This window comes from Salmonella sp. SAL04196 (genome assembly GCF_046550835.1).
Taxonomy (GTDB): domain Bacteria; phylum Pseudomonadota; class Gammaproteobacteria; order Enterobacterales; family Enterobacteriaceae; genus Salmonella; species Salmonella enterica.
Window position 1 is genome coordinate 1 of sequence record NZ_JBGDXE010000012.1, and the last position, 53,823, is coordinate 53,823.

69 protein-coding genes and 1 pseudogene (1 of these 70 only partly in view) are annotated in these 53,823 nt (G+C 52.3%); 53 read left to right on the forward strand and 17 right to left on the reverse strand.

Features of this window, described 5'->3' with window-relative positions; all coding sequences use genetic code 11:
- Positions 1–331: 331 nt before the first annotated feature.
- Positions 332–787, forward strand: coding sequence for a DUF4385 domain-containing protein (locus tag ACLJPE_RS22255; protein WP_023232867.1), 456 nt, complete (start codon positions 332–334; stop codon positions 785–787).
- Between the two features lie 103 nt (positions 788–890).
- Positions 891–2,192 (forward strand): MFS transporter, encoded by a 1,302-nt coding sequence (locus ACLJPE_RS22260; RefSeq protein WP_000807818.1) that lies wholly within the window; start codon positions 891–893, stop codon positions 2,190–2,192.
- Here the strand turns inward: ACLJPE_RS22260 and ACLJPE_RS22265 are convergent.
- The 5 genes from ACLJPE_RS22265 to trxC form a co-directional block, all read right to left on the reverse strand.
- Complete coding sequence (locus ACLJPE_RS22265; RefSeq protein ID WP_001264473.1) at positions 2,189–2,512, reverse strand: YfiM family lipoprotein; 324 nt, start codon at positions 2,510–2,512, stop codon at positions 2,189–2,191. The genes ACLJPE_RS22260 and ACLJPE_RS22265 overlap by 4 nt on opposite strands.
- 44 nt (positions 2,513–2,556) lie before the next feature.
- Positions 2,557–3,912, reverse strand: a complete 1,356-nt coding sequence (gene pssA / locus ACLJPE_RS22270) for a CDP-diacylglycerol--serine O-phosphatidyltransferase (protein ID WP_000949286.1) — start codon at positions 3,910–3,912, stop codon at positions 2,557–2,559.
- Between the two features lie 114 nt (positions 3,913–4,026).
- Positions 4,027–6,687, reverse strand: coding sequence for a protein lysine acetyltransferase (pat, locus tag ACLJPE_RS22275; RefSeq protein ID WP_031602231.1), 2,661 nt, complete (start codon positions 6,685–6,687; stop codon positions 4,027–4,029).
- Between the two features lie 53 nt (positions 6,688–6,740).
- Positions 6,741–7,421 (reverse strand): tRNA-uridine aminocarboxypropyltransferase, encoded by a 681-nt coding sequence (gene tapT / locus ACLJPE_RS22280; protein WP_000183642.1) that lies wholly within the window; start codon positions 7,419–7,421, stop codon positions 6,741–6,743.
- Between the two features lie 72 nt (positions 7,422–7,493).
- Complete coding sequence (gene trxC / locus ACLJPE_RS22285; RefSeq protein ID WP_001098732.1) at positions 7,494–7,913, reverse strand: thioredoxin TrxC; 420 nt, start codon at positions 7,911–7,913, stop codon at positions 7,494–7,496.
- 203 nt (positions 7,914–8,116) lie between these two features.
- Here trxC and ACLJPE_RS22290 point away from each other — a divergent pair, with 203 nt between their 5' ends.
- Entirely contained in the window at positions 8,117–9,154 is a 1,038-nt protein-coding gene (locus tag ACLJPE_RS22290) for a tRNA/rRNA methyltransferase (protein ID WP_023208136.1), read from the forward strand.
- A 115-nt stretch (positions 9,155–9,269) separates the two neighbouring features.
- On the opposite strand, the gene ung is transcribed toward ACLJPE_RS22290, so the two are convergent.
- Positions 9,270–9,959, reverse strand: coding sequence for a uracil-DNA glycosylase (ung, locus tag ACLJPE_RS22295; protein ID WP_000179978.1), 690 nt, complete (start codon positions 9,957–9,959; stop codon positions 9,270–9,272).
- A gap of 318 nt (positions 9,960–10,277) precedes the next feature.
- Between ung and grcA the strand changes: the two genes are divergently transcribed.
- The gene (grcA, locus tag ACLJPE_RS22300) at positions 10,278–10,661 is read left to right on the forward strand and encodes an autonomous glycyl radical cofactor GrcA (RefSeq protein WP_000627811.1); all 384 of its coding nucleotides are present in this window, start codon (positions 10,278–10,280) and stop codon (positions 10,659–10,661) included.
- A 61-nt stretch (positions 10,662–10,722) separates the two neighbouring features.
- Here grcA and eamB read toward each other — a convergent pair whose 3' ends face one another.
- Positions 10,723–11,310, reverse strand: a complete 588-nt coding sequence (gene eamB, locus ACLJPE_RS22305; protein ID WP_000188414.1) for a cysteine/O-acetylserine transporter — start codon at positions 11,308–11,310, stop codon at positions 10,723–10,725.
- A gap of 102 nt (positions 11,311–11,412) precedes the next feature.
- Here eamB and ACLJPE_RS22310 point away from each other — a divergent pair, with 102 nt between their 5' ends.
- Positions 11,413–12,312 (forward strand): LysR family transcriptional regulator, encoded by a 900-nt coding sequence (locus ACLJPE_RS22310; protein ID WP_077917722.1) that lies wholly within the window; start codon positions 11,413–11,415, stop codon positions 12,310–12,312.
- 17 nt (positions 12,313–12,329) lie between these two features.
- Here the strand turns inward: ACLJPE_RS22310 and srmB are convergent, their stop codons facing one another.
- A complete protein-coding gene (srmB, locus tag ACLJPE_RS22315; RefSeq protein ID WP_000219174.1) occupies positions 12,330–13,664 on the reverse strand; it encodes an ATP-dependent RNA helicase SrmB in 1,335 nt (444 codons plus the stop codon).
- A gap of 129 nt (positions 13,665–13,793) precedes the next feature.
- Here srmB and trmN point away from each other — a divergent pair, with 129 nt between their 5' ends.
- A complete protein-coding gene (gene trmN / locus ACLJPE_RS22320) occupies positions 13,794–14,531 on the forward strand; it encodes a tRNA(1)(Val) (adenine(37)-N(6))-methyltransferase TrmN (protein WP_000083343.1) in 738 nt (245 codons plus the stop codon).
- Here trmN and nadB read toward each other — a convergent pair.
- Complete coding sequence (nadB, locus tag ACLJPE_RS22325; protein ID WP_000989186.1) at positions 14,516–16,138, reverse strand: L-aspartate oxidase; 1,623 nt, start codon at positions 16,136–16,138, stop codon at positions 14,516–14,518. The genes trmN and nadB overlap by 16 nt on opposite strands.
- Positions 16,139–16,401: 263 nt before the next feature.
- Here nadB and rseD point away from each other — a divergent pair, with 263 nt between their 5' ends.
- The 6 genes from rseD to ACLJPE_RS22355 all read left to right on the forward strand — a co-directional run bounded on the left by rseD (position 16,402) and on the right by ACLJPE_RS22355 (position 20,979).
- Positions 16,402–16,566: a rpoE leader peptide RseD gene (rseD, locus tag ACLJPE_RS22330; RefSeq protein WP_014344135.1), complete on the forward strand. Its 165-nt coding sequence runs from the start codon at positions 16,402–16,404 to the stop codon at positions 16,564–16,566.
- Positions 16,563–17,138 (forward strand): RNA polymerase sigma factor RpoE, encoded by a 576-nt coding sequence (rpoE, locus tag ACLJPE_RS22335; RefSeq protein ID WP_000003307.1) that lies wholly within the window; start codon positions 16,563–16,565, stop codon positions 17,136–17,138. The genes rseD and rpoE overlap by 4 nt, the downstream gene beginning before the upstream one ends.
- Before the next feature lie 31 nt (positions 17,139–17,169).
- The gene (gene rseA, locus ACLJPE_RS22340) at positions 17,170–17,820 is read left to right on the forward strand and encodes an anti-sigma-E factor RseA (RefSeq protein ID WP_001168374.1); all 651 of its coding nucleotides are present in this window, start codon (positions 17,170–17,172) and stop codon (positions 17,818–17,820) included.
- Entirely contained in the window at positions 17,820–18,776 is a 957-nt protein-coding gene (gene rseB / locus ACLJPE_RS22345; protein WP_000812021.1) for a sigma-E factor regulatory protein RseB, read from the forward strand. Before rseA ends, rseB begins: the two co-directional genes overlap by 1 nt.
- Entirely contained in the window at positions 18,773–19,252 is a 480-nt protein-coding gene (gene rseC, locus ACLJPE_RS22350) for a SoxR-reducing system protein RseC (RefSeq protein ID WP_000589087.1), read from the forward strand. Before rseB ends, rseC begins: the two co-directional genes overlap by 4 nt.
- A 497-nt stretch (positions 19,253–19,749) precedes the next feature.
- Positions 19,750–20,979: a tyrosine-type recombinase/integrase gene (locus tag ACLJPE_RS22355; RefSeq protein WP_023137440.1), complete on the forward strand. Its 1,230-nt coding sequence runs from the start codon at positions 19,750–19,752 to the stop codon at positions 20,977–20,979.
- Here ACLJPE_RS22355 and xis read toward each other — a convergent pair.
- The 8 genes and pseudogenes from xis to ACLJPE_RS22395 form a co-directional block, all read right to left on the reverse strand.
- On the reverse strand, positions 20,957–21,241 hold the full coding sequence (xis, locus tag ACLJPE_RS22360; RefSeq protein WP_016062825.1) for an excisionase Xis: 285 nt from the start codon (positions 21,239–21,241) through the stop codon (positions 20,957–20,959). The genes ACLJPE_RS22355 and xis overlap by 23 nt on opposite strands.
- Positions 21,242–21,281: 40 nt before the next feature.
- Complete coding sequence (locus ACLJPE_RS22365) at positions 21,282–21,521, reverse strand: DUF4060 family protein (protein ID WP_057523556.1); 240 nt, start codon at positions 21,519–21,521, stop codon at positions 21,282–21,284.
- Between the two features lie 42 nt (positions 21,522–21,563).
- A complete protein-coding gene (locus ACLJPE_RS22370; RefSeq protein ID WP_077905240.1) occupies positions 21,564–22,721 on the reverse strand; it encodes a RecT family recombinase in 1,158 nt (385 codons plus the stop codon).
- Complete coding sequence (locus ACLJPE_RS22375; RefSeq protein ID WP_000017131.1) at positions 22,684–25,599, reverse strand: RecE family exodeoxyribonuclease; 2,916 nt, start codon at positions 25,597–25,599, stop codon at positions 22,684–22,686. The genes ACLJPE_RS22370 and ACLJPE_RS22375 overlap by 38 nt, the downstream gene beginning before the upstream one ends.
- Before the next feature lie 126 nt (positions 25,600–25,725).
- The gene (locus ACLJPE_RS22380; protein WP_023195475.1) at positions 25,726–26,076 is read right to left on the reverse strand and encodes a hypothetical protein; all 351 of its coding nucleotides are present in this window, start codon (positions 26,074–26,076) and stop codon (positions 25,726–25,728) included.
- 21 nt (positions 26,077–26,097) lie between these two features.
- Positions 26,098–26,256 (reverse strand): YdaE family protein, encoded by a 159-nt coding sequence (locus tag ACLJPE_RS22385; protein WP_000917563.1) that lies wholly within the window; start codon positions 26,254–26,256, stop codon positions 26,098–26,100.
- A pseudogene (locus ACLJPE_RS22390) lies at positions 26,249–26,402 on the reverse strand (hypothetical protein); the annotation flags it as partial. The gene ACLJPE_RS22385 and the pseudogene ACLJPE_RS22390, both read right to left, overlap by 8 nt.
- A 259-nt stretch (positions 26,403–26,661) precedes the next feature.
- Positions 26,662–27,060 carry a helix-turn-helix domain-containing protein gene (locus ACLJPE_RS22395; protein WP_023195474.1) on the reverse strand — a complete coding sequence of 133 codons (399 nt, stop codon included), beginning with the start codon at positions 27,058–27,060 and terminating at the stop codon, positions 26,662–26,664.
- A gap of 122 nt (positions 27,061–27,182) precedes the next feature.
- Between ACLJPE_RS22395 and ACLJPE_RS22400 the strand changes: the two genes are divergently transcribed.
- The 41 genes from ACLJPE_RS22400 to ACLJPE_RS22600 all read left to right on the forward strand — a co-directional run.
- Positions 27,183–27,404, forward strand: a complete 222-nt coding sequence (locus ACLJPE_RS22400; protein WP_024145504.1) for a transcriptional regulator — start codon at positions 27,183–27,185, stop codon at positions 27,402–27,404.
- Between the two features lie 15 nt (positions 27,405–27,419).
- Entirely contained in the window at positions 27,420–27,740 is a 321-nt protein-coding gene (locus ACLJPE_RS22405; RefSeq protein ID WP_000426369.1) for a CII family transcriptional regulator, read from the forward strand.
- Between the two features lie 91 nt (positions 27,741–27,831).
- Positions 27,832–28,737 (forward strand): replication protein, encoded by a 906-nt coding sequence (locus tag ACLJPE_RS22410; protein ID WP_053303531.1) that lies wholly within the window; start codon positions 27,832–27,834, stop codon positions 28,735–28,737.
- Positions 28,734–29,426: a replication protein P gene (locus ACLJPE_RS22415; protein WP_000789019.1), complete on the forward strand. Its 693-nt coding sequence runs from the start codon at positions 28,734–28,736 to the stop codon at positions 29,424–29,426. Before ACLJPE_RS22410 ends, ACLJPE_RS22415 begins: the two co-directional genes overlap by 4 nt.
- Before the next feature lie 13 nt (positions 29,427–29,439).
- The gene (locus tag ACLJPE_RS22420) at positions 29,440–30,039 is read left to right on the forward strand and encodes a hypothetical protein (protein ID WP_053303533.1); all 600 of its coding nucleotides are present in this window, start codon (positions 29,440–29,442) and stop codon (positions 30,037–30,039) included.
- Entirely contained in the window at positions 30,036–30,398 is a 363-nt protein-coding gene (locus ACLJPE_RS22425; protein WP_001652510.1) for a hypothetical protein, read from the forward strand. Before ACLJPE_RS22420 ends, ACLJPE_RS22425 begins: the two co-directional genes overlap by 4 nt.
- Positions 30,395–30,766 carry a hypothetical protein gene (locus ACLJPE_RS22430; protein ID WP_057523546.1) on the forward strand — a complete coding sequence of 124 codons (372 nt, stop codon included), beginning with the start codon at positions 30,395–30,397 and terminating at the stop codon, positions 30,764–30,766. Before ACLJPE_RS22425 ends, ACLJPE_RS22430 begins: the two co-directional genes overlap by 4 nt.
- Before the next feature lie 107 nt (positions 30,767–30,873).
- Complete coding sequence (locus tag ACLJPE_RS22435) at positions 30,874–31,506, forward strand: hypothetical protein (protein WP_057523545.1); 633 nt, start codon at positions 30,874–30,876, stop codon at positions 31,504–31,506.
- 242 nt (positions 31,507–31,748) lie between these two features.
- Positions 31,749–31,988 carry a DinI family protein gene (locus ACLJPE_RS22440; protein WP_001217670.1) on the forward strand — a complete coding sequence of 80 codons (240 nt, stop codon included), beginning with the start codon at positions 31,749–31,751 and terminating at the stop codon, positions 31,986–31,988.
- Positions 31,989–32,322: 334 nt separating this feature from the next.
- Positions 32,323–32,925, forward strand: a complete 603-nt coding sequence (locus tag ACLJPE_RS22445) for a DUF1367 family protein (RefSeq protein ID WP_000929802.1) — start codon at positions 32,323–32,325, stop codon at positions 32,923–32,925.
- The gene (locus ACLJPE_RS22450; protein ID WP_001241019.1) at positions 32,925–33,131 is read left to right on the forward strand and encodes a hypothetical protein; all 207 of its coding nucleotides are present in this window, start codon (positions 32,925–32,927) and stop codon (positions 33,129–33,131) included. The genes ACLJPE_RS22445 and ACLJPE_RS22450 overlap by 1 nt, the downstream gene beginning before the upstream one ends.
- 2 nt (positions 33,132–33,133) lie before the next feature.
- A complete protein-coding gene (locus ACLJPE_RS22455) occupies positions 33,134–33,745 on the forward strand; it encodes a recombination protein NinG (RefSeq protein ID WP_001096542.1) in 612 nt (203 codons plus the stop codon).
- Positions 33,742–33,882 carry a YlcG family protein gene (locus tag ACLJPE_RS22460; protein ID WP_000801757.1) on the forward strand — a complete coding sequence of 47 codons (141 nt, stop codon included), beginning with the start codon at positions 33,742–33,744 and terminating at the stop codon, positions 33,880–33,882. The genes ACLJPE_RS22455 and ACLJPE_RS22460 overlap by 4 nt, the downstream gene beginning before the upstream one ends.
- Positions 33,879–34,568: a bacteriophage antitermination protein Q gene (locus ACLJPE_RS22465; RefSeq protein WP_000993186.1), complete on the forward strand. Its 690-nt coding sequence runs from the start codon at positions 33,879–33,881 to the stop codon at positions 34,566–34,568. The genes ACLJPE_RS22460 and ACLJPE_RS22465 overlap by 4 nt, the downstream gene beginning before the upstream one ends.
- A gap of 200 nt (positions 34,569–34,768) precedes the next feature.
- On the forward strand, positions 34,769–35,110 hold the full coding sequence (locus ACLJPE_RS22470; protein WP_162096904.1) for a phage holin, lambda family: 342 nt from the start codon (positions 34,769–34,771) through the stop codon (positions 35,108–35,110).
- Positions 35,111–35,112: 2 nt separating this feature from the next.
- Complete coding sequence (locus ACLJPE_RS22475) at positions 35,113–35,739, forward strand: glycoside hydrolase family 19 protein (RefSeq protein WP_001005894.1); 627 nt, start codon at positions 35,113–35,115, stop codon at positions 35,737–35,739.
- Positions 35,736–36,221, forward strand: coding sequence for a lysis protein (locus ACLJPE_RS22480; protein ID WP_001050821.1), 486 nt, complete (start codon positions 35,736–35,738; stop codon positions 36,219–36,221). Before ACLJPE_RS22475 ends, ACLJPE_RS22480 begins: the two co-directional genes overlap by 4 nt.
- A 199-nt stretch (positions 36,222–36,420) precedes the next feature.
- On the forward strand, positions 36,421–36,684 hold the full coding sequence (locus tag ACLJPE_RS22485) for a hypothetical protein (protein ID WP_000381863.1): 264 nt from the start codon (positions 36,421–36,423) through the stop codon (positions 36,682–36,684).
- A gap of 69 nt (positions 36,685–36,753) precedes the next feature.
- The gene (locus tag ACLJPE_RS22490) at positions 36,754–37,383 is read left to right on the forward strand and encodes a hypothetical protein (RefSeq protein WP_001118131.1); all 630 of its coding nucleotides are present in this window, start codon (positions 36,754–36,756) and stop codon (positions 37,381–37,383) included.
- A gap of 2 nt (positions 37,384–37,385) precedes the next feature.
- Positions 37,386–39,008 (forward strand): hypothetical protein, encoded by a 1,623-nt coding sequence (locus tag ACLJPE_RS22495; protein ID WP_001130808.1) that lies wholly within the window; start codon positions 37,386–37,388, stop codon positions 39,006–39,008.
- Positions 39,008–40,477, forward strand: coding sequence for a DUF1073 domain-containing protein (locus ACLJPE_RS22500; protein WP_038988966.1), 1,470 nt, complete (start codon positions 39,008–39,010; stop codon positions 40,475–40,477). Before ACLJPE_RS22495 ends, ACLJPE_RS22500 begins: the two co-directional genes overlap by 1 nt.
- Positions 40,478–40,490: 13 nt before the next feature.
- Positions 40,491–41,099 carry a phage head morphogenesis protein gene (locus ACLJPE_RS22505; protein WP_000387695.1) on the forward strand — a complete coding sequence of 203 codons (609 nt, stop codon included), beginning with the start codon at positions 40,491–40,493 and terminating at the stop codon, positions 41,097–41,099.
- A gap of 14 nt (positions 41,100–41,113) precedes the next feature.
- Positions 41,114–42,346 carry a DUF2213 domain-containing protein gene (locus ACLJPE_RS22510; RefSeq protein ID WP_000873159.1) on the forward strand — a complete coding sequence of 411 codons (1,233 nt, stop codon included), beginning with the start codon at positions 41,114–41,116 and terminating at the stop codon, positions 42,344–42,346.
- Positions 42,347–42,350: 4 nt separating this feature from the next.
- On the forward strand, positions 42,351–42,848 hold the full coding sequence (locus ACLJPE_RS22515; protein ID WP_000128057.1) for a hypothetical protein: 498 nt from the start codon (positions 42,351–42,353) through the stop codon (positions 42,846–42,848).
- An 11-nt stretch (positions 42,849–42,859) separates the two neighbouring features.
- The gene (locus ACLJPE_RS22520; protein WP_000627464.1) at positions 42,860–43,801 is read left to right on the forward strand and encodes a DUF2184 domain-containing protein; all 942 of its coding nucleotides are present in this window, start codon (positions 42,860–42,862) and stop codon (positions 43,799–43,801) included.
- Between the two features lie 41 nt (positions 43,802–43,842).
- A complete protein-coding gene (locus ACLJPE_RS22525; protein WP_001040702.1) occupies positions 43,843–44,211 on the forward strand; it encodes an STY1053 family phage-associated protein in 369 nt (122 codons plus the stop codon).
- Positions 44,177–44,584, forward strand: coding sequence for a DUF4054 domain-containing protein (locus ACLJPE_RS22530; RefSeq protein WP_001125673.1), 408 nt, complete (start codon positions 44,177–44,179; stop codon positions 44,582–44,584). The genes ACLJPE_RS22525 and ACLJPE_RS22530 overlap by 35 nt, the downstream gene beginning before the upstream one ends.
- Positions 44,581–45,135, forward strand: a complete 555-nt coding sequence (locus tag ACLJPE_RS22535) for a hypothetical protein (RefSeq protein ID WP_000008736.1) — start codon at positions 44,581–44,583, stop codon at positions 45,133–45,135. Before ACLJPE_RS22530 ends, ACLJPE_RS22535 begins: the two co-directional genes overlap by 4 nt.
- Positions 45,122–45,511: a hypothetical protein gene (locus ACLJPE_RS22540; protein WP_038988969.1), complete on the forward strand. Its 390-nt coding sequence runs from the start codon at positions 45,122–45,124 to the stop codon at positions 45,509–45,511. The genes ACLJPE_RS22535 and ACLJPE_RS22540 overlap by 14 nt, the downstream gene beginning before the upstream one ends.
- Positions 45,501–46,049 (forward strand): LIC_12616 family protein, encoded by a 549-nt coding sequence (locus tag ACLJPE_RS22545; RefSeq protein WP_394325843.1) that lies wholly within the window; start codon positions 45,501–45,503, stop codon positions 46,047–46,049. The genes ACLJPE_RS22540 and ACLJPE_RS22545 overlap by 11 nt, the downstream gene beginning before the upstream one ends.
- Positions 46,050–46,052: 3 nt before the next feature.
- Positions 46,053–47,198, forward strand: a complete 1,146-nt coding sequence (locus ACLJPE_RS22550; protein WP_038988971.1) for a DUF3383 family protein — start codon at positions 46,053–46,055, stop codon at positions 47,196–47,198.
- 11 nt (positions 47,199–47,209) lie between these two features.
- Entirely contained in the window at positions 47,210–47,650 is a 441-nt protein-coding gene (locus ACLJPE_RS22555) for a DUF3277 family protein (RefSeq protein WP_038988972.1), read from the forward strand.
- A gap of 3 nt (positions 47,651–47,653) precedes the next feature.
- Positions 47,654–48,106 carry a phage tail assembly chaperone gene (locus ACLJPE_RS22560; RefSeq protein ID WP_038988973.1) on the forward strand — a complete coding sequence of 151 codons (453 nt, stop codon included), beginning with the start codon at positions 47,654–47,656 and terminating at the stop codon, positions 48,104–48,106.
- A 23-nt stretch (positions 48,107–48,129) separates the two neighbouring features.
- Positions 48,130–48,294 (forward strand): DUF6889 family protein, encoded by a 165-nt coding sequence (locus ACLJPE_RS22565; RefSeq protein ID WP_023229521.1) that lies wholly within the window; start codon positions 48,130–48,132, stop codon positions 48,292–48,294.
- Positions 48,284–50,293 (forward strand): transglycosylase SLT domain-containing protein, encoded by a 2,010-nt coding sequence (locus ACLJPE_RS22570; protein ID WP_038988974.1) that lies wholly within the window; start codon positions 48,284–48,286, stop codon positions 50,291–50,293. The genes ACLJPE_RS22565 and ACLJPE_RS22570 overlap by 11 nt, the downstream gene beginning before the upstream one ends.
- On the forward strand, positions 50,293–50,868 hold the full coding sequence (locus ACLJPE_RS22575) for a phage baseplate protein (RefSeq protein WP_410966021.1): 576 nt from the start codon (positions 50,293–50,295) through the stop codon (positions 50,866–50,868). The genes ACLJPE_RS22570 and ACLJPE_RS22575 overlap by 1 nt, the downstream gene beginning before the upstream one ends.
- Positions 50,868–51,170, forward strand: a complete 303-nt coding sequence (locus tag ACLJPE_RS22580; RefSeq protein WP_023209963.1) for a phage baseplate plug protein — start codon at positions 50,868–50,870, stop codon at positions 51,168–51,170. Before ACLJPE_RS22575 ends, ACLJPE_RS22580 begins: the two co-directional genes overlap by 1 nt.
- 2 nt (positions 51,171–51,172) lie before the next feature.
- Positions 51,173–52,246, forward strand: a complete 1,074-nt coding sequence (locus tag ACLJPE_RS22585) for a hypothetical protein (protein WP_057523543.1) — start codon at positions 51,173–51,175, stop codon at positions 52,244–52,246.
- Positions 52,243–52,593: a hypothetical protein gene (locus tag ACLJPE_RS22590; RefSeq protein WP_023137771.1), complete on the forward strand. Its 351-nt coding sequence runs from the start codon at positions 52,243–52,245 to the stop codon at positions 52,591–52,593. Before ACLJPE_RS22585 ends, ACLJPE_RS22590 begins: the two co-directional genes overlap by 4 nt.
- A gap of 6 nt (positions 52,594–52,599) precedes the next feature.
- Positions 52,600–53,337 carry an OB-fold protein gene (locus ACLJPE_RS22595; protein WP_023137770.1) on the forward strand — a complete coding sequence of 246 codons (738 nt, stop codon included), beginning with the start codon at positions 52,600–52,602 and terminating at the stop codon, positions 53,335–53,337.
- 64 nt (positions 53,338–53,401) lie between these two features.
- Positions 53,402–53,823, forward strand: the 5' portion of a protein-coding gene (locus ACLJPE_RS22600; protein WP_023137769.1) for a Gp138 family membrane-puncturing spike protein. The gene runs 334 nt beyond the window's last position; 422 of the gene's 756 nt are visible here — the first part of the coding sequence; the start codon lies at positions 53,402–53,404; its stop codon lies off the right edge, out of view.

The window sequence follows — 53,823 nt, forward strand, 5'->3', positions numbered from 1 at the left end:
GAACTCAGAAGTGAAACGCCGTAGCGCCGATGGTAGTGTGGGGTCTCCCCATGCGAGAGTAGGGAACTGCCAGGCATTAAATAAGTGAAGAAGCCCATCCTGACGGATGGGCTTTTTTGCGTGTGCGGTAACTGTAAAATCGTAGGCCTGATAAGCGCAGCGCCATCAGGCAACCGGCACCGCCGGATGGCCGCTCCGCCTTATCCGGCCTACAGCAATTATCCCGCCTACGAAGTTGGTGCTCTTGTAGAACCGATAAGGGCAAAACCCACCCAATCGTTAACGATGAACTATCCTTTACACGTGCTTATATAAGCAGTGAGGATTTTCATTGGCTATCAAACCTTTTAACTACCAGCAGGACTTTTCCAGCATTGACTTCCGCCAGCAGCCTGAATTGTATCAGGTTGGACGAGGAGAGCAGGGGGTACTACTGGTTGAACCCTACAAAAGCGAAATTCTTCCTTTCTGGCGCTATAAAGATGAAGCATCGGCGATGAAATCCGCAGAACAGATCTACCAGTTGTTCGAAGCTTACCGGCAGCAGGATGATTTCGTTGGTATGGACATGGCGCGTAAATTTATTCAGATGGGATACACCCGCGCCAGGCGATACGCTAACTATAAAGGCGGTAAAAAGTATGCCGAAGACGGCATCCTGAATACACGGGGTAATGATCCTATTAAGGCCGCGGCGGCAACGGTTTTCAAAGGTTGGTGGGATAAAATTCGTCAGGACGAAGACTATCTGAAACGGAAACGCCAGCATCAGGCACGGTGGGGATAAAAATTAGCAAACAAATAATTAACACTTTATTTACTTTTTGGTCTCGCGTAATCTGAATCTCCAAAATAAAAGGCCGATTAAGCCTGGCAACAAGGAGAACAGTATGGCAGAAATTATTCAGCGTATAGATAAAAACAACGCTGAGGCTCCGGAGATGCGGCGACGCATATGGGCTATCGTGGGGGCATCTTCCGGAAACTTAGTGGAATGGTTTGATTTCTACGTCTACTCTTTCTGCTCGCTCTATTTTGCACATATCTTCTTTCCTTCTGGTAATACCACCACTCAGCTTTTGCAAACGGCAGGCGTCTTTGCCGCCGGTTTTTTAATGCGACCTATCGGTGGTTGGCTGTTTGGACGCATTGCCGATCGACGCGGGCGCAAAGCCTCAATGTTGATTTCGGTGTGCATGATGTGCATGGGGTCGCTGGTGATTGCCTGCTTACCTGGTTACGATACCATCGGCACCTGGGCACCGGCGCTGCTACTTATTGCAAGGTTATTTCAGGGGCTCTCGGTAGGGGGAGAGTATGGGACCAGCGCGACATATATGAGTGAAGTTGCGCTTGAAGGTCGTAAGGGATTTTTCGCCTCGTTTCAGTACGTTACGCTTATCGGTGGCCAACTACTGGCATTGCTGGTCGTTGTGATTTTGCAGCAGGTTCTGGAGGATGCTGAGCTTCGTGCCTGGGGATGGCGTATTCCCTTTGCGCTGGGCGCCGTGCTGGCAGTTGTGGCGTTATGGCTACGTCGCCAGCTGGATGAAACCTCGAAGCATGAGACTCGCGCGTTAAAAGAAGCCGGTTCATTGAAAGGTTTGTGGCGTAATCGCAAAGCCTTTTTGATGGTGCTTGGTTTCACCGCGGCAGGCTCGCTGTGCTTTTATACCTTCACCACCTATATGCAGAAATATCTGGTAAATACAGCAGGTATGCATGCCAATGTCGCCAGCGGCATTATGACGGTCGCGCTGTGTGTTTTCATGTTGGTGCAGCCGTTATTCGGCGCGTTATCCGATAAGATTGGCAGGCGCACTTCTATGCTATGTTTTGGCGCGCTCGCGACGCTTTTCACCGTTCCAATTCTCTCCGCGTTGCAGAATGTGACGTCGCCTTATGCCGCATTTGCTTTAGTGATGTGCGCGCTATTGATTGTGAGTTTCTATACCTCGATTAGCGGGATCCTGAAAGCGGAGATGTTTCCGGCGCAGGTTCGCGCCCTGGGCGTCGGTTTATCCTATGCGGTAGCAAACGCGTTATTTGGCGGCTCTGCGGAATATGTCGCGCTGTCGCTAAAATCTGTCGGTATGGAGAGTTCGTTCTTCTGGTATGTTACCGCGATGGCCGTTCTGGCTTTCCTGGTTTCGCTGATGTTGCACCGTAAAGGAAAGGGCTTGCGCCTTTAGTATCGCGCCATTTGCCAGATAGCGTAACCGGTTGTCGCGCCAGCGACATCCCAGACAAAATCTTTCCAGCTCCAGCCGCTGCCTTCCGGGCGGCTGTCCCAGAGTTCTTTTGAGGCTCCGAGACTCAAAGAAAACATCAGCCCTATCGCTGCGCTGCGGTCAGGGCTTACTCCCTGGTGACGCGCATACTCATTACCGGCTGCCGATAGCATCGCTGATGCCATAAAATGCTGGGCTTTATCCTGACCGCTCCAGTGGTCGTTAGCCAGATGGCTGCACCCGGAGAGAAACAACACCGTAAAAGGAATCAACACGCGCACCAGTTCACTCCTAAGAGAAAACCCCGTACAGGACGGGGCTTCGATTACAGGATACGGCTAATTAATCTGTCGATGCGGATCCGGCGCAGGCGGCGAATCAGTTTACGCACTTTTATCGGATAGTCGGCAATGCTCTGCAGGTCACGATAATGTTTTACGATGGTTGTGTGCGTTCGGATAAGTTCCAGCTCTTTTTCCCGCTGAGGGGCAAGCTCCTGCTTAGGATCGTGGATCAGAATGGCGTTTTCCAGATCCAGACGCCAGGCGCGGGGATTCAGATTGTTGCCGGTGAGTAGCATCCATTTATCATCTACCCACATCCCTTTCAGATGATAGGTATTGTCGTCATCTTTCCACAGACGCACCACAAGCTGATCGGTATTGACGTAATACTGTAAACGGCTCAGGAAGCGGCGCAGGTTAATCTCATAGAGATAGGGCAGCGCGCCAATGATCTTGAACGGTTCATCTTCCGGAATGTAAAAATCATTCGCGGTTTTATCGCCAACAATGATTTCGACTTTCTTTCCGTCGCGCAGTAGCTGAATAATATTCCGCACCAGCACCGCTGGTAGATTGAAATAAGGGGTACAAATGGTGAGCTTATGCTCCGCACAGGGCATGAGATGGAAAATGGTTTTGTTCAGCAGACTGGATTTTCCAAGCCCGACCAGCGGCGTAACGGAGAGTTGCTCGTCATTAGCGTCACCCTGAAAATGATATGACGCATCCCGCAGCTCCTGACGGTATAAGCGGATATCGTTTTTAATCTCCGGGCTTTTCGGACGCTGGGTATTATCCAGACGATTCACACCACGGCCATTCATCAGATTTTGCGTCACCCAGTCAAACATGATGTCTGCCATTTGCCGATTGCGAATCAGCTGGTAGCGATCGTAGCGATATTTGTCATGCTGATGGAGATAGACATCGTTCAGGCTGGCGCCGCTGTACAGGACGCTATCATCAATGATAAAGCCTTTAAAATGCAGTACGCCAAGCGCTTCTCGCGTATTAATCGGTACGCCGTAAACCGGGACATCAATGCCGGGGTTTTCCTGCGCCAGTCGGCAATACCAGTCTGCATTGGTATTCGAGGCTGCTGCGCCAATGCGCCCGCGTTGCGCGCGATGCCAGTCGACCAGCACCCTCACGTCCAGTTCAGGACGCTGCCGTTTAGCCGCATAGAGCGCGTCGAGTATACCTTTACCCCCATCGTCCTGTTCCAGATACAGGGCAACGATACAAATACGCTGCGTCGCGCTGGCGATTTTCTCCAGCAGTGTCTCCCGAAAAGTAGCAGGAGTATAAAAGAAATCTACATCATCAACTGACTGAGAAATCTTAGGGAGTTGGGCAAGGTGTTGTTGATGTTTATTACGCTTAAATTTTGACAACATCACAGTGCATTTCTTCTCTGTTCATTGAAGGGTCCTCTGTGCTATGCAGACGACATAAGCGAGCAATAATAACATCAGTACCCGTTAAAGTGGTCAACATTTCCAGTACATTACTCACGATTCATCACATTTGGCCAGATTCAGCGTCAATCCCACGATGCCCTCTTCGAGCTGGATATCGACCTGAAATCCCAGTTTTCTGGCCAACGCGACCATGCCGCGATTGTTCGGCATCGTAATACCGTTCAGCCGCTTCAATCCGTGATCGCGAGTATAGGCAATCAATTTCTCCATTAAACGGCGTCCTAAACCCAACCCTTTGAGATCTGAACGCACCAATACGGCAAATTCGGCATCTACGTTGTCAGGATCGGAGATCGCGCGCGTTACGCCGAGGATCTCTTCAGCGTTGTCCATCCGCCTCACGGCCACAAAGGCCATTTCTCGATCGTAGTCGATCTGCGTCATGTTGGCTAAATCTTCATGGGTGAATTCGTTGATCTCGCTGAAATAACGGTAGTAAAGATCCTCTTTGGTGACCTGGGCGATGAATTGTCGCAGTTGGGGCTCATCTTCCGGCAGGATCGGACGGAACAGGCAGCGATCGCCGTTTTTCATCTCCACCCACTCTTCGAGCTGGTGGGGATAGGGGCGTACCGCAAGTCGACTTTCGTTATCGCCATCAAACGGGGCAATATCCAGCGTCAGATCCAGCGCGGTAAACTCACTGGCGGAAGCCAGCAGCGGATGGATATCCAGACGCTGAATTTCCGGGCAGTCGACAATCAGGTTTGAAACCTGGACCAGCAGCTGGCTTAAACCGACAATATCCAGCGGACGCAGCGCGCTACGGGCGCGAATTTTCCGCTGTTTAATGCCCTGAATCACCAGATAGCGCGCCAGATTCATGTTGAGCGGCGGCAGCGCGACGACCGCCTGCTCTTCCGGACGCCACTCTACACCGCCTTCACCCAACATAATCAAAGGACCAAACACCGGATCGTGCTCGACCACCACACGCAGCTCCTGCGCGCCGGCGCGGTTAGCCATACTTTGTACCAGCAAACCGTGAATCCGCGCCTGCGGCCAGGCCATCTTTACACGATCGAAAATGGCGTTTGCGGCCTGTTGTACCTCGCTTGCGGTCCGCAGGTAAAGCATGACCCCCTGAACTTCAGATTTATGCGGAATGTCAGGCGAGCGCAGCTTGAGAGCTACCGGATAGCCTATCTGTTCGGCGATATGCACCGCTTCAGCGCTGTCGCTGGCAATCCAGGTTGGGAGCGTATGCAGCCCATAGGCGTGTAAAATCGGCTGTACTTCATGGGTGTCTAGTGAGGTGGCGCCTTCCGCAATCGCCCGCTGTAACAGATTATGCGCCTCAGCGGTATTGGACGTCAGGTTACTCGGCAACGCTGGCGTTTCTCGCAGTTGCTTCTGGTTACGCCGGTATTCCACCATATGCATAAACGCGGTAATCGTGCCTTCCGGCGTGCGGTAGGTTGGTAACCCGGCTTCGCTGAATAGCCGTCTTGCCTCCTGAGACGAGAACTCGCCGCACCAGTTTGTCAGCAACGTAACAAACTTGCCTCTGGGGTGGCGCTTAATCGTCTCGATCAGAGCATGGGCGCTTTCCGTACCCGGCGCGGCAGCGCTGGGAGAGTGGATAACCATAAGCGCGTCAAAATCCTGACTGGCGAGCAGGATATCCAGCGTTTTGACGTAATGTTCGCTGCTGGCGTCATCACACAGATCCAGCGGATTGGCAATATCAATGTGCGCGGGAAGCGCCTGCCGTAGTTGCAGGCAGGTCTCTTCGCTCAACGTCGCCAGCTTGCCGTTACGCGACCACAACTCATCTAACGCCAGCGCGGCAGGCGCGGCGCCATTGCTGATGATCATCAGTCTGTCGCCGCGTAGCGGACGCATATGGCTCAGTGTTTCGACGGCGGAAAAAAGCTCGTGCGTATCCTGGACTCGCAGCAGGCCTGCGCGCTGGATGGCCGCATCCCACGCAGGGTCCATTCCCGCGCTGGTATTAAGTAAACGCTGGGCTGCCGGGCTTCGGCCGCTTTTAATCACCAGAATCGGTTTGTTACGTGAAGCGCTACGGGCGGCGGAAACAAAACGGCGGGCGTCGCTTAACTGTTCCAGATAGAGCAAAATTGCGCTGGTCTTGCTATCGCGCGCCAGATAATCCAGTAGTTCATCGACATCAATATCCAGGCTATCGCCCAGCGCGATAAAGTAGGAAAAGCCCATTTCACGCTGTTGCGCCCAGTCAAGAATAGTATTGGAAACGGCGGCAGACTGGGAAATAAAAGCGAGCTTGCCCTGTTTAATCGGGACGGGAGAAAAGCTGGCATTCAGCCCTTGCCACGGCGCGAGGAGCCCAAGACTGTTTGGACCCAGCAGACGCATTTTATAATGCCGGGCACAGGCAAGAAGTTCTTCATGTTGCGACGTGGGAGCAGAAAGGATAATGCACGTTTTACACCCTTTCGCGCCAAGCGCGTCCAGTAACGCCAGGTTACGGCTGGCGTTAGTGCATAAAATAGCCAGATCGGGAGTAAAAGGAAGACTGGCGATATCCGGCCAGGCCATGACGCCTAAAACGGCTTTCCAGGCGGGCGTCACGGGAAGGACGGGGCCATTGAATCCGCCCGCCAACAAGTTACGCATCATCAGGTAACCCGCGCGGTGGGGCTTCATTGATGCGCCAATCACCGCGATCGATTTTGGTCGCAGTAGCGCTTCCAGTCCTTGCTGGCTCATACCGGTTTCCCTTACACAGAAGTGACCGGATAATTTTAAACGCTTTCGCTATTTTATGCTGTGACGTTTCCCGGATGTTGCGTTTTTCCTGCCAGATAGCGCGTTTTAAAACGGGTAAAATGTTCACCTAAACTGGTTGCCGCCTCGGTATCTCCCGCCAGATCTAACAACGCTATGGCGACTTCGGCGGTACAATATTGCCCTTCGGCATGGATTTCACGCAGACGATAAGCTGAAAGACGCGATAAATCGACGGAAATGACCGGCAGATGATCCAGATAAGGGCTTTTACGAAACATTTTACGTGCTTCGGGCCAGGTGCCGTCCAGCATAATAAACAGCGGCGGTTTCCCGGCGGGCGGGGTGGAAATGACCTCGCGCGCTTCGCCGGCGTAGGACGCAGGAAAGACCACTATCGGTTGATAATCCGGATGCTGTACCAGCTCCAGCAACGCCTGCGGCGGCTCGGTACGCGACCACTGAAACGCCGCGGTATCCGGCAAAATATCGGCTATCAGCCGGCCGGTATTGCTGGGTTTCATCGGTTCAGTGTCAAACATGACCAGACAAAAACGGCTTTTCGCCTGAGAAGGCGTTAACGTATCACACAGGCAAGATTTTAGCGGCAGCAGGCAGCGTTGACAGCGGCGAACCCGATTTCCTCTGGCAAGAAAAGGGCGTGTAGCGCGCGCAAGCCGTTCGGCGCGTAACTGAAGGACAGCGTTATTGGTCATAGAAAGCGTTTGCGGAGAAAAACGCTATTGTGGCAGAGGTGAAAACGGGGCACAAGATGCGCCCCGTGGCGTTTACAGCGCTTCGTTCAGCCAGCTGTCGAAAGGCGCTTTAGGCACTGCGCCATTAAGCATATCGACCACCTGTCCATGTTTAAAAATCATAATCGTCGGGATGCTGCGAATACCGAAACGGGCGCTGAGTTCCCGTTCCGCCTCGGTATTTACTTTGACGAAACGGACTTTACCGCTGCGCTCTTCTGCGACATCCTCGAAGATTGGCGCAAAGTTACGGCAAGGGCCGCACCAGGGGGCCCAAAAGTCGATCACCACTGGAAGATCGTCCTTCAACAGTTTGTCCAGCGTTTCGCCGGTCGCATTAATGACTTCTCCGTCAAACAACTCATGACCGCAGCGTCCACATTTTGCCGCGTCCTGAAGCCGATCGTCGGGGATGCGGTTAATGGCCTGACAATGGGTACAAACGGTGTTCATAGCTAACCTCTGAATACGTCGGAAGACGTCCCGCTACGCGCGGGATGTTTCTATAATGTTACATATTATCGAGGAGTCTGTGCTAAACAACAATGTGTTTTATTCAATGAGTACAATAGTCGCAAGCTTTTAAACGAAATCATGGCTAACCGGATGCACATCGGGTAATCTTCGCGCTTCGCGCAGCGCTGGTGGAGAAAAGCATGAACGATGAATTAAAAAACAAAAGCGGCAAAGTCAAAGTGATGTATGTCCGTAGTGATGATGACTCTGATAAACGCACCCATAACCCGCGTACCGGGAAAGGGGGAGGCCGCCCAGCAAAGTCTCGCACTGACGGTGGACGTCGCCCCGCCCGTGATGAGCGAAATAATCAGAGCCGTGACCGTAAACATGAAACTTCGCCGTGGCGCACCGTGTCCCGCGCGCCAGGCGATGAAACGCCTGAAAAAGTCGATCATGGTGGTATTAGCGGTAAAAGTTTTATCGACCCTGAAGTTTTGCGTCGCCAGCGTGCGGAAGAGACACGCGTCTACGGTGAAAACGCCTGCCAGGCGTTATTTCAGAGCCGCCCGGATGCTATCGTTCGCGCCTGGTTTATCCAAAGCGTAACGCCGCGCTTTAAAGAAGCCCTGCGCTGGATGGCGGCGAATCGTAAAGCCTACCATGTGGTGGATGAAGCCGAACTGGCAAAAGCGTCCGGGACTGAGCACCACGGTGGCGTGTGTTTCCTGATTAAAAAGCGTAACGGTACGACCGTTAAGCAATGGGTAAAGCAGGCGGCGGATCAAGACTGCGTGCTGGCGTTGGAAGATGTCGCTAACCCGCATAATCTGGGCGGCATGATGCGTAGCTGCGCGCACTTCGGCGTGAAGGGCGTGGTGGTACAGGATGCGGCGTTGCTGGAGTCCGGCGCGGCGATTCGTACTGCGGAAGGCGGGGCGGAGCATGTCCAGCCGATCACTGGTGAAAGCATTGTTGACGTACTGGATGATTTTCGTCAGGCGGGGTACACCGTGGTGACGACGTCCAGCGATCGCGGTCAGGTGCTCTTTAGTACGACCCTGCCGGAAAAGATGGTGCTGGTCTTAGGCCGTGAATATGACTTCCTGCCGGAAGCGGCGCGCGAACCCGGCGATCTGTGCGTGAAAATTAACGGCACCGGGAACGTGGAAAGCCTGAATGTGTCGGTTGCGACAGGCGTACTCCTCGCCGAGTGGTGGCGACAGAATAAAGCGTAAGGGCTGCAGCCCGGTGACGCAACGCGCGCCGGGCCGATTATGTACTTCCTACCGCCCGGTCAGACAAGGCGCTTTCGCGCCGTTATCCGGGCGATAAAACGGCGAGTCGCCAACGTTATTCACTCTCAGCCGGTAATACTGGCGTCCAGTCGATAGTTTTCTCGCCGTGTTGTTCCAGCCATTGGTTCGTTAGCGCAAAATGGTTACAGCCAAAAAATCCGCGGTGCGCAGAGAGTGGCGAGGGATGCGGGGCTTTCAGAATATGGTGGCGCTGTGGATCAATAATCGCGCCTTTCTTCTGGGCGTGCGAGCCCCACAGCAAGAAGACGACCCCTTCGCGGTGTTGGTTAATCAGGCTTATCACTTTATCCGTAAAAGTTTCCCACCCCAGGCTGGCATGAGAGTGCGCCTGGCCTGCCCGTACCGTGAGCACCGTATTCAGTAACAGTACGCCCTGGCGCGCCCAGCTTTCCAGATAACCGTGCGCGGGGCGAACAAAGCCGGGAATGGAGGCTTCCAGCTCTTTGTACATATTCACTAATGACGGCGGGGGAGCGATCCCAGGACGCACGGAAAACGCCAGACCATGTGCCTGGCCGGGGCCGTGGTAAGGATCTTGTCCCAGGATCACCACCTTAACGTCGCCCAGTTCCGTGAAGCGAAAGGCGTTAAACACATCTTTTTGCGGCGGGTAGACCGTGATACCCGACTGACGCTCGCCAGCAACAGTGTGAAGCGTATTGATAAAGTAAGGTTGCTGTTTCTCATCAGCCAGCACATCGTGCCAGGTTAACTCAGTCGCCATCTCGCTCTCCTGCGAATTTACAGTTCCCTTAGCTTAACTGCTTCTTTCTGCAGTGCAAAATCCTGCGTGCTACAAAAACGGTTACCTACAAAAGATAGTTGAAAATTTATGTAAAAAGTTTATAGGTCTGAATGGTGTAAGTTGATGTAAAACAATAAATTCCCTTCATCACCCTTTTTATGGTGTGGTTTTTATTGATTTAAATCAAAGAATGAAGGGTGATCGAAGGGTATATATACACTCAAGCAACAATGGTTTTACCAATTGGCCGGGATTAGGCCGACCGAAATCAAATAATTTTGCCTGGGGAGGCATCACATGATTACAGGTATCCAGATTACTAAAGCCGCTAACGACGACCTGCTGAATTCCTTCTGGCTGCTGGACAGCGAAAAAGGCGAAGCGCGCTGCATCGTTGCAAAATCCGGCTTTGCTGAAGATGAAGTTGTGGCTGTCAGCAAACTGGGCGAGATTGAATACCGTGAAATTCCGATGGAAGTTAAACCGGAAGTACGCGTTGAAGGCGGTCAGCATCTGAACGTTAACGTTCTGCGTCGTGAAACTCTGGAAGACGCGGTTAAGCATCCGGAAAAATACCCGCAGCTGACTATTCGTGTTTCTGGTTATGCGGTGCGTTTTAACTCCCTGACGCCGGAACAGCAGCGCGACGTTATCGCTCGTACCTTTACCGAAAGCCTGTAAGGCTTATCCGGTAATAACAAGCGGAAGAGGCCGGGCCTTTTCCGCTTTTGTTTTATTTGGGTCAGTAAAAAATCCGCACCGCGCAGTACACCAGCAGTAACGCCAGAATGATATTTAACTGGCGACCATAATGGCGAAACGCCCGCTGAAACAGATGTCCCGCCAGCGCCCAGCACACATTACCGAACGTGCCGATCAATGCCAGCAATATACTGACGCCGATGACCCAATTCAGCGCCTGCGTTTGCGGTAAAACAAATGTAGACAGAGCGGTAATGCCGTACAGAATAATTTTGACGTTCACAAACTGCAGGCCAAAGCTTACCCAAAAGCCAACCGGTTTTGGTCTGGCGTTCTCATCCGCCGCTGGACTGGTGGCAATTTTCCACGCCAGCCACAGGATATACGCAGCCCCCACCCAACTGAGTAAATGAATGATTGCCGGATCGATAACCGCAAGGGAAAACGCGATCCCGGCGCACAGCAGCATAACGACCAAAAATCCCAGACTCATACCTGCCAGTACACGAATACTCTGCCGAAAACCATGTGCAGTTGCTGCGCTAAGCGCGAGAATATTGTTTGGCCCGGGGGTAAGGGCGGTGATTAATGTATAAGTCCAGAAAGCGCTTAAAAGCATCGGTGTCACTTGTCATCTCCTCTGTTTTAGCAGACAGTACCCGATATGAAATATTTAAAAAAATGAATGTTTTTTAATTCTGAATTCGATATTTTCGATAGGTTGGTGGTTATGGATCTGCGTCGGTTTATTACGCTGAAAACGGTAGTGGAAGAGGGCTCGTTTCTGCGGGCTTCGCAAAAGCTGTGCTGTACTCAGTCGACGGTAACTTTTCATATTCAACAGCTTGAACGTGAGTTTTCCCTGCAACTGTTCGAGAAAATAGGGCGCCGAATGTGCCTGACCAATGAGGGGAAAAAGCTGATGCCGCATATCCATGAACTGACGCGTGTGATGGAGTCGATTCGTGAAGCCGCAAGACAGGATGCGGAACCCGGCGGAGAGCTGCGCGTGGCGACAGGTGAAACCTTACTGGCGTACAAAATGCCGCAGGTTTTACAACGTTTTAAGCTGCGAGCGCCGAATGTCAGATTGTCGCTACAGTCGCTGAATTGCTATGTAATACGTGATGCGTTGCTGAATGACGAGGTCGATCTGGGCGTTTTTTATCGCGTAGGTAATGATGATGCGCTCACGATGCAGCAACTGGGGGAGCAGTCGCTGGCGCTGGTGGCCTCTCCACTGCTACAGGATGCTGATTTTACGCAGCCAGATCAGCATATTCCCTGTAGCTTCATCATCAATGAACCGCAATGTGTCTTCCGCCAGCTGTTTGAAAGTACGCTACGGCAGAGGCGGATTACGCTGGAAAACACCATTGAACTGTGGAGTATTGAAAGCATTAAACAGTGTGTGGCTGCTAACCTGGGCATCAGCTTTTTACCACGTTTTACCGTTGAACGAGAACTTAGTACCGGTCAGTTGAAAGAGCTGCCGTTTGGCGCGCCGTCGCTATCGATCATGGCGCTGTGCGCCCATCATGCCGGGAAAGCGGTCAGCCCGGCAATGCATATATTTATGCAGTGTATGGAGGCGTGTTTTACCGTGGAAGATAAAAAAATGCCGGGTTAACGAACCCGGCATTATCATCACTCTTCGCTGGATTGCTCCTGCATCTTCGTACCGCTTGGCTTGCGGCGCTTACCGATATTTTTTGTATCGCGGTGACGTTTCTTCACGCGCGGCTTCTCTTTTTCTTTCTCTTTTTTCTTCTCGGCGCGTTTCGCCAGCACTTTTTTCGACGGTTTGCCGGTCAGCTTTTCGCTGGGCGCACGCGTGGTCGGGCGAAGCTCATCAATGACGCGCGCTTTTAGCGGCTCTTCGATGTAGCGACCGATTTTCAGCAGCAACAGATGGTCGTGGGCTTCTACCAGCGAGATTGCAGTGCCTTTGCGGCCAGCACGGCCTGTACGACCAATGCGATGCAGATAGGTATCGCCACTGCGCGGCATGTCGAAGTTAATGACGTGGCTAACGTCAGGAATATCAATCCCGCGTGCCGCGACGTCAGTCGCGACCAGCACGTTAACGCGACCGTCGGTGAGACGCTTAATACCTTCGTTACGTTTGATCTGTGCCATCTCGCCTTCAAGATAGCAATTGTTGATCCCTGCCAGACGCAGCGTTTCAGCCAGTTCATGGACGCGTTCACGTTTACGTACAAACACGATAGAACGGGTTGCATCGTCTTGTTTTAGCAGGTGCTTCAACAGCGCAACTTTATGTTCGAAATTGTCGGCACGGTAGTACCACTGGTGAATTTTCTTACGCTCGCGGGTTGACGGATTGGCGGAAACCTCAACCGGGTCTTCCAGCAGGCGCTCAGCAAAATCTTTAATCGCATCGCCTTCCAGCGTGGCGGAGAACAGCATCGTCTGTTTACGCCAGCGGGTCTCACCAGCGATATGTTCAATGTCCTGAGCGAAGCCCATGTCGAGCATCCGGTCAGCTTCGTCAAGAATCAGTGTTTCAACCGCCCGGCAGTCAAAGTTCTCTTCTTTTATATATTGCAGCAGACGGCCCGTCGTGGCGACCACGATATCCTGGTTTTCGCTAAACACTTCAGCATGGTTCATATAGGCCACGCCGCCGGTAATCGTGGCGATATCCAGATGAGTATGCTTAGCCAGTTCACGAGCGTGATCGGCAACCTGCATTGCCAGTTCGCGGGTTGGCGTCAGGATCAGAATGCGCGGCGGCCCCGATTTTTTACGCGGAAAGTCGAGCAGGTGCTGCAACGCCGGCAGCAGATATGCCGCCGTTTTACCGGTGCCTGTCGGCGCAGAACCGAGTACATCACGGCCATCGAGCGCAGGCGGAATGGCGGCAGCCTGAATGGCGGTCGGGCGAGTGAAACCTTTATCCTGGAGGGCATCCAGCAGGCTTTCGTCGAGTTCAAGTTCGGAAAAAGTCGTTACAGTCATGTTCTACCTCTGTGTGGGGCGCTGATTATAGACGTTACGGCCGCAATCTTCATCTGTTTGTATGGATATCCCTTCTCAGGTATTGTTTTCACTCGGCGCTGTCGCCGTTTTTTGCAAGGTTGTTTTTACATGTCTCAGTCTGGCTCCGTTCTTCGTCGTAACGGATTTACGTTTAAACAGTTTTTTGTCGCACACGATCGGTGTGCGATGAAAGTGGGAACTGACGGTATTTTACTCGGGGCGTGGGCACCGGTCGCGGATGTAAAGCGAATTCTGGATATCGGTACTGGAAGCGGTCTACTGGCGTTAATGCTGGCGCAGCGGACGGATGACAATGTGCCTATTGACGCCGTGGAACTGGATGCCGGGGCTGCCATGCAAGCGCAGGAAAACGTTGCTCACTCTCCCTGGCCGCATCGAATAACGGTGCATACTGACGATATTCAGCGTTGGGCGCCTCGCCAGACGGTACGCTTTGATCTTATTATCAGCAACCCGCCTTATTACGAACCCGGTGTGGAATGCGCCACGCCGCAGCGGGAGCAGGCGCGTTACACCGCTACGCTGGATCACCAGACGTTATTGGCTATTGCGGCGGATTGTATTACCGAAGACGGCTTTTTTTGCGTAGTCTTGCCGGAACAAATAGGTAACGCTTTTACACAGCAAGCGCTCAACATGGGATGGCATTTGCGATTACGTACTGACGTTGCGGAAAACGAAGCGCGCTTGCCGCACCGGGTTTTGCTCGCATTCTCCCCGCAAGCCGGAGAGTGCTTTAGCGACAGATTAGTGATTCGCGGGTCAGACCAGCATTATTCTGAAAGTTATACGGCGCTGACCCAGGCATTTTATCTGTTTATGTGAGGCGTTAACGGCGAAAGGATCGATGGGCCTGATTCAGCCAGTTGTTGCGGATAATCCAGCGTAAAGTGCAGCCCCCGGCTCTCTTTACGCATCATCGCGCAACGCACAATCAGTTCGGCCACTTGCACCAGATTGCGCAGCTCCAGTAAATTATTCGAGACGCGAAAGTTGGCGTAATACTCGTCAATCTCTTGTTGCAACATAGTAATACGCCGTAGGGCGCGCTCCAGCCGTTTCGTCGTGCGCACAATGCCCACATAGTCCCACATCAGCAGGCGCAGTTCATGCCAGTTATGCTGAATCACCACCCGCTCATCGGCGTTCTCCACGCGACTTTCATCCCAGGCGGGAAGGGCGTCAACGCTGTGGACAGAAGGCATTCGCCTGTCGATATCCATTGCTGCGGACCAGCCGTACACTAAGCATTCCAGCAACGAGTTGGACGCCATACGGTTAGCGCCGTGCAGACCGGTGTAACTGACTTCGCCAATGGCATATAAGCCGTCTACATCGGTACGACCATAATCATCGACGACCACGCCGCCGCAGGTATAGTGCGCGGCAGGAACAACGGGAATCGGTTCTTTGGTTAAATCCATCCCCAAATCGAGCAGTTTCGCATAGATCATCGGGAAGTGTTGGCGGACAAAATCGTCAGGCTTGTGGCTGATATCGAGAAACATACAGTCTGCGCCGAGTCGTTTCATCTCATGGTCAATAGCGCGGGCGACAATATCGCGCGGCGCCAGTTCCCCGCGTTCGTCAACGTCCGGCATAAACCGTGAACCGTCCGGACGTTTAAGGTATGCGCCTTCGCCGCGCAGCGCTTCGGTAAGGAGAAAATTACGCGCCTGCGGGTGATAAAGGGCGGTGGGATGAAACTGGTTAAATTCCAGATTAGCGACCCGACAGCCCGCGCGCCAGGCCATCGCGATACCGTCGCCGGAGGAAATATCCGGGTTAGTGGTATATTGATACACCTTTGAGGCGCCGCCGGTCGCCAGCACCACCGACTTCGCATGACAGGTTTCAACCCACTCTTTATTGCGATTCCAGATCCAGGCGCCGACGACCCGGCGAGGCCCTGGCAGACCCATTTTATCGGAGATAATTAAATCAACGGCGTTGCTGCGTTCCAGCACCTGAATATTAGGATGATTTTGCGCCCGACTGACCAACGTGGTTTCGACTTCCTTTCCGGTAGCGTCAGCGGCATGAAGGATACGGCGATGGCTATGGCCGCCTTCACGCGTGAGATGATAGCTCTCCTTGCCGTTTGGCTGGACATGCGTATCAAACAGCACGCCCTGATCGATAAGCCACTGCACGCAGGTACGAGCGTTGCTGGCGACAAACTCCACCGCGTGGCGATCGCAAATTCCGGCGCCGGCAATCAGCGTATCTTCGACATGCGACGCAATACTGTCGGTTTCATCAAACACGGCGGCAATACCGCCCTGCGCATAAAACGTGGAGCCCTCGCTCACCGGCCCTTTACTCAGGACGATAACCTTATGTTTTTCAGCCAGACGCAGCGCCAGCGAGAGTCCGGCCGCGCCGCTGCCGATAATTAACACATCACAGGACAGTTCAGGAGTTGTCATCATGGTTTTTGTTTAATTTACTAAACACGGTTGCGGCAGATTAGCACTATATGGCGCTAAAAAGCACGTGATGATTTCGCTGGTGTTGTGCTTATTAAACATAAAATAAAAATACGGCGAGAGATAAACGGCAAAAAATATTTTATAGGGCAGGGTGTTAGCGTCGGATTTTGTAGTGAAATAAAGATGCTGTTAGGTTACTCTGCAAACGACGAAATGGGCATTTCTGTACAGATAGTGCGTTGTTCAGCATCTGTAGACTTATAATGGAAGATAAGACCTGTCTACAACATGACAAACAAAAACAAATGCGTAACGGAACTTTACGAAACATAGACACTCTAACCTGTTGCTTGCTCATAGTGCGGCTTATGGAGTGGCGTTTCGAAAGCGCGTGGAAATTTGGTTTGGGGAGACATTACCTCGGATGAGCGAGCAGTTAACGGACCAGGTCCTGGTTGAACGGGTCCAGAAGGGAGATCAGAAAGCCTTTAACTTACTGGTAGTGCGCTACCAGCATAAAGTGGCGAGTCTGGTTTCCCGCTATGTGCCATCGGGCGACGTTCCCGATGTCGTACAGGAATCATTTATTAAGGCCTATCGCGCGCTGGATTCTTTCCGGGGGGATAGCGCTTTTTATACCTGGTTGTATCGCATTGCGGTCAATACCGCGAAGAACTACCTGGTTGCGCAGGGGCGTCGTCCGCCTTCCAGTGATGTAGACGCGATTGAAGCAGAAAACTTTGAAAGCGGCGGCGCGCTGAAAGAAATTTCGAACCCTGAGAACTTAATGTTGTCAGAAGAACTGAGACAGATAGTTTTCCGAACTATTGAGTCCCTCCCGGAAGATTTACGTATGGCAATCACCTTACGGGAGCTGGATGGCCTGAGCTATGAAGAGATAGCGGCTATCATGGATTGTCCGGTGGGGACGGTGCGTTCACGTATCTTCCGGGCGCGGGAAGCTATTGATAATAAAGTTCAACCGCTTATCAGGCGTTGACGATAGCGGGATACTGGAAAAGGTATTAGGCATGCAGAAAGAAAAACTTTCCGCTTTGATGGATGGCGAAACGTTGGATAGTGAGCTGCTCAAAGCGCTTACGCACGACCCGGAAATGCAGAAAACCTGGGAGAGTTATCACCTGATCCGCGATTCAATGCGGGGGGATACGCCTGACGTTCTCCATTTCGATATATCCGCTCGCGTGATGGCCGCTATTGAAAACGAGCCAGTACGTCAGGTGTCGCCATTAATCCCTGAGGCCCAACCCGCTCCGCAGCAATGGCAGAAAATGCCGTTCTGGAAAAAAGTGCGTCCGTGGGCGGCGCAGCTTACCCAAATGGGCGTGGCGGCGTGCGTTTCACTTGCAGTTATCGTCGGTGTCCAGCACTATAATGGGCAATCTGAAACATCCCAACAACCTGAAACGCCGGTTTTCAATACCCTGCCTATGATGGGGAAAGCCAGCCCGGTAAGTCTGGGAGTGCCTTCTGAAGCAGCGCCTGTCGGCAGTCAGCAACAGCAGGTACAGGAGCAGCGTCGTCGCATTAATGCCATGTTGCAGGACTATGAACTGCAGCGCCGACTGCACTCCGAACAGCTTCAGTTTGAGCAGGCGCAAACCCAGCAAGCCGCGGTACAGGTGCCAGGAATCCAAACTTTAGGAACGCAATCGCAGTAATGAAGCAACTTTGGTTTGCCATGTCCCTTGTGGCGGCTAGCCTGTTCTTCTCAGTAAACGCCTCGGCCGACCCTGCGTCCGGGGCGTTATTGCAGCAGATGAACATCGCCAGTCAGTCACTGAATTACGAGCTGTCATTCGTCAGCATCACGAAACAAGGCGTTGAATCTCTACGTTATCGACACGCACGCCTGGATAGTCGCCCGCTTGCGCAATTGCTACAGTTGGACGGTCCCCGCCGGGAGGTCGTACAGCGTGGTAATGAAATCAGTTATTTTGAACCGGGCCTTGAGCCGTTCACCCTGAACGGTGATTATATTGTCGATTCTCTGCCTTCCCTGATTTACACCGACTTCAAGCGCCTGGCGCCTTACTACGACTTTATTTCTGTCGGACGCACCCGTATCGCAGACAGATTGTGCGAAGTTATCCGCGTTGTGGCGCGCGATGGTACGCGTTACAGCTATATCGTCTGGATGGACATGGACACCAAACTGCCGATGCGCGTTGATCTGCTGGATCGCGATGGCGAGACGCTGGAGCAGTTCCGCGTTATTGCGTTCACGGTGAGTCAGGATATCGGCAGCAACATGCAGGCGCTGGCGAAGGCGAATCTGCCGCCGCTGCTTTCTGTTCCCGGTGGCGAAAAAACGAAATTTAACTGGAGTCCATCCTGGGTACCGCAAGGCTTTAGCGAAGTTTCCAGCAGCCGTCGTCCGTTGCCGACGATGGATAACCTGCCTATCGAATCGCGGCTTTATTCTGACGGTCTGTTTAGCTTTTCCGTCAATGTGAACCGGGCGACGCAAAACAGCAGCGATCAGATGCTGCGTACCGGGCGCCGAACGGTTTATAGCAGCGTTCGCGACAACGCGGAAATCACCATTGTCGGCGAGCTTCCGCCGCAAACGGCGAAGCGCATTGCCGACAGTATCAAATTCAGGGCAGTACAATGATTAAAGAGTGGGCAACCGTTGTCTCCTGGCAGAATGGTCAGGCGGTGGTGAGCTGCGACGTTAAAGCGTCATGCAGCAGCTGCGCCTCCCGTGCGGGATGCGGCAGTCGCGTGCTGAATAAATTAGGGCCGCAAACCACGCATACCATTGTTGTGCCAAGCGCGGAGCCGCTGGCGCCGGGGCAGAAAGTCGAGTTGGGCATCGCCGAAAAAAGCCTTTTAGGTTCGGCGTTGCTGGTCTATATGTCGCCTTTAGCGGGGCTATTTCTTTGTGCGGCGCTTTTTCAGATGCTGTTTGGATCTGACCTTGCCGCATTAAGCGGGGCCGTGTTGGGCGGCGTGGGCGGTTTTCTGGTTGCCCGCGGCTATTCCCGAAAACTGGCGGAGCGCGACGCCTGGCAGCCGGTGATTTTAAACGTTGCCCTCCCGCCGGACCTTGTTCGCGTCGAAACTACCTCAATCGAAACGCGCCAGTAAACGTTTTGCCCAACGGTACACCTGCCGCGTTGGGTTGTTGTCCCGATAAGCATGCGCTTTTCCTGCGTTGCGGTGTTTTACAGGAAAAAAGCGAGGCGTTTTCCAGTTCCCGTTCTCCTTACACTATGAACATTTCCTCGCCTTAGCGTTGTAGTGTAGAATGCGGCGTTTCAGTTAAAACAGACGTTAAGCTCAGAACAGCGACCTCTAAAGTCTGGTCAACCAGGCGTAAGGCATAATAATTTATCTCTATGAAGAACATACGTAACTTTTCGATCATTGCTCACATCGATAATTGATAGCACGCCAGCCCCCGCAAACTTCCGACAAAAACGCCTCAAGATCCCCATAAAATCAGCTTTCCCAAAAACAATACTGTTTGCATGTACAGTCAACCTACGACATCATAAGTCATGGTTTTTGTGTCCACCAGCGCGTCCATATCCTATGATGGACACATTACCTCCCGTTCTGATGGACACACGCAGGGACAAATCATGGCTATTTCAGATAGTTATCTAAAGTCGTGCCTTGGGCGCGAACGAGACAAAGTTGAAGAAAAGGCAGACCGTGATGGTCTGTGGGTACGTATCTCCAAAAAGGGGGCTGTTACTTTTTTCTACCGATTCCGCTTCCTGGGCAAACAGGACAAGATGACGATCGGCAGCTATCCGGAGTTCGGGTTAAAAGCCGCGCGCGATGAAGTCGCTAAGTGGGCCGCCATTCTTGCCCGTGGCGAAAACCCACGGATCAGGCAAAGCCTCGACAAAGCCAAGATTAACAGCCGGTACACCTTCGAAGAGCTGTTTCGCGAATGGCATTCAATGGTGTGCGTTCAGAAAGAAACGGCAGGGCAGATTTTACGTACATTCGAATTGCACGTTTTCCCCAAGCTAGGGAAATACCCTGCACATCAGCTCACGCTGCACAACTGGCTCACCGTCCTGGACAGATTGGCTCAGGCATACAGTGAGATCACCAGGCGCGTAATCAGCAACGGGCGGCAGTGTTATTCTTGGGCGGTAAAACGGCAACTGCTTGAGGTTAACCCGCTATCCGAAATGTCTGGCCGTGATTTCGGCATCCAGAAACAAATGGGCGAGCGAACCCTGGACCGCAAAGAGCTGGCGATAGTCTGGCGAGCCATTGAGGATTCCCGCCTCATTGAGCGCAACAAGATCCTCTATAAATTGTCACTTATATGGGCGTGCAGGGTCGGCGAACTCCGGCAGGCTGAAGTCGCACATTTTGATTTTGAAGAAGGGATCTGGACTGTTCCATGGGAAAACCACAAGACAGGGCGGAAGACAAAAAAACCAATAATTCGACCTATCATTCCGGAAATGCTCCCGCTGATAAAACGGGCCATTGAGCTGGCGCCTGGACGCTTTGTTTTTTCAAAATACGAAGACAAACCGATGAGCGAAGGCTTTCACATGAGCATCAGTAGCAACCTGGTTAAGTTCATGCTGAAGGCTTATAACGAGCAGGTCCCACACTTTACTATTCATGACCTACGCAGAACTGCGCGAACGAATTTCTCAGAGCTAACCGAGCCTCATATCGCCGAGATAATGCTCGGGCACAAACTGCCAGGTGTGTGGTCGGTGTACGACAAGCACACCTATGTTGAGGAAATGAGAGTGGCATATGGTAAGTGGTGGGCCCGACTTATGAGCATCGTCGAGCCCGACATTCTGGAGTTCACGCCGCGTCAGGTCGGGTGAGGCGGCCTTTATCATCACGGGTTAGATTCAGGTGAGACATCGGCTTACGGGTTGATCGTGACATCTCTTTAATCTGCCAAGCGGTGACTTTAGTTTTAAGCCATTTGTTGGAGCCACCCATATATGAACAGTCTGGTTCCGGGAATGGGTTGTTGTCGCTTGGTCGTTTTCGGTAACGATCCAGCGTCCTGGAAGAAATCCTTAGCTGACAGCAAATTTCGCTGGTGCTCATCAATTCAAAGTCTCTAATTTTTTTGCTCATCGTTTTCTCCAGTGGCCCCGCAACAGGCCATCGCTAATATTCATTTTGCCTGTGCCGGCAGATTTCTAAGTTTCCGAACGCCGATCATTGCGGTGGCTACGTAGCTGGTGGGCCGGTTAACTACTTCGACAGGAACCTTTACGCCATCCACTACAACGGTGTAATTGGTAACGTGCTTTTGTCTGCCGTAATCGCCGAACTTCTCATGATGCGCCGCCAGTGCAACATCACATGCGCGACGACCCAATGGGGATTGCTTACTGCGATTTATAAGGCGCATAAAACCTCCTCAGGCGGGAGGGCGTAACCCCTCCCGATGCAATTAGCCGATGTATTCCGGTTTCATATCATCCAGGGTGACGCGGTACTTATCGTGCAGTTCGTCGCCAAGATGACGTTTAGCAGCGCTAAGCGTGCTTTCAGCTTTAGCAAACATCTCTGCGGCTTCCGGTTCGCCAGGGTTTGGAATTGAGTTGATCACTGCCTCGACTTTGTTCTGTGCATCGACCTGGTAATAGCGCTTCACTGCTTTGTTTTTTAATTCGGTGAACAGCGCAGTACCCAGCAACGCTTTCTGTGATTCGATATCCGCACGGATTGCTTTTGCCTGATCAACGGAACTTGCTGTATCAATGCGTTCGCGAAGATCGTCGGCAACAGCATCAACGTTAGTTGCCGACTCCTGCGCGCTGGTCGTGGTGCTAACCTCGCTGGTGATTTCCTGAACGCTCATGCGCTGGGCTGGAACAGGGTTAATCTCTCGTTCTTCTCGTTGCTCAACCTCATCAGGGCTGTACACGCCGAGGATCACTTCCGGGCAGTACAGGCGAGCCCAATATTTAACGCCCAGATAGGCAATTTGCTGTTTAGGGTTTGAAACCCATAGCGGAGAATTGCGGGTAACAACGCCGGAGAGGTAAAGAGGTTCTCCCCAGGTGATTTCAGATTCACCTCGCAGAATGGCACCAACCTGAACGAACAGGCCGATCTCGTCCTCATCCGTCCAGCCACGAACGCGCTCAGTGACGGTGTACTTCCCATTTTTACCGTTTTTATCGCGTGTGATTTCCTGTGTCCTGGTGCAGCGCTCCCAGTCACCCCCATAGCGGTAATGAAAACGGCCATGAATGGCACTGGAGCTTGCGATTACTGCGTTGACCAGTTGTGCCTCGTAACCAAGAACACCGTTAACCAGGTGTGTTTTCTGCGCTACAGCGTAAGGATTCATACCCCATTGCATAGCCTGCATGACGATAGCCATACAGTCGGCTGGTTTCCCTGCAAGGTGTGCCGGTACCGTCACCTGTGAGTCTGCCATCAGGTTAGCGAAAGCTGTTAACTGACCCAGTGCCTGAACGTTAAAAATTGCGTTACTGGCAGAAATGGTGTTTGGTGCCTGCTGCTCAGTGGTAACAATATTTGTGTTTTCCATGATTTTCCCCTTATGCCTGTACGCGCAACGCTTCAAGGCGGCGCACATCAAAATCGTTCAGTTCGTCGGTGTAGTCTTCTGTGATAGGCGCTGGCCATTCACCAGTGTCGAAGCCGTTTGCTATCGCTCGCATTGTTTTGCGGTATTCCAGCATGCCAAGTTCCAGCAACTGGGTAGACGCCTCAATGATGGCGACCCAGTGGTAGTTCTCGTCTTTGTTGACGAAAATCCAGAAAAACTGGTCCAGCGCCGCAGTTTCGCAGTACATGGCCGCGCTCAGGTGATAGTCCCGATCGATGATTTCCCGGTGCAACTTCGCACGCAGGCCTTCCTGCTTGATGTTCCACATGCTGATAGTTTTCAGGTCGGCGCCAATGCGCAGGCCGCCCATATCGAGCTCAAGGTCAGGGCGTACCCGAACTTCCAACCCGGTTTCCTCATCAATCCCAAAATAGCTAACCTCGACAGCGCGGCTTGGGTGAGTCAGCAATTTGCCGGCGGTCGGGTGCTCCAGCAGGGCTTTCTGAATGTTCAGCGCGGTGCTGAGCTGTTGGCGGGTGACCAGCACTTTCCCTTCGGTGTTCTCCCGCCACGCATCCAGCAATTCGTCGGCGAATACCGCTGCCGGGTTGACTGATTTCACGGCCTGAATCAGATCGGCCTTCGTGCCAGATACTTTCAACGGCGACGATTTTTGCGCTTCCTGAGCGACCAGGTCAGGGTTGATTATTGCCAGTTGCTCCAGCAGCGCGTCACGGCTGCCGCTGGTTTTAACCGGCGCGGGCAGGGTGGCGTTGTACTCTTTGATGCAGGCTTTCATCGCCGTGGCTGTATGTTTGGTGCCGTTTTCAATGCGCTGGAATTCTTCGGGAAGCTGCTCATACGATGCATAGGTTTCATCTACCGAAGCTCCAAGCGGCATCTGCGACGGCAGGGTGGCGTTGTACTTTTCCAGCAGCGCTTTGATATCGTCAGCACTCAGCAGCGCTGGCAGGCTGGCGTTGTGCGCGTCGATGAACTCGCGCAGGGTGGCGGTGGTGGTGAAAGCACCCTCAGGGATCTCCGGCTCTACGCTGAACTCCGCTTCGAGGTTTTCCGGCTGTAGAGCCAGAGCATGTACCAGGTTGCCCATATCAAGCACTGGAGAGCGCTCTTTGACGATAGTCTTCTCTACGTGACGCGCGTTAAAGTACATCAGCGACACGCGAGCATCTTTCACCTGAGTTGAGCTGATCCCGTTGGCGGCGTGGTAAACCTCGTTTGGTACACCTTCATAGCGGCCCGGCTCGAAGTATTCCGGCCAGGCTGCTTCTGGCTCTTCTTGTTGCGATTCCGGTACGTTTTGTTGCGCCTCAGGTTCAGATTGGCTCACAGAATCGTTGTTCTGGTGCGTTTCAGCCTCTACGGTAACTGCTTCTTTACCAGTACCCAGATCGCCTTCGCCTGCCTGCACCGCATCACCAGCCTGTTTTTCATCACTGTCAGCTTCTTGAACCTGCACATTGCTGGTGATCTCCGGATTCGTTTCTGTGCCATGAGTTGATGAGTTCTGCATTAAAGCGGACACGTCGAAAATACCGTTGCCGACATTTTTAACCAGTTCAGGTTCGGTGGTCGGCTGGCTTGTCCCGGTCTTCACCCATTTTGGGTCGTTCGGGTCGCTGATGCCTTCCACATATTCACCGCGCGCGGCGGCAAGCTGTCGGTTGGCTTCTTCTACCGCGTCTTTTTCCGGAGTGTGTCGGGCAGCCGTGAGAGCTTCCTCGGTGGGGTTCTCGTGATCAGTCTCCGTTAAGTTGGCGTTGATATACCCCTGAAGGCGTCCGGGGTAGTGATAAAACTCAGGGTGTGCGCTTCGGATCAGCGCGAAAATAGCGGCGCGGGAATAATCCAGGATACCGGGCGTTGCGCGAAGTGCTGCGGACCATTCTTTGAATGGACTTTCCTTTTTCTTTACGATTTCTTTTGCGCGACGGTAAACGCTGCCAGGTAGCTCATAGATATTAAAGTCCATAGGCAAAGTGGCCATTGCAATCTCTACGTCCAGAGTATCGAGAGTGTGTTCGTAATCAGGGTTACGGTCAGTCTTATTGCCACCGCCAGCGTTGGCGCCGCTTTCAGTGCGTTGAATAGCCGATACACGGTTGCCTTTCGCCCACTCCTTAACGAGCAAACCGCGATCGATATGCTCCGTCTCGAACCATGTTTTAAGGAACTGGATAACAGTCGCCAGTTCAGGAGTTTTTCCATCGACAGGGAATACTTTTTTAACGGCATTCACTATTTTGTGAATGTCATGTTCAATGGCTTTCTTGAACGCTTCAACATTCTCGGCGGCAAGCAGCAGGTTCTGGACATATGAATTATCGGTGTCCATTTCGAGACGCAGAATTTCTTTTTTCTGGGAGGCGTCGACGTGATAAAGATACTCACCTTCACCTATGTACTGAGCAAGAACGCGGTGACGGAGAGGCATAGTTGCGACAACAGTCAGCTCGGGGGCTGGGGCTGTTGCCTGGGCAGGGCTGTTGCTTTCGTTACCAAAATTTTCGGTGTGGTCTTCCAGCACTTCGCCTGTTTCGGTATCAACACCATCGACGATATGCTGGCGCGCCGCGGCGGCTGCTTCAGATGATGGCAGGGTGACGCCGGGGATTTGCGTCCAGGTCATATTGTCTTTAGCGAGTTGATAGTAATCGCAGAAAGTGAGGCTCAGTTCGCCTTCCGGCGGCAGCTCGTTAACGACAGGGAAATTAGTAGCGACAGCTTTGAAATAATCTTTCAGCTTCGCACCGGATTTAATCAGAAGATAATCCAGTGTTGCATTTGCCGCTTCAAAATCATCACTGCACCAGAGTACAGCGTCTTTCTGGCCTGATGATTTCTTTGCTTTGCGGACTAAAAATACAGGATTAGTTCCACTCATTGTTTTGTCCTCAATTCGTGTAGAATGGAGGTGCCTTAACAGCACCCCGATATATCTGGTTGTTAGGTCCGGTTCGCTTTGGTCGGTTGGACCGGACAGGGCACGCCCGCTTCGGTGGGCGTTTTCTTAATGGATGGTCTGATAAAATTTTTCTGAGTAATCAAGCTTGTAACTTCGGTAATTACCAAACCCTGCTTGTTCTCCATCACTTACCTTGACTGTGAGCAGCGAAATGGCTTCTACAGCACAATGAGGACAGTCGAACTTTCCGAGTACATATCCACCGTCGAGAATCACAGTAGTTTCGCCAGTTGAATTTGAGTGAATAACGCCTGAGACTTTCTTTTCGCAATTGAATAAAGCAATGCTCTTATTAACTGCTTTCAGGTTCATTTCGATTTTTACGATTTCCATAAGTTCTCCAGTCTTAAATTCAGGGTGTAGGAAGCCACGCCAAATTAATGGCGAATCTTTCATTTCATATTTCGGAACTACTATTTAACTTTCGTGCGCCATCTGGTCGTATTCAGCGCACTGCCTGGAACAATATTCCTTTTCTTTGCGCGCCAGTTGCGAGCCGTTGCGATAGAGAAGTGTGTTTTTTACTTCTTTGCCTTCATCAATGGATTTGCGGCAGTAACCGCATTGTTTAAGCATCCGGATCTCCTTTCTGCGCCAGCAGGTAGCAGAGGCGGCGGATTAAAACCTCAATCCGGTTGAGCGGGACGGCCTGCTGTCGAGCTGGTTTACGTGCGAAATCAATCATTCTCATCCTCGTGCCTTATCGCCGGCCAGCGGAACGTTTATCACCTGCTGCGCGTTAACCTTGCCATCTCATCCCGGTCTTCGTATGCCCCGGGCGGCTACTTCGTGGGCGTCCTGCCTTGATGACTCGTTGCTGCGTTTTGATGAGATAACACTACAAATAAAATTATCAACAGTCAAATGAAAATTGATAAATAAATTATCATTGATGTTTTATTTTTTAGAAGGGTGATGCGAAAGGTAGGATTAAGGCGAAAAAAAACCGCCATTTAGGCGGTATGTTTTGTGAAGAAAGTATTACTCGGGTGGAGGTTCAATCTTTCTGCGCTTCAGATATTCAGCCATGAAGCGATCAAGCTCATCAAGCCGGGTAGCGGCTAAACTAATGAACCTGTCTTGTTCTTCTTCAGGAAGCTGGTCAAATACGAACAAAAGCTTTTTCTGCCGTTCGTTAAGCACAGTCTTGCTGTCAATGGCAGACTTCATGTCTGATTCTTCTTCACTGGTCATGAAAAACCAATACAGCGGCTTCCCCAGTGCTGCGGGGAGCATTTCAAGCTTATCTTTACGTGGAAGTATGCCTGAGTTACACCATCCGCTCACCGATTGAGAGTTTACACCCACCCGGCGACCTAATTCTGACTGTGATATTCCCGCCTCATCTATGGCCTGCTGTAGACGCTCTTCGAATTTCATAATCAATTCCAAATTTTACTGACTAATCAGCATACAAAGTTTTATTTCATATGTGACCAGTTAATTTACTTGACACTGATAATTAAATTATCAATCATGTGATAACAAAATTAGGAGGTCATATGGACAAAGAAGTACAAAAAAAAATCCTATCGGTGTGCGGCAGCCAGTCCGAGCTAGCCCGCCGCTTAGGCAAAAACTCACAAACTGTTTCAGCGTGGTTTCGAAACGGGGTTGCTGGCAGAGAGGTCATCAATGCTAGTAGGGCTCTTATGTGGAAAGTCACACCCCATGAGTTACGCCCGGATCTTTACCCCAATCCAACTGACGGCCTTCCGCAATGATGAGGATTATCACGAATGGAGAACGCAATTGCACGAAAGTTAGACCCACCAGAAATCAACCCGGTTGAGATAGAGAGTGTCCTGCTCAACCGGCTTGCATCAGTAGGGCAGAAATCATACGCCGAGCATATGGGCATCAGCGAGTCGACAGTCAGCAGGCGTAAAGCTGAGGGATATTTCTGCAACATGGCGAAAGAGCTGGCTTTTCTTGGGATTCAGGCCGCGCCACCGGAGGCGGTACTGGTATCCAGAAACTATCTCACAGCCGTAGAGATTCTCGCTGATGCCGGGCTAAAGGCTGAACGAGCCAGGCCGGATGCGCTGGGGTGGGACTGAAAATGGCAGCAACCAAAAAGGCGAAAGCCGCGGTGAGGGGTCACCAACGGCTTTCAGGTGGAATTAACTGGATCAATTCACAGGAGTAATTATGGCAAACACTGCCGAAGTAATCAATTTTCCTGTGCCTGACGTGGCACCTAAGGAGCTGCGCGTGGCAGATCTCGATGATGGCTATACGCGCCTGGCAAATGAACTTCTGGATGCCGTGATGTGTTCTGGTTTGCCGGAGACTGAGCTGTGCATCCTGATGGCCGTATGGCGCAAAACGTATGGATACAACAAGAAAATGGACTGGATCAGCAACGAGCAGCTAGAGGAGATGATTCAGAAGCATCATACCCATTGCTCGACAGCAAAAAACAGTCTGATCAGGAAGAAGGTACTGATTCAGGAAGGCCGCAGGGTTGGTATGAATATCCATATTTCCGAGTGGCAAACTAAAAATAACGGATTCTGCAAAACATTAGCTAAACCTGCTAAGAAAACCTTAGCGGAAGTTGCTAACGCACCTAAGCAGAAGTTGCTAACCACAAAAGACAAACTAACAAAAGACAATATTAAAAGATCTACGTCCGAGAATTCTGACGAATCCTCTGACAAGCCAGGAAAGAAACCTCATGTTCTAAAACCCGAAGCAGCGATTCAGAGAGGCAACAAGTGGGGAACTGCTGAAGACCTAACTGCTGCCGAGTGGATGTTTGACCTGATAAAAACCATTTCTCCATCAGCCAGAAAACCTAACCTGGCAGGATGGGCTAACGATATACGCCTGATGCGTGAATGTGACGGACGAACACATCGCGACATGTGCGTGCTGTTTCGCTGGGCGTGCCATGACAGCTTCTGGGCTGGCAACGTCATTAGCCCGGCAAAGCTCCGCGAAAAGTGGACTCAACTCGATATCAACCGCAACAAGCAACAGACTGGAACAACTGCCTCTAAGCCAAAACTTGACCTGAATAACACTGACTGGATTTACGGAGTGGAGCTATGAAAAACATTGCTGTGCAGATGGTTAATTTTGACCGTGAGCAGATGCGCCGTATTGCCAACAACATGCCGGAACAGCATGACGATAAACCGCAAGTTGAGCAGGTTGCTAAGGTCATCAACAACGTGTTCAGCCAGCTTATGGCCGCGTTCCCTGCTACCACGGCTAATCGCAGCCAGGCCGAGATGAACGAAATCCGGCGCCAGTGGGTTCTGGCCTTCCGTGAGAATGGCATTACCACCATGGAACAAGTAGCTGCCGGAATGCGTGTCGCCCGCCGTCAGGAGCGTCCGTTTCTGCCATCGCCGGGACAGTTTGTAGCGTGGTGCCGTGAGGGGAGTGGAGCACTAGGGGTCAGTGTTGACGACATCATGGGCGAATACTGGCGTTGGCGGAAGCTTGTTTTCCGTTATCCGACCAGTGAGCAGTTCCCATGGCGAGATAAAAATCCGCTGTATTACCACGTCTGCCTGGAGCTGCGCCGCCGGGGAATGGAAGGGCAACTCAGTGAAAAAGAACTTATCCGGGCCGCTGGCGACATTCTGCATGAGTGGGAAAAGCGGGCTCTTGCAGGTAAACCCATACCGCCTGTTCGTCGCGCTTTAGCCGCGCCGTCGCGGGATCGCGGTCCAACGCCAGCCGAGATGTTAATGGCGAAATACAAACAACGCAAAGACGCCGGTCTGATTTAACAGGAGCAACCAAATGAAAGAACGTGGAATGATTTTTAACGCTGAGATGGTGCGGGCAATTCTCGACGGTCGGAAGACGCAGACGCGGCGTCCGGTTAAGTTCCCATTAATCGATAAGAACATGGGGTGTGAGTTAGCAGGCAACGAATTGGCCGGTGAGCTGGCGGCGCACAACTACTGGAATAGCCCTTATGGTAAGCCAGGCGATCGCATCTGGGTGCGGGAAACATTTCGTGTCCATAGCCGGGCAACGGATGTCGCCACGCTGGTCTACCGGGCCAGTGTCCGAAACTCCTGGACTGAGCAAACTCATCGCGTTCCCGTTGCGGTTTGCAATACACCAGCCACACCAGAGAAGTGGACGCCGTCTATTCATATGCCGCGCTGGGCAAGCCGTATCACGCTGGAGATTACCGGAGTTCGAGTTGAGCGCCTCAACTCAATTACTGAATCCGACGCCGAAGCAGAGGGAGTAACTGATACAGGGTTTGGTGATCTGCTCGTTGATGGTTACCGATATCTATGGAAATCCATCTACGGCGAAGGATCTTGGGCGGCTAACCCCTGGGTGTGGGTGATTGAATTTAAACGCGTTGAAGGCGGTGCAGCATGACAATCAGCAAACAGGCGCTACGTGAAGAGTTCCTCTACATGCAAGACCACTACAACGATCCGGCAGACCGTAAGAAACAGGAAGTATATATCGCTGCTGAAGCGCTGCTGGATGAGCTGGAAAAAGAGAAGGGATACGCCAGCACATATGAGGCTGAAAAGTGGCATTACCACGGTTTGGCAGAATCAGAAGGCGAGCGAGCAGACCGGACAGAAAAGCAAGTGGACGAATTAACGATGTGGGTTAAACGACTGGCCTGTTCACTCAGAAAAGCCAGACCGAATAGCAAGTTACACGGTGCCGCAATGGACTATTTGAGCCGTAAAGGGTTAATCAGTGTGGAGGATGTATTGAGATGAGCAATAACAAACTAACAGACAGGAAAATAGCTGAAATTCTGGCGCGCGCTGAAATCTGCGACGATTCAGTTTTGACTGACTGCACCGATATTGCAGCGGCGATGCGAGAACTACAGGAGCGCCGCAGGCTGGGCGGGGTATTGCACGCTGTCTGTGAGGTGTGTGGAGTGCCGTGTAATAATCCCAATCACCCACAAATGGCTGTGGCACATGAGTACAGCGCCCCGCTAGCGCCGGAGGAAATGCCAAAAGGTCTGGCTGGTCAAATTGTCAGTCTGCTGGCGCATAACGTTGGCGATAAGTTCCTAGCTCAGAAAATCTGGAACGCCTGCCGCGCTGCCATGCTTAGCAAATGGATAACAAAATAAAACCAAATCTAAATCAAAGCATATTAAGATTTTGGTTATATCATTTCTTAATAATGATGAAAGTAATGTCTTTTTAAGGCTAATGGAACAAATCACAGGAGCATTTAATGAAATACTCTAGAGTTGAACAGTCAACAGGAACGTCGATCGACCACAATTTGGGCTACTTTCTTGATCCTCAGAAGTATGTTCCCATTACTGAATTTGTTGATGAATCGGCCGCATTAATCAAACTCAATCTTATACATGAAAACTTTCTTTCAATAGTAATCGAAAATCTCCGTCGAGAAGGAACCGAAAAGTTTGTAGATGTTGACAAATACTTTATGCCTAAGATTAAAACCGCCGTCGCACTTGGTCTTCCTGTTTCATTGGCTAAATGCCTCACGGAAATGAACAATATTCGTAATAAGTATGCTCATAAAATCGAGTATATAATAACCGATGAAGATGTGGAACGTATTGACTACTCGATAATGAGTGTCCCCGTTGATGATATTAACCATGCCTCACTAATTGACAGCACCCCAATAACATCCATCACTAATTTTGGCGCAAGTTCTATCGCCTTTATGAATGATATTCCTAAGGACTTTCCTGATAATCGGAGGCGAATTTGTAAGTTGGTTGCTATGGCGTTTTGCATCTCTAACTTGGGAGCTTTTTGGCTGCTAAATGAGCTTCATCGGCAAGGAAAACTGAAAATGGGTAGCACAAAAATGGCGTTTAAGTCCTCCTAGCAGGTTATGTAGCTTCTCTATGCTGAGGCGCTAGTATGGGCAAACCTGCCAGAGCTTTGCCAGCCGAATGAGATTGCAGTCTAAAAACTTTAGACAATTTAACCCGCTGCGGCGGGTTTTCCCGCCTGAAATCTGATATGAAACAACAGGCTAGCTTTTGCAAAAAGTGCTATTCACCTCTTGAATATTCTTTCTAACAGGTATACTGTGTTTATATACAGTAGTTAAATGTAGAGGGAATTATGAGAATTGAGCTTGTTATCAGCCGGACAAAACAGCTTCCGGAAGGGGCAGTTCCTGCACTGGAAAAAGAACTAATTACCCGTCTCCAGAATCAGTATGAAAACTGCAACTTAACCATCCGTCGAGGCAGTCAGGATGGTCTGAGTATCGTCGGTGCTGCTGATGGCGATAAAAAACGTATACAGAGCATTCTGCAGGAAACGTGGGAAAGCGCTGACGACTGGTTTTATGCATATTAAGCATCGTGGAGTCGCAGACGTTTCCAGAAATAAAGTCAGTGTGACGGGGGGTTACATGTTAGAAGACTTACCAGAATCAGGGTATGCGGTTATACGTTGTTACGATCATTGTGTAGTGGCAAGGTTCGGTAGTATTCCGGATAGCGGACGCGCCCTGATGTATCGTCGTGGTGACGAGATATCTTTTGTTCCCCTTCACCCTGATGACATAGTTGGAACTCCAACATTATTTACGCAAATGTTAGAAAAGGCAGGCTATCGAATTACCCGTTGCTTTGATACACTTCAAATGTAGGCCTGAACAACCTGCACCTGCTGCGCCACGGAGAACACCATGGCGCACGAATTACAACTCATCAAGCAGTCATCTGGAATTCTGATCCCCGCTACGCCGGAGACCAGCGAAATTCTGCAATCAAAAATTAAACTCGGTGCCGTGCTGGTGGCTGAGTTCCGCCAGGTGAGGAATCCTGCATTCCATCGCCGCTTTTTCGCGTTGCTTAATCTTGGGTTTGAATACTGGGAACCCACCGGCGGCGCCATTTCTGCCAATGAGCGCAAACTGGTAAACGGTTATGCAAAGTTTCTCGCTGCATATGGCGGGAATGAAAGCGCATTACTGGATGCGGCTGAACAGTATCTGGAACAGATTGCAAACCGCCGGGTAACAAACGGGATTAGCCTGTGTAAATCTTTCGATGCATACCGCGCATGGGTGACGGTTGAGGCTGGTCACTATGACGCCATCCAGTTACCGGACGGCACCCTTCGCAAACATCCCCGCAGCATCGCTTTTTCCAGCATGGATGAGGTCGAATTTCAGCAGTTGTATAAATCCGCGCTTGATGTGCTCTGGCGGTGGATTTTATCACGGACATTCCGTACCCAGCGCGAGGCCGAGAACGCCGCCGCCCAGCTCATGAGCTTTGCGGGGTGATGGCGATGAAATACTCCTGGTTCCATCATCACGACTGCACAACCGAGCAGGCCGACACGCTGATATCGGATTATCAGAAGCGGGGCGTAAGGACAGAAAAGAGCCTGAACCCTGACTTCATTACCTGGACTGTCAGCGCGAAATTACCTGAATATGCACACCGGGTGCGGACGCCAAAATCCTTACGCCAAAAGGTCTGGGGGTGAACATGGCTAAATTACCGCGCCGTAAGTGCGCAAACAAAGAATGCCGCCAGTGGTTTCACCCGATACGCGAGGGGCAGATCGTTTGCTCGTACCAGTGCGCCAGCGCCGTCGGCAAAGAACAGACCAGAAAAGCTCACGAAGCCGCGCAACGTAAGGCGCAATCACTTCAGCGCGCCGCTGAGAAAAAAGAACGCGCCGCCTGGCGCCAGCGGAAAGCCGCGGTTAAGCCGCTGAAGCACTGGATTGACTTGACGCAGCGCGCCGTAAATGACATTTGCCGCGAAACCGAACTGGCAGAAGGACTCGGTTGCATCTCCTGTGGAACGAAGACGGCGTTCGCATGGCATGCAGGCCATTACAGGACTACGGCCGCCGCGGGGCATCTGCGCTTCACTCGCTTCAACATCCATCTTCAGTGTGATGTCTGCAACGTCTACAAATCAGGGAACATCGAAGCATATCGTACCGCGCTGGTTGAGCGTTACGGTGAGGCGGCGGTGCTGGCACTCGAGAACAATAACACCCCGCACCGCTGGACGGTCGAGGAGCTGAAGGAAATCAGGCTCGCGGCTCTGGCGGATCTGCGTGCGCTAAAAAAGCTGGAGGCCGCATGAAACCAGAACTGATCGAGATACTCCGCATGCGCTGGCAGCGCCTCCGTATTTACCGCCGTCCGGGGTCGGTGTTGGTTGACTACCGCATCCTGCGCAATTTTGTTCGTATTTATCAGTTCACAGGATTTACTCAATGAACGCTCTATACCTCCAGTATGTACGTGAACAGCTAATGGTAGCGACAGCCGATTTAAGCGGGGAGACTAAAGGGCAGCTTTTGGCCTGGCTGGAGAACGTGCAATTCGACACGAAAAACTATCCCCGAAAAAAACAGCGTATCTGGGACGAGGAAACAGAAAGCTGGATAACGTTAAATAACCCGCCAATCCCCGGCAAGCAGTCGCTGGCGAAAGGAAGCGCTATCCCGCTGGTGAAGCCTGTGGAATATTCCACTGCCTCATGGCGCCGGGCGGTTCTTTCACTCGATGAACACTACAAGGCGTGGTTGTTGTGGAATTACAGTGAGAATACCTGCTGGGAACACCAGGTCGAAATAACACGTTGGGCGTGGTGCGAGTTCAGACAGCAGCTTGCAGGGAGGAAGATGGCTGGCAAGACAGTGGAACGGCTGAAGAAACTTATCTGGCTGGCGGCGCAGGATGTCAGAGAGGGGCTGGCCGGACGATACGTCTACCAGCAACAGGAGCTTGCCAGCCTGTGCGGGGTTAAGCCTGACAACTGGAGCCACAACTATGCGGACTACTGGCGCGCGATGAGTAACATCTTTAAGAGGCTTGATACCGAATCTCTGCTTTGTCTGGTGAAAACAAGATCACAACAAAAAGCGACCTTTTCGCAGCAGGGTATTGCAAAAGTCAATTAAATAGCATACATTTTGAGTAAATCTGATATCGTCGCCATAGCTTCAATCGTCGACCAAACAAATTCAAGCCCCGCCATCGTGCGGGGCTTTTCTGTTTGTGCCGTCCGGAATAATCCCTCTGAGTTTTGTCGTTAATCCACCGGGCGGCCTTCCTACTTCACACTGCGCCATCCGAGCTATCGGAGGTGAGGCTTATGAAAATGCACAACGATCCCCATTCCTGGCAGGGCTGGCTGGAGCTGTTCCAGAGCTGGTGGCGAGGAGATACGCCGCTGGGCGCTGTTCTGATGTCGTTATTTATGGCTGGCCTGCGTATTGCGTACTTTGGCGGTAGTGGTGGCTGGAAGAAAAAGACACTCGAAATTCTGCTTTGCGGCGCCCTGACGTTGACCTTCTCATCTGCGCTGGAATATTTCGGCTGGCCCAAGTCCCTGTCTGTTGCGATTGGTGGCGGCGTCGGCCTTATCGGCGTGGATGCGATCCGCGGCTTTGCAATGAAGTTTATCAGTGGTCGTATCGGTGGGGATAATAACAAGGTTTAATCATGAACGAGTCTCAATTTCAGCAGGCGGCTGGTATCAGCGCCGAACTGGCCGCGCGCTGGTATCCACATATTACGGCGGCAATGAGCGAATTCGGTATTACTGCTCCACTGGATCAGGCCATGTTCATTGCTCAGGCGGGACATGAAAGCGCTGGTTTTACAAGGCTGGTGGAGAGCTTCAACTACAGTATCGCCGGGCTGACCGGATTCATCCGCGCCGGGAGAATCACTCCAGATCAGGCCAGTACTCTTGGGCGAAAAGCCTGTGAGAAGGCGCTTCCGCTCGAGCGACAGCGTGCAATAGCTAATCTGGTATACAGCAAGCGAATGGGTAACAACGGGCCTGGCGACGGCTGGAACTACCGCGGGCGTGGACTTATCCAGATCACAGGTCTGAACAACTACCGTGATTGCGGTAACGGGATCAAAACTGAGCTCGTTGCCCATCCGGATCTACTGGCACAGGATACGTATGCTGCCCGTAGTGCAGCGTGGTTCTTCGCGACTAAAGGGTGTCTGAAATATTCCGGCGACATGGTACGCGTTACACAGATAATCAACGGAGGGCAGAACGGCATCGGAGATCGGCGAGAGCGCTTTGAAAAAGCAAAATCGGTGCTGGTATGAATCTGTTACCTGTATTACTTAAAAAATACTGGTTGCAACTCTCAGTGACTTTGCTGATTGCTGCACTTGCATGGGCAACAGAGCATTACCGCAATAACGCTATCACTTACAAGTACCAGCGTGATACTGCTACTCACAACCTGAAGCTGGCGAACGAGACAATTACCGACATGACGCAGCGCCAGCGCGACGTTGCCGCCATTGATGAAAAATACACGAAGGAACTCGCCGATGCAAAAGCTGAAAATGATGCTTTGCGCGATGACGTTGCCGCTGGCCGCCGTCGCCTGTTCGTCAACGCCACCTGTCCCGCAATGCCGACAGGTAAATCCACCTACGCCGCCCGCGTGGATAATGCAGCCCGCCCCAGACTGGCAGACTCCGCTCAACGGGATTATTTCACCCTCAAAGAGCGAGTGACAACAATGCAAAAGCAACTGGAAGGGGCGCAGGACTATATCAGGACGCAATGCCTGAAGTGATTCGTCACCTAATAAACTGAACAGCCTGACTTTGGACTGGCTTTTGTATGCCTGAATTTTGCCTCGCTGAATAATCCGTCAGTTATTCCTGCCTTCGACTTCCGCGGAATGGTGCTAGGAATTTTGGAATCAATAATATTGAAAATCCTTATGTTATGAGATGATGGCTATCCAACACATACAATTATGAGGGACCTCCATGGATACTGTCTTTTTTTTAGAAAAAACCATTTTAATTAACGATGATAGCGATACATCTGGGGTGTTCCGATATGAGATATATAAAACAGAATTTGAAGGACTAGTCCTTGCGATAGCATATTCTGAGAAAACCGTTATGGCAGAAGGTTCGGAAGTAACATTTTGGGCGAAGGCAGGTGAAACCACCTTGACTAATCGTCGAGATATTTATGGTGCAATTGAGGCCTGTAAAGCTCATTACAGACAAAACTATAAAAAGTAATGACACTATTTAAATGAAAAAGCCACCTGTAGGTGGCTTTTTCATAGCTATAGCATTAGGAACATAATCATGGCAAAACCGGACTGGGAGGCCATCGAGACGGCATACCGGGCCGGAGTGATGTCCCTCCGTGAAATTGCGTCACATCATGGTATTAGTGAAGGTGCTATCCGCAAGCGCGCAAAGCGTGATGACTGGTCCCGTGATCTTAACGCCAGGATTCAGCAAAAGGCTGATGATCTGGTACGCAAACAGGAAGTACGCAAAACGGTACGCACCAAAACGGAACTTACAGAACGCGTACTGATAGAAGCCACAGCGGAGGTAATAGCCTCGGTTCGCATGGAGCACCGGGGCGATATTCGCCGGGCCCGGGAACTCACAAACACGCTTTTTGATGAACTTGGTGCGCAGTGTGCTGATGTAGGGGCGCTGGAGCAGCTGGGTGACATCATGTTCGATCCTGACGATAAAGGCCGTGACCGGCTCAATGAAACTTATCAAAAAGTCATCAGTCTGCCTTCCCGTGTGAAATCTCTGAAAGACCTGAGCGACAGCCTGAAAACGTTGATCGGCCTGGAGAGAGAAGCATGGAGTATAGGTGCTGTCAGTGAACCAGAAAAAACGCCTCTACCAGGAAAAAATACTGATCTGACAACTGATCAGGCAGCGGAGCTATACAAAAAAATGATGGGTTAATTATGCCGTTACCATTCTCCTTCGATTTCAAACATCCAGATTACCAGATGGTGTTTGAATGGCGGATGGAACGCTTACAGCGCATTCGCCAGCATCCTGAGATGCTGCCCGCGTTGAAGCAGTTTTATCGTACTAACCCGGCTCAGTTCATCATCGACTGGGGCATGACGACGGACCCGCGTAATATCGATTATGGCCTGCCGGTCACCATCCCTTTTCTGCTATTCCCGAAACAGGAAGAGTGGATTCACTGGATTATGGAACGCTGGGGCAAACGGGAGAACGGTATCACCGAAAAATCCCGTGAAATGGGGCTGAGCTGGACGGCGATCGGGATGGCCTGCTCGCTTTGCCTGTTTAACAAAGAGATGGTCATCGGCTTCGGTTCCCGTAAAGAGGAATATGTCGACAGTACTGGTGACCCTAAGGCGTTGTTCTGGAAGGCGCGCAAGTTTGTAGAGACGCTGCCCGTCGAGTTTCGTGGGTCGTGGAATGAGAAGAAGCATGCACCGTACATGCGTGTTGAATTTCCTGAGACAGGCGCGGTCATCAAGGGCGAGGCTGGTGACAATATTGGACGTGGTGACCGAACCACACTCTATCTGGTGGATGAGGCTGCATTTCTGCAACGCCCGCTACTGATTGATGCGGCGTTATCGCAAACCACCCGTTGCCGTATTGACCTGAGTTCAGTCAACGGCATGGCGAACCCGTTTGCGCAGAAACGCCACGGCGGAAAGATACCGGTATTCACATTCCACTGGCGCAGCGACCCCCGTAAGGATGATGAGTGGTATCGCAGGGAATGCGAGAAAATCGACAATCCGGTGGTAGTGGCGCAGGAGCTTGACCTGAACTACAGCGCATCAGCGGAAGGTGTCCTGATCCCCTCAGACTGGGTACAGGCTGCTGTTGATGCACATATCAGGCTGGGCATCCAGCCAACTGGCAAACGACTGGGCGCGATGGACGTTGCCGACGAAGGTCGGGACAAAAACGCCTTTTCGACCCGTCACGGTTTTCTTCTGGAGAACGTGCGGGAATGGTCCGGCGTGGGCAGCGACATTTACCAGTCTGTTGAGAAGGTCTTCGGCTTTTGTGAACAGGATAATCTCGAAGAGTTTCGCTTCGACGAGGACGGTCTGGGGGCTGGCGTTCGCGGCGATGCGCGTGCCATTAACGAATTACGCAAAGCCGCCCGCAGGCCGCCAATACTTGCCACACCGTTTCGTGGTAGCGGCGCGGTATTCGATCCTGATGACGAAGCCGTACGGGGCGACAATGGGCAGGCTGCACGCCTGAACAAGGATTTCTTCGCCAACGCCAAGGCACAGAGCTGGTGGTACTTACGCAAGCTCTTCCGGAATACCTACCGCGCCGTTGTTGAAGGTATGGCCTACAACCCGGACGAAATTATCTCCATCAGCAGCACGATGGAGAGCAAAGACAAACTCATCATCGAGCTTTCGCAGCCAACCTACTCCATTAACGGCGTGGGGAAAATCGTTGTGGATAAACAGCCTGACGGTACCAGGTCGCCGAACCTCGCCGACTCGGTGATGATCAGCTACGCGCCAATGAATTCAGCCCTCAATATCTGGGAGCTGCTAGGGAGACAGGCCTGATGGCACGAAACAAACAAGCCTCGCGACGAACGGTGCAGGCCACGGCCGACGGCTACGAGAACTTTGTCGCCCGCGTGGGGATGCAGACGCCTAACCAGCACTCCGCATCGACCTACCGGGCGAACTTCACCAGCCGCAACCGTATGCTGGTGGAATGGTCCTATCGCTCATCCTGGCTCATCGGTGAAGCGGTAGATGCTATCCCCGACGACATGACCCGCAAAGGCATTCGCATCACTTCTGAGATTGACGCAAAAGACCGTGGCACTCTCGAAGCGCAGCTGGATCAGTTGCAAATCTGGGATGCGCTGAACGACGTACTGAAATGGTCTCGTCTCTACGGCGGCGCGGTGGGCTTCATCATGATAGAAGGTCAGGCGCCCATGACCCCGCTACGGCTCGAAACCATTGGTGAAGGCAAGTTTAAGGGGATTCTTCCGCTTGACCGCTGGATGATTAACCCGGTACTGACCCGCCGCATTAAAGAAATGGGGCCGAATCTCGGCAAGCCTGAGCTTTATGATGTGGTGACCACCGCAACGGGCATCCCCGCCTGGCGTATTCACCATAGCCGCCTGATTCGCTTCGATGGGGTGACGCTGCCATTCCAGCAGAAGATGACCGAGAACGAATGGGGAATGTCGGTTGTAGAGCGTATCTGGGAGCGGCTTACTGCGTTCGACAGCGCCACTGTCGGTGCGGCGCAGCTGGTCTACAAAGCGCATCTGCGGACCTACAAAGTGGAAAAACTCCGTGAGCTTATTGCACTGGGCGGCCCGGCATTCGAGGCGTTGCTGAAAAACATTGATCTGATCCGCCAGTTTCAGAGCAATGAAGGCATGACGCTAATGGATGCCAAGGATACCTTCGAAACCCACCAGTACAGTTTCAGCGGTCTGGATGACATTCTTTCGCAGTTCGCCGAGCAGATTAGCGGTGCTGTTGGCATTCCATTGGTGCGCCTCTTCGGGCAGTCCCCTAAAGGTTTCTCAACGGGTGACGCAGACCTTGCCAACTATTATGACCGGGTCAGTTCATTGCAGGAGCGTCGCTTACGCCTGCCAGTGCGCCGGGTGCTGGACATTATGCATCGTTCGGAGCTCGGTAAGCCGCTGCCGGACGATTTCACGTTTGAGTTTAACCCGCTATGGCAGATGTCAGATGTGGACCGCTCAACGGTGGCTGTAAATACCACCACGGCGATTGTCAATGCGTTGGATGCAGGTCTGATGACAACCAAAGCCGCTATGACCGACCTGCGTGAGAACTCCGATGTTACTGGCATCGGGGCATCCATTACCGACGAGGATATCGAGAATGCCGAAGACGAAGCGCCACCAGGCATCGGCGAACTTGTCGACAAACCGCCAGAGCCGACAGGCGGAGATCCGATATCGAACGAGCCTACGGCAGATAGCGCGGGCGGTCGGGGATATCGTAAATGGGCACTACGATGGTTCAAACGATAGCATCACCGAAATCATGGAGGCCCTGGAGCGCTACAGCGAAATTATAACGCCGTGGGCGACGAAGGTTGCTGAGAACTTTACCGCCGACATTGTGCGCAAAAATGATGAGCAGTGGCGGAAACACAGCAAAACCATCAGTCGTGAGCTACGCAATCTGGTGAGCAATGCCCCGCCAGGGCAGGTGATGAAATCCATCGTTGCCGAACAGGTTAAGTACATTAAATCGCTACCCCTCGAGGCTGCTGACAGGGTATACGACATCCAGAATCGGGCGATTGAAGCTGTTGTGACCGGTGGGAGAGCGGAGCATTTTGCTAAAGAAATTGCAGCATCGGGTGATATAGCAAAGTCCAGAGCTGACCTTATCGCCCGTACAGAGCTTGGACGTGCAACCGGCGCGCTTGATCAGGCGCGTGCGCTGTCAATCGGCTCGAATGGTTATATCTGGCGTACAGCCGAAGATGGCGACGTCCGGCATTCTCATCGGGAGATGGAAGGGAAGTTTGTCGAATGGGGACGACCTCCAACGCTTGACGGCATGACCGGTCACGCTGGCGAGCTCCCGAACTGCCGCTGTTATAAAGAGATCGTCTTCCCCAACCCTCATTCTTATCTCGCCTGAATCGCAGGTAAAACATGAAATATTTTTTCAATACCCGGCTGGGGGAAACCCGCTATCAGCTGGCTGACGGCTCCCTGCTGTGTAAAGACGTGCCGATAGGTCGAACGGGTAAGCAGCTTTACGGCGCTGCTGATCTGCCAAACCTCAAGCCTGACAAGTTCGGTGAGATAGTCGTAACGCGCTCTCCTGAGCAGGTATTCCATCCGGCCACGCTCGCCTCATTTGAAGGGATGAGCATCACGATCCTGCATCCTGAAGATGAAAACGGGAATGTGCGGCTGGTGAATCCCGAAAACTGGAAAGAGCTTGCTGTCGGGCATCTTCAGAACGTTCGACGCGGGACCGGAGACCAGTCTGATTTGATGCTGGCTGACCTTATAGTCAAAGACGAAAGCGCCATTCAGCTAATCGAGGATGGTCTGCGCGAAGTGTCGTGTGGTTATGACGCGGAGTACGAGCAGACCGAACCGGGCAAAGCTAGGCAGGTCGATATTACCGGAAACCATGTGGCTCTTGTCCCTAAGGGCAGAGCCGGAAATCGTTGTGCAATTGGAGACAGAGACACAATGGCAAATCAAAAGAAAAGCTGGTGGACCCGCATGCGCACGGCCATCAAAACAGGTGACTCGGACACCATGAACGAACTGCTGGACTCAGCGCCAGCGGCTGTAACGGGTGATGAAGGTGATCTGCCGGGCGGCGTTAATCTCAACATTAACCTTTCACCGCAACAACCATTGCCGGACAAAAAGCCGGAGATGGGCGGAGATGTGACCGGCGACGGCGAGGACGATATCAAAACCCTGCTCAAGGCCCTGCTGGCTAAGCTGGAAGGAACGGCAACGGGTGATAATGCTGACACCCCTGATGATAAAGATAAGAAAGACCCGACTGGCGACGGCGAGGACAACGAAGAGGAAACCACGATTACTGGTGACTCTGCCTATCGCGCTGAAGTTATTATCCCGGGTATCGATCTGAGCCGTAAGGTGAAACCGACCGCATTTAAACGTGATGTACTGGCGGCCGCAGACAAAACACTGGTTCGCCAGGTTGTCGGTGACGCTGATATCCGCAAATTACCTAAACAATCGGTTGATATGGCGTTTAACGCCGTATCTGAGATTGCCAAAGGGAGAAACACCCGCAGCACCACGGGCGATGCACAACGTCCAGGCATGGGCATGACCAGCATCGCTTCCCTGAACAAACAAAACGCCGACTTCTGGTCTAACCGCAAAGGATAATCCAATGACTGCATATCTGTACCGGATGCCTGTTGGCATTGCCGGGGCTATCTCTCGCCCGCAGGACTTAACCGTCGAACCGGTGATCCTTAAATCCGATAACGCCTTCGCAGCGTATGGTCTGGCTGGCAAATACGACGCTGACGGCTTTTTCGTGCCGCTGGCGGAGGGTGACACCGTCGACAAGGTGAAGGGTATCTACGTTCGTCCGTATCCGACCACATCGCAGCCAGACATGGTTCGCCAGGTGGGTTCTGATAAGAATTTCCCGGGCGACGCCATGAAGCGTGGGTACATGACGGTAAACGTGGGTGCTGATGCTTCGTCCGTTAAAAAAGGGGGCGTGGTGTACATCGTGGTATCAGCCGATGCTTCCATCCCGGTTCCGCTTGGCGGGATCACGGCAGCAGAGGTGACAGGCAAAACAGCCGCGTTACCTGATGCTTTTTTTACGGGGGCCGGTGACGCTAACGGCAACGCAGAAATCTCCTGGAAGATTTAAGGAACAGACGAATGATTACTTTTGATCAGGCAACCGTTGATAGCTCCGGTGCCTTTCTCATCGGGGAGCTGGAGCGACTCGACCAGGGGCTGAATCTGCCACTGGTGGGTTATACCTGGACACGTGATATCCAGTTGCGCGAAGACGTCTCTATCGCAGATGACATTTCCAGCTGGACGAATACCAGTTTTGGCGTGGCGGGTTCTGGCGCTAATCCGAATGGTAAAAATTGGGTAGGCAAAGATTCAACTGCCATTGCTGGCGTTAATGTTGATATCAGTAAAGACGGCAATCCGCTGAACCTTTGGGGGATGGAGCTGGGATGGACTGTTGTTGAGCTGGCTGCGGCACAGCAGGTAGGCCGTCCGATCGACACTCAGAAGTACGACGGGATGCAGCTTAAATGGCAGATGGATAACGACGAACAGGTTTACGTCGGAGACGAAGCGCTTGGTTTGAAAGGTCTGACGAATCTCGTTGGTGTGACGCTGAACAACGCGACGAAGACCTGGGCTAACTCCACCAACGATGAGATCCTCGACAGCGTAAACAGCATTCTGTCGAATGCCTGGGCAGCATCCGGTTATTCCGTCGTGCCTTCTGATCTGCGCATTCCGCCAGAGCAGTATTCATTGCTGGCGAGCCGTAAGGTTTCCGAAGCGGGTAACCAGTCACTGCTGACCTATCTGGCTGTGAACACTATCGCTTTCCACCAGAACGGCGTTCCGCTGGAAATCAAAGCGGTCAAATGGCTGAAAGGGCGCGGGGTTGGCGGTAAAGACCGTATGGTCGCCTACACCAACGATAAGAAATACGTCCGCTATCCACTGGTTCCGCTGCAAAGCGTTCCTGTTCAGTATCGTGGTCTGTACCAGATTGCGACCTACTACGGCAAGCTCGGTGCGGTTGAGCCAGTGTACAAAGAAACCCTGTCCTACGTGGACGGTATCTGATAACCAGAATGGCCCCGAAAGGGGCCAGAAGGAAACTAAAAATGGCGAAAGAAAAGCTGGTTACCATCCATGTTCACACCCCGTTTACGCTGACGCTCGGCGATCAGTCAAAACAGGAGTTTGGCCGGGGACGGCATAACGTACCAGAAGAGGTCGCGTCGCACTGGTTTACCCGGGCGCACGCTGAGCTTTCCGAAAGCGGATCGAATGAAACTGATGACCAGCAACCCGTTATTGACAGCCTTCAGGCGCAGATTGCCGATAAAGATAAACTGATTGCCGATCTGAAAGACGCTCTGCTCAAGCTGCAGGAGCAGAACGACAGCCTGCAGGCGCAGATTACTTCCGCCCGGACTGGCGGTAATGGGGCGAAAGATGCCAAAGAATCAAAGCCTGCCAACAGTAAGTGATTTTCGCCGCGACTTCCCGCAGTTTGCTGACCCGGCAAAATATCCCGACGTCCAAATCGAGTTCCGTCTAAATCTGGCCGATGAACTACTGAGCGAAAACGTCACCGGCAAAAAGTTGTTTCCGTACTTTGCCGAGTTGTTCGTTGCGCACTATATGACGCTCTGGGCGGCAGATAGCCGGGCGATGCTGGTTGGCGGTCCGGGCGGTTCAACCAATGGTGTTCAGTCCTCCAAGTCCGTTGACAAGGTAAGCGTCAGCTATGACACCAGCGCGACGCTAAACCCTGACGCAGGCTTCTGGAATAACACCCGGTATGGCGCTGAATTTTATCAGCTGATCACGATGTTCGGTGCGGGGGGACGCCAGCTATGAGTTTCAAAAGCGGTGTAACAACGAGGGTTGATAACGCTCAGGCAATACTGGATGCGCTAAAGTCGCTAACCAAAAAGGATGTGCTGGTCGGTATCCCTGCGGAAGACAGCGATCGGGATGATGTGCCGTTCGGTAATGCCGGGATTGGGTATATCAACGAATACGGTTCACCTGCACAAAACATCCCACCACGTCCGCATCTTGTACCCGGCGTTAAATCAGTTGAAGACCAGACGATGCCACAGCTTAAAGCTGCGGCACAGGCTGCGCTTGATGGTAATGCGGCGGGAGCGGAAAGAGCACTCAACCGCGCAGGTACAGTGGCTGCAAGAGGGGTGAAAAATCACATCAAAGCTGCCAATTTTACTCCGCTTGCAGATAGCACCGTTGAAGCGCGTGCGCGCCGTGGGCGTAAAGGTGCGAAAGCGGAACTTGCGCGGCGTGCTGCTGGTGAATCTCCGGGCACCACTTTGGCTAAGCCTCTTTACGATACTGGCAAATATCTCGCCTCAATAACCCATGTAGTGAGGGATAAAGATGCCGACTCTTGATGTAACCGATGTGCTTTTTGACCCCGATTTTTGCGACTTCAACCTGTGGGTAACTCGTCGCGCACAAACGGTGGACGAGGACGGGATCGGCAGCGACAGCGAAGTTAAAACGCAGTTTGCAGGGGTTGTTACCGTTGACCGCTCTCTTGAAAACCGCCGCATGCAGGCCGGGCAGGTTATCAGCGGAGCGATTTTAATCGTGACGACTGAGCGACTCACGCAGGGGCAGACTGGCCGTGATGCCGATATCGTGACGTATCAGAACCGGGATTATCGTGTGACATTCGTCGACCCGTACACCGCATATGGCGCCGGCTTTGTACAGGCGCATTGCGAGCTGCTGCCGTTCGATGGAGGATTTCCCGTTGAGCAATAATTCCAGTACGGAGCCGGTATGGCTTACACCTGTCAGCGGCGACCCGGATTATGACGAGGCGCTCGACAGGCTGTTAAGCCAGTGGGTACGCAACGTTTCCGGTTTGCCGACTGGAATGGTTCGCCCCCGATGGCAGAAAGATCAGCCGCCACTGCTGCCAGCTGAAACGAACTGGTGCGCGTTTGGCATCATCGAATGGCCCATTGATAACAGCCCCGCATTCACTCAACAGACCGATACCGGAACACAGCTCTGGCGGCATGAGGATTTTGTCGCTATGGCGTCGTTCTACGGCCCGGGGGGGATGCAAATTGCTTCGCGATTCCGTGACGGAATATCGGTTGAGCAAAACAACGCCGAGCTGAACCAGTCGGATCTCTCGCTCGTTGACTATGGCGATATTGTCCCTTTCCCCGAGCTTATTAACCAACAGTGGGTACGCCGTTACGACATGAAAGTGCGGCTGCGCCGGAAAGTGGTTCGAGAGTACAACATCCTGGCGCTGCAAGATGCGCCCGTTTCATTCTTCGGAGAGTAAATTATGCCGCAGGGATTACCTGTCTCAAACGTCGTTAATGTCGACGTGATCATTGGGCCGCGTGCGGCTACTGGTCGAAACTTTGGTTCACTGCTCATTCTCGGGAGCTCAACGGTTATCCCGGTTTCTGAGCGCATTCGCCTCTACTCATCCCCGGAAGATATCGGCACAGATTTCGGCGTGGATAGCCCGGAATATGAAGCAGCAACAGTCTATTTCTCCCAGTCACCACGACCTAAAGAGGTGTATGTAGGTCGCTGGGCTAAAACACTGGCAACGGGTGAGGCGGGTGCTGCTGAAAATCTGATGGATGCGGTTAACGCCGTAATGGGCTACACCAACTGGTATGGTCTCGGTATTGCAGACAAAGAGGATATTGCAGATGACGACTGGCTGAAGGTTGCTGCAGCCGTAGAAGCTTCGGGCGTCAGCCGCATTCTGGCAATTACCACCAGCGATCCCGCCATCTTTGACGCCACTTCAACCGGGGATCTGGCCTACAAGCTGAAGGCGGCAAAATACGGGCGCACGTTCGTACAGTATTCTTCCAGCAGCAAGTACGCTGCGCTGTCCGCGTTTGGCCGCGCGTTTACGGTGAATTTCAACGGCAGCAATACCACCATTACCCTGAAATTTAAACAGGAGCCGGGGATCACTTACGAAACCCTGACGACTGATCAGGCGGTGGCGCTGGATGCCAGGAACTGCAACGTGTTTGTGTACTACCAGAACGATACGGCAATCCTGCAGCAGGGCGTCATGTCCAGCGGTGATTTCTTTGATGAGCGCCACGGGCTCGACTGGCTGCAGAACTACGTTCAGACCAACCTGTATAACCTGCTGTACACCAGTACAACCAAAGTGCCTCAGACCGATGCGGGTGTTACACGTCTTCTGTCCAATGTTGAGCAGTCTATGGATCAGTCCGTGACGAACGGGCTGGTGGCTGCTGGCGTATGGAACGGTGGCCCAATCGGGCAACTGGATTCCGGAGACACGCTGACAAAAGGGTATTACGTCTACGCGCAGCCGATTTCCGAGCAGGCGCAGGCAGACCGTGAAGCCCGTAAGGCACCGGTTATTCAGGTGGCTTGCAAGCTGGCGGGTGCGGTGCATTTCGCTGACGTACAGATCAACGTCGTTCGCTAAGGGGAAAATGAATGGCTACTTATTCTTTTATGGATGTCACCGCGTCCATTTCTGGTCCGACTGGTGTAATTGATCTGGGTTATGGCTCCGCCAGCTCCGAGGAAGGGATCACCGTGGCTATGGCCGGTCCTAAAAACACCATGACAATCGGCGCTGATGGTGAAGTGATGCACAGCCTTCACGCAGACAAGAGCGGCACTGTAACCGTCAACCTGCTGAAGACCTCGCCGACAAACAAAAAGCTGTCTCTGGCGTATAACGCGCAAAGCCAGTCCTCCGGTACCTGGGGGAACAATGTCATTGTGATCCGAAATAAGGTAAGCGGTGACATTATCACGGCGCGCAGCGTGGCGTTCCAGAAACAGCCGGATAACGCCAACGCGAAAGCCGGTAATACGATGCCCTGGGTATTTGACTGCGGCAAAATCGACCAGGTACTCGGAGAGTTTTAACAGATGGAATGTTCAGTCAAAGGCCACGATTACCGAGTGGCAAAACTCAGCGTTTTTGAACAGCTGAAAGTGACCCGCAAACTGCTGCCGGTGCTGGCGGGCATGATGTCAGATTTCGGGAGCATTCGCTCTCTTCTGCCTGCAGATGGCAAAATCGATGGCGCAAAATTTGATGCGTTAAAGCCGGTATTTGAAACCCTGCTGCCGCGTATCGCCGATGAACTGTCTTCCCTGACCGAAGATGACACCAACGCGATTATTCATCCTTGCTTGGCTGTGGTGTCACGCAAACATATGGGTGGATGGACCCCGGTATTTAACAGCGGTCAGTTGGTGTTTGACGATATCGACCTGCTGACCATGCTGCAGCTGGTGGCGCGGGTGGTCGCCGATTCGCTGGGAAATTTTTTGCCCGTGAGCCTTACCAGCGAGACGCCGGACCAGACTCAGGGTTAACCCTCAACAGCCTGCCTGACGGGCTGTCTTATCTCCTTGACCCGGTTGACGCCGGGTTAATCCCTTATTACGCGCTGAAGGATGGATCAGTCGATCTGTGCGATATCGCGCTGATGAATGACCATCTGGCCGTTAAGGCTGACAACCAGCGCCGTATTGAGAAATGGAGAGAGGATAATGAACGCTGAGACTATTAAAGATTTTCTCGTCTCTCTTGGCTTTGATATTGATGAAGCCGGATACGAGAAATTTGAATCTGTTCTTGCTGGCGTCACCGCAAATGCCATAAAAACAGGGCTGGCGGTGGAAGGTGCGGCGCTGTCCGTTGTTGCGTTTACGGCGAAAATTGCCTCCGGTCTGGATAATCTCTACTGGGCATCTCAACGCACCGGCGCGACGGTTCAGGGGATTCAGTCGATTGGCTACGCAGTTTCGCAGGTGGGCGGTAGTGTGGACGCGGCGCGGACTTCGCTGGAAAGCCTCTCCCGGTTTGTGCGTAATAATCCCGGCGCGGAAGGCTTTCTGAACCGCCTGGGCGTACAGACCCGGGACGCCAGCGGGAATATGCGCGATATGGCCGCCATTTTTACGGGCGTCGGCCAGAAGCTCAGCAGCATGCCGTATTACCGGGCTAACCAGTATGCGCAGATGCTGGGCATTGATGAAAATACCCTTATGGCGATGCGCCGGGGTTTAGGGGGATTTTCCGGCCAGTACAGCGCGATGGCAAAGGCCATCGGTTTCAATGCTGACGAGGCGGCCAAAAGCTCCAACAGGTTCATGACCTCCCTGCGCGAGTTCGGCGCGATGGCAGGCTTGGCCCGTGACAAGATCGGCTCTAATCTTGCTGGTGGTCTGGCGGGTTCGCTGGACACGCTGCGCCGCCACATCCTGGATAACTTCCCGCGCATCGAGCAGACCCTGACGAAAGCCATAAAAGGTATTCTGACGCTCGGGGATATCATCGGGCGCCTGTTCTTCAGGCTTATTGAGGGAACATCCAGCCTTATCACCTGGTGGCAATCACTGGATAAGCAAACGCGGGAACTGATCTCGCTGTTTGGCGCGCTGACGATTGCGCTGCGCATTCTGAACAGCACGTTCTGGATGTCGCCGATTGGCCTCATTACCGCGCTGGCGGCGGGGATCGCCCTCCTGTGGGAAGACTATCAGACCTGGAAGGAAGGCGGCCAGAGCCTGATTGACTGGGAGAAATGGAAACCGGAGGTCGACGTCGCGCTGAAGATGGTTCGTGACCTGAAAGCGACCGTTAACGACCTGGCGAAAGCACTGGCGAAACTGCTCAACATTGACCCCAAATCGTGGTCCCTGAAATGGGATTTCAGCAATTTCATCGACCAGATGGGGGAGTTCAGCAAAATGCTGAACATGATCGCCGACCTGCTCAATGCCATTAAAGACGGTCGCTGGGCCGATGCCGCCAGCATCGGCAAACAGATGCTTAATCAGGGCAGCGAAAATTCGTCAGCGATGCCAATGGTAACAGACAGCGCCAACGGTGCCGCCGACTGGATTAAAGAGCACTGGGGATTCGATCCCCGCAGCGTAGGCCGAACGGTTCGCGGCTGGTTTGGGGGTGATGACCCTGAACAACACGGACAGTCAGTTAAGCGGCCACAACCAACAAAAGCTGGCGCTGAGCTGCTGGGATGGATGCAGCCGATGCTAACCAATCTGGAACACCTATACCGGCTTCCGGAAGGTTTATTGCGCAGTGTGGCCATCACTGAATCAGGCGGGAATCAGTTTGCAGTTTCCGGCGCCGGCGCTAAAGGCCTGTTTCAGTTTATGGACGGCACTGCACGAGATATGGGGCTGCGCGGGAATGATGTTTTCGATCCGGAGAAGGCTGCGCAGGCTGCAGCAAAATATCTTTCACAATTGCTGCGGGCGAATGGCGGTGACCTGAGCAAGGCGCTGGCGTCATATAACTGGGGGATCGGGAATGTACAGAAACACGGGATGGCCCTTATGCCTCAGGAAACCCGCAACTACATTCCGAAGGTGTTAAGCAACATGCCCGCTCCCGGAGCTCAGGTCCAGCAACAGAACACCTATCACATTTACGGTGGTGGTGATCCGCACTCCGTGGGGAATCAGGTAGAACGTCGGCAGCAGTCTGCAAATGCCCAGCTCATGCGCGGCAATCAAACGAAGGTGGGTTAATGGATATTCTCTCTACTCTCTTTCATCAGCAGTCCAGGAGAATTGGGGTGCTTATCCCCAGTGTGGTTGTTTCAGAGAAGCACACCGACACGCTAGAGATAACAGAGCACCCTGTCGAGGTCGGTGCCGCCATCGCTGACCATGCCTACAAAAAACCGTCTGAAGTGGTGATGGAGGTCGGTTTCGCTGGTGGCGGATCGTTGCTGGATTTTGCCAGTAACCTGACGGCCACCAGCTTACTGGGCCTGAGTCCTCAGCAGACGTATCAGGAGATACTCGACTTGCAGGAAAGCCGTATTCCCTTCGATGTGGTGACCGGCAAACGGCTGTACAGCAACATGCTGATCCGCGCACTGGAGGTGACGACCGACAGGACGACCGAAAATGTCTTGTCCGCCGTCCTCACCCTGAGGGAGATTCTCATCTCGCAGACGCAGCAGGTAACCGTCGCGGATAAAACCGACATGAAGGACGGGGCCAGCACGTCGCCAGTCCTCAATACCGGAACCAAAACAACTAAACCGCCCAACACTTCTTTATTGCAGAGTGGTACGGCTTTTCTGGGGCTGGGTTAATGACTATTCAGGAAATTCCGCTGACCGCGGATAACCAGCAGTTCAGCATCATCCTGGCGGGTATCACGTGGCGGATTCGCATCATCTGGCGTGACCTGTACTGGATCATGGACCTGCAGAACGACAGGGGGGAGCCGGTAATCTCCGGCATTCCTTTGGTCACTGGCGTCGACCTACTGGCACAGTATGCATACATGGGACTGGGTTTTAAGCTGGTGGTGATGTGTGACGACAGTACACAGGATTATCCGACGAAAACCGACCTGGGCGGTCGCAGTCATTTACTGGTATTAACGGAGTAAGCATGTCACAGAACTGGATGAGGCATTTCGAGCTGCAGCTCGTGGGCGAAAACGGACAGGGTATTCAACTCAGCGATTTTAAAGTGACCTTTACGATCGACTGGTTCAACATCAGCAGCGCGTCCCGGGTGGGAACGTTCAAAATCTACAACCTGTCAGCTGATACGGTGAACCGCATCACCGGCCAGGAGTTTTCGAAAGTGCGGCTGATGGCCGGTTACGACGGTATCGCGCCGGAGGTGGCGGCCAGCGATGTCGGCATTGCGCGGGAAGTTGACGCCGACACGGTGGGCCAGAGCGACGGGCGCAACTACGGACTGATTTTTAGTGGGGAAATTCGCTACTCGGTCACAGGAAAAGACAGTCCCATTGACTCCTACGTCCTGATTCAGGCCGCCGATACGGATCTGGCATTTGCCACCAGCATTACCAATCAGACGCTGGCAGCGGGTTACACGACAGAAGATATGTTTAGGCTGTTGATGAAGGACTTCGAAGCCAAAGGCGCGACCGTTGGTCGCACTCCGGTATTCCCCCCGACTGTTTTCCCGCGGGGACGTGTGTTGTTTGGCATGACACGGCATCTTATGGATAACGTTGCTGCTCAGTGCGGCGCCACCTGGCAGTTCGTGGATGGTCAGCTTAATATGCTGCCCGAAGGTGAATACATGCACGACGCGATTGTGCTCAACAGCGCCACCGGGCTTATCGGCATGCCTCAGCAGACCATCGGTAATGGCGTTAACGTCCGTGCGCTGATTAACCCGAACATCCGGGTTAACGGGCTCATTCAACTGGACCAGGCCTCCATCTATAAAACAGTCTTACCGAATAACGATATCGCTAAAGCGGCGGGACGTTACTTTGACGAAACAATAGATGGCAACTCTAACGTTACCCTGCCCGTGTCCAAACAAATGACGGCCAGCATCGCAACGGATGGCGTTTATATTGTGCGCGGGATTATGTACACTGGCGATACAAGGGGCCAGGCGTGGTACATGGATATGATGTGCGAAGCGCGTGGCGCGGCGGATTTACTCTCGTCCTCAGCGCAGCAAAGGATTTATTCATGAAGCGTATGAAGTTAGTTCTGACAGTTTCGTTAATGTTCTCCTGCTCTGCGGCTTTCGCTGATTTGCAATGCGGCGGATATCGACTTCATGCAGCTGATAACGGTTGGACGAAAATTAACGGCGAGCAAGTTACATCACAAAAAATCAAATTTCTTGGTAAGAAAGATGATTGGGACAACGTTAAAACGGATATGGGGCTGATGCCTGCACGCGACGGTAATAACTATGGTTTCGAATTTGTTAAGCGTGGTGGAAAATCGTTCCTCAATGTCCAACTACTTCAAAATAGTATGGATGCCCCAAAGATCATTGGTTCTTACCCATGCTCACAAATTAAGGATAAATGACGAGTGATGAAAAAAGTTTTTGCGTCTCTGTTTATATGCTTGGTTCCTTTCTCAGCTATTTCTGCTGTTAAAAACATCACATTTAGCGATAACGAAAAGGTCATGGTTAAGCATCTTTTTAAATATGACCTTCAAAAGTTCATCAATTCCGACGCCCATATGTTTTCTTACGCAACAGTTATCGCTTCCGCTGAAAAGATTGCAGAGGATTATGATGCAAACGAAGCCAGGGGGGACAGAGATTATAAGGGAAAACCTATTGTTATTTCTGGCGTGGTCGAAAAAATAAGATCCACAATGGGCGACGTTCCAGCAGTTGAGTTAAAAACTAATGTGGGTATTCAAGGGGTTTCTCTATACTTCACTAAAGAAAACGAGAAGCTTGCGATTGATTTGAATAAGGGCGATAAAGTCAGTTACGCCTGCATAGGTGATGGTTCAGTATTAGGCGACCCTGTTCTTCGCGGTTGTATGCCAACAGATGAGTACGTGGATACAGCATCTGATGCTATGTATAAAGACTCAATGGCGATGCTAAAGGATATTAAAGACCCTAAATCAGACGCTAATACTTTTATTTTATTTACTAAAATGATTACAAGGTTAACTGATAATTATAAATTATGCGCAGCCACTGATGCGAAATGTATCGTTAATATAATTGATACAACACCTATGGAAAAACGAAAGGCTATGGCCAGGGAAATGTCCAAAGAGCTTGGTGTCAATGTCAGCGTAAAATAGCCGTCATACCTTCGACCTCATAACCCGCCACCCGGCGGGTTTTTTACTTTCTGGAGCCTATCAAATGGCAGTATCTGACCAGGCCCGCAGCGGCGACCTTGCCGAAACATTCAAATCTGAGCGGGAAACCACAAAGAACCAGATCCGCGTCGCTTTGCCTGGCATAGTTCAGTCATTCGATCCTGATGCGGTTACGGCGGTTGTACAGCCTGCTATCCGTTCGGTTGAAATTGATAACGACGGTAACCGGGTGACAAAACCTTACCCGCTACTGGTGGATGTGCCGGTGGTATTTCCGCGCGGCGGGGGATGCACGCTAACGTTCCCGGTTAAAGCAGGTGATGAATGCCTGGTGATTTTTGCCGATCGCTGCATCGATTTCTGGTGGCAGAACGGCGGGGTGCAGGAGCCTGTCGACGATCGGGTGCATGATTTATCGGATGCGTTCTGTATCGTCGGGCCGCAATCGCAAGCGCAGAAAATCAG

Excerpts from the sequence above, each read along its gene's own strand:
- ACLJPE_RS22260 (WP_000807818.1), top strand. The coding sequence starts at position 891 with ATGGCAGAAATTATTCAGCGTATAGATAAAAACAACGCTGAGGCTCCG.
- pssA (WP_000949286.1), bottom strand. The coding sequence starts at position 3,912 with ATGTTGTCAAAATTTAAGCGTAATAAACATCAACAACACCTTGCCCAA.
- pat (WP_031602231.1), bottom strand. The coding sequence starts at position 6,687 with ATGAGCCAGCAAGGACTGGAAGCGCTACTGCGACCAAAATCGATCGCG.
- tapT (WP_000183642.1), bottom strand. The coding sequence starts at position 7,421 with ATGACCAATAACGCTGTCCTTCAGTTACGCGCCGAACGGCTTGCGCGC.
- trxC (WP_001098732.1), bottom strand. The coding sequence starts at position 7,913 with ATGAACACCGTTTGTACCCATTGTCAGGCCATTAACCGCATCCCCGAC.
- ACLJPE_RS22290 (WP_023208136.1), top strand. The coding sequence starts at position 8,117 with ATGAACGATGAATTAAAAAACAAAAGCGGCAAAGTCAAAGTGATGTAT.
- ung (WP_000179978.1), bottom strand. The coding sequence starts at position 9,959 with ATGGCGACTGAGTTAACCTGGCACGATGTGCTGGCTGATGAGAAACAG.
- grcA (WP_000627811.1), top strand. The coding sequence starts at position 10,278 with ATGATTACAGGTATCCAGATTACTAAAGCCGCTAACGACGACCTGCTG.
- ACLJPE_RS22310 (WP_077917722.1), top strand. The coding sequence starts at position 11,413 with ATGGATCTGCGTCGGTTTATTACGCTGAAAACGGTAGTGGAAGAGGGC.
- srmB (WP_000219174.1), bottom strand. The coding sequence starts at position 13,664 with ATGACTGTAACGACTTTTTCCGAACTTGAACTCGACGAAAGCCTGCTG.
- trmN (WP_000083343.1), top strand. The coding sequence starts at position 13,794 with ATGTCTCAGTCTGGCTCCGTTCTTCGTCGTAACGGATTTACGTTTAAA.
- nadB (WP_000989186.1), bottom strand. The coding sequence starts at position 16,138 with ATGATGACAACTCCTGAACTGTCCTGTGATGTGTTAATTATCGGCAGC.
- rseD (WP_014344135.1), top strand. The coding sequence starts at position 16,402 with ATGGAAGATAAGACCTGTCTACAACATGACAAACAAAAACAAATGCGT.
- rpoE (WP_000003307.1), top strand. The coding sequence starts at position 16,563 with ATGAGCGAGCAGTTAACGGACCAGGTCCTGGTTGAACGGGTCCAGAAG.
- rseA (WP_001168374.1), top strand. The coding sequence starts at position 17,170 with ATGCAGAAAGAAAAACTTTCCGCTTTGATGGATGGCGAAACGTTGGAT.
- rseB (WP_000812021.1), top strand. The coding sequence starts at position 17,820 with ATGAAGCAACTTTGGTTTGCCATGTCCCTTGTGGCGGCTAGCCTGTTC.
- rseC (WP_000589087.1), top strand. The coding sequence starts at position 18,773 with ATGATTAAAGAGTGGGCAACCGTTGTCTCCTGGCAGAATGGTCAGGCG.
- ACLJPE_RS22355 (WP_023137440.1), top strand. The coding sequence starts at position 19,750 with ATGGCTATTTCAGATAGTTATCTAAAGTCGTGCCTTGGGCGCGAACGA.
- xis (WP_016062825.1), bottom strand. The coding sequence starts at position 21,241 with ATGAGCAAAAAAATTAGAGACTTTGAATTGATGAGCACCAGCGAAATT.
- ACLJPE_RS22365 (WP_057523556.1), bottom strand. The coding sequence starts at position 21,521 with ATGCGCCTTATAAATCGCAGTAAGCAATCCCCATTGGGTCGTCGCGCA.
- ACLJPE_RS22370 (WP_077905240.1), bottom strand. The coding sequence starts at position 22,721 with ATGTGCGCCGCCTTGAAGCGTTGCGCGTACAGGCATAAGGGGAAAATC.
- ACLJPE_RS22375 (WP_000017131.1), bottom strand. The coding sequence starts at position 25,599 with ATGAGTGGAACTAATCCTGTATTTTTAGTCCGCAAAGCAAAGAAATCA.
- ACLJPE_RS22380 (WP_023195475.1), bottom strand. The coding sequence starts at position 26,076 with ATGAAAGATTCGCCATTAATTTGGCGTGGCTTCCTACACCCTGAATTT.
- ACLJPE_RS22385 (WP_000917563.1), bottom strand. The coding sequence starts at position 26,256 with ATGCTTAAACAATGCGGTTACTGCCGCAAATCCATTGATGAAGGCAAA.
- ACLJPE_RS22395 (WP_023195474.1), bottom strand. The coding sequence starts at position 27,060 with ATGAAATTCGAAGAGCGTCTACAGCAGGCCATAGATGAGGCGGGAATA.
- ACLJPE_RS22400 (WP_024145504.1), top strand. The coding sequence starts at position 27,183 with ATGGACAAAGAAGTACAAAAAAAAATCCTATCGGTGTGCGGCAGCCAG.
- ACLJPE_RS22405 (WP_000426369.1), top strand. The coding sequence starts at position 27,420 with ATGGAGAACGCAATTGCACGAAAGTTAGACCCACCAGAAATCAACCCG.
- ACLJPE_RS22410 (WP_053303531.1), top strand. The coding sequence starts at position 27,832 with ATGGCAAACACTGCCGAAGTAATCAATTTTCCTGTGCCTGACGTGGCA.
- ACLJPE_RS22415 (WP_000789019.1), top strand. The coding sequence starts at position 28,734 with ATGAAAAACATTGCTGTGCAGATGGTTAATTTTGACCGTGAGCAGATG.
- ACLJPE_RS22420 (WP_053303533.1), top strand. The coding sequence starts at position 29,440 with ATGAAAGAACGTGGAATGATTTTTAACGCTGAGATGGTGCGGGCAATT.
- ACLJPE_RS22425 (WP_001652510.1), top strand. The coding sequence starts at position 30,036 with ATGACAATCAGCAAACAGGCGCTACGTGAAGAGTTCCTCTACATGCAA.
- ACLJPE_RS22430 (WP_057523546.1), top strand. The coding sequence starts at position 30,395 with ATGAGCAATAACAAACTAACAGACAGGAAAATAGCTGAAATTCTGGCG.
- ACLJPE_RS22435 (WP_057523545.1), top strand. The coding sequence starts at position 30,874 with ATGAAATACTCTAGAGTTGAACAGTCAACAGGAACGTCGATCGACCAC.
- ACLJPE_RS22440 (WP_001217670.1), top strand. The coding sequence starts at position 31,749 with ATGAGAATTGAGCTTGTTATCAGCCGGACAAAACAGCTTCCGGAAGGG.
- ACLJPE_RS22445 (WP_000929802.1), top strand. The coding sequence starts at position 32,323 with ATGGCGCACGAATTACAACTCATCAAGCAGTCATCTGGAATTCTGATC.
- ACLJPE_RS22450 (WP_001241019.1), top strand. The coding sequence starts at position 32,925 with ATGGCGATGAAATACTCCTGGTTCCATCATCACGACTGCACAACCGAG.
- ACLJPE_RS22455 (WP_001096542.1), top strand. The coding sequence starts at position 33,134 with ATGGCTAAATTACCGCGCCGTAAGTGCGCAAACAAAGAATGCCGCCAG.
- ACLJPE_RS22460 (WP_000801757.1), top strand. The coding sequence starts at position 33,742 with ATGAAACCAGAACTGATCGAGATACTCCGCATGCGCTGGCAGCGCCTC.
- ACLJPE_RS22465 (WP_000993186.1), top strand. The coding sequence starts at position 33,879 with ATGAACGCTCTATACCTCCAGTATGTACGTGAACAGCTAATGGTAGCG.
- ACLJPE_RS22470 (WP_162096904.1), top strand. The coding sequence starts at position 34,769 with ATGCACAACGATCCCCATTCCTGGCAGGGCTGGCTGGAGCTGTTCCAG.
- ACLJPE_RS22475 (WP_001005894.1), top strand. The coding sequence starts at position 35,113 with ATGAACGAGTCTCAATTTCAGCAGGCGGCTGGTATCAGCGCCGAACTG.
- ACLJPE_RS22480 (WP_001050821.1), top strand. The coding sequence starts at position 35,736 with ATGAATCTGTTACCTGTATTACTTAAAAAATACTGGTTGCAACTCTCA.
- ACLJPE_RS22485 (WP_000381863.1), top strand. The coding sequence starts at position 36,421 with ATGGATACTGTCTTTTTTTTAGAAAAAACCATTTTAATTAACGATGAT.
- ACLJPE_RS22490 (WP_001118131.1), top strand. The coding sequence starts at position 36,754 with ATGGCAAAACCGGACTGGGAGGCCATCGAGACGGCATACCGGGCCGGA.
- ACLJPE_RS22495 (WP_001130808.1), top strand. The coding sequence starts at position 37,386 with ATGCCGTTACCATTCTCCTTCGATTTCAAACATCCAGATTACCAGATG.
- ACLJPE_RS22500 (WP_038988966.1), top strand. The coding sequence starts at position 39,008 with ATGGCACGAAACAAACAAGCCTCGCGACGAACGGTGCAGGCCACGGCC.
- ACLJPE_RS22505 (WP_000387695.1), top strand. The coding sequence starts at position 40,491 with ATGGAGGCCCTGGAGCGCTACAGCGAAATTATAACGCCGTGGGCGACG.
- ACLJPE_RS22510 (WP_000873159.1), top strand. The coding sequence starts at position 41,114 with ATGAAATATTTTTTCAATACCCGGCTGGGGGAAACCCGCTATCAGCTG.
- ACLJPE_RS22515 (WP_000128057.1), top strand. The coding sequence starts at position 42,351 with ATGACTGCATATCTGTACCGGATGCCTGTTGGCATTGCCGGGGCTATC.
- ACLJPE_RS22520 (WP_000627464.1), top strand. The coding sequence starts at position 42,860 with ATGATTACTTTTGATCAGGCAACCGTTGATAGCTCCGGTGCCTTTCTC.
- ACLJPE_RS22525 (WP_001040702.1), top strand. The coding sequence starts at position 43,843 with ATGGCGAAAGAAAAGCTGGTTACCATCCATGTTCACACCCCGTTTACG.
- ACLJPE_RS22530 (WP_001125673.1), top strand. The coding sequence starts at position 44,177 with ATGCCAAAGAATCAAAGCCTGCCAACAGTAAGTGATTTTCGCCGCGAC.
- ACLJPE_RS22535 (WP_000008736.1), top strand. The coding sequence starts at position 44,581 with ATGAGTTTCAAAAGCGGTGTAACAACGAGGGTTGATAACGCTCAGGCA.
- ACLJPE_RS22540 (WP_038988969.1), top strand. The coding sequence starts at position 45,122 with ATGCCGACTCTTGATGTAACCGATGTGCTTTTTGACCCCGATTTTTGC.
- ACLJPE_RS22550 (WP_038988971.1), top strand. The coding sequence starts at position 46,053 with ATGCCGCAGGGATTACCTGTCTCAAACGTCGTTAATGTCGACGTGATC.
- ACLJPE_RS22555 (WP_038988972.1), top strand. The coding sequence starts at position 47,210 with ATGGCTACTTATTCTTTTATGGATGTCACCGCGTCCATTTCTGGTCCG.
- ACLJPE_RS22560 (WP_038988973.1), top strand. The coding sequence starts at position 47,654 with ATGGAATGTTCAGTCAAAGGCCACGATTACCGAGTGGCAAAACTCAGC.
- ACLJPE_RS22570 (WP_038988974.1), top strand. The coding sequence starts at position 48,284 with ATGAACGCTGAGACTATTAAAGATTTTCTCGTCTCTCTTGGCTTTGAT.
- ACLJPE_RS22575 (WP_410966021.1), top strand. The coding sequence starts at position 50,293 with ATGGATATTCTCTCTACTCTCTTTCATCAGCAGTCCAGGAGAATTGGG.
- ACLJPE_RS22580 (WP_023209963.1), top strand. The coding sequence starts at position 50,868 with ATGACTATTCAGGAAATTCCGCTGACCGCGGATAACCAGCAGTTCAGC.
- ACLJPE_RS22585 (WP_057523543.1), top strand. The coding sequence starts at position 51,173 with ATGTCACAGAACTGGATGAGGCATTTCGAGCTGCAGCTCGTGGGCGAA.
- ACLJPE_RS22590 (WP_023137771.1), top strand. The coding sequence starts at position 52,243 with ATGAAGCGTATGAAGTTAGTTCTGACAGTTTCGTTAATGTTCTCCTGC.
- ACLJPE_RS22595 (WP_023137770.1), top strand. The coding sequence starts at position 52,600 with ATGAAAAAAGTTTTTGCGTCTCTGTTTATATGCTTGGTTCCTTTCTCA.